The sequence below is a fragment of the Nonomuraea sp. NPDC023979 genome (assembly GCF_040639085.1).
Lineage (GTDB): Bacteria > Actinomycetota > Actinomycetes > Streptosporangiales > Streptosporangiaceae > Nonomuraea > Nonomuraea ceibae.
In genome coordinates, this window is sequence record NZ_JBEZZG010000038.1 from 1 (window position 1) to 57,671 (window position 57,671).

At 72.1% G+C, this 57,671-nt stretch carries 48 protein-coding genes (1 of these 48 running past the window's edge); 24 read left to right on the forward strand and 24 right to left on the reverse strand.

Going from position 1 to position 57,671, the window contains the following annotated elements; translation table 11 throughout:
• Positions 1-476 precede the first annotated feature (476 nt).
• Complete coding sequence (locus tag AB0G11_RS41210; RefSeq protein ID WP_357592218.1) at positions 477-1,805, forward strand: MFS transporter; 1,329 nt, start codon at positions 477-479, stop codon at positions 1,803-1,805.
• Between the two features lie 5 nt (positions 1,806-1,810).
• Here AB0G11_RS41210 and AB0G11_RS41215 read toward each other — a convergent pair whose 3' ends face one another.
• From AB0G11_RS41215 to AB0G11_RS41235, 5 genes are all read right to left on the reverse strand, one after another.
• Positions 1,811-5,050 carry an amino acid adenylation domain-containing protein gene (locus tag AB0G11_RS41215; RefSeq protein WP_357592220.1) on the reverse strand — a complete coding sequence of 1,080 codons (3,240 nt, stop codon included), beginning with the start codon at positions 5,048-5,050 and terminating at the stop codon, positions 1,811-1,813.
• A gap of 115 nt (positions 5,051-5,165) precedes the next feature.
• Positions 5,166-10,454: an amino acid adenylation domain-containing protein gene (locus AB0G11_RS41220; RefSeq protein WP_357592222.1), complete on the reverse strand. Its 5,289-nt coding sequence runs from the start codon at positions 10,452-10,454 to the stop codon at positions 5,166-5,168.
• 17 nt (positions 10,455-10,471) lie between these two features.
• The gene (locus tag AB0G11_RS41225) at positions 10,472-13,279 is read right to left on the reverse strand and encodes a beta-ketoacyl synthase N-terminal-like domain-containing protein (protein ID WP_357592224.1); all 2,808 of its coding nucleotides are present in this window, start codon (positions 13,277-13,279) and stop codon (positions 10,472-10,474) included.
• A 192-nt stretch (positions 13,280-13,471) separates the two neighbouring features.
• A complete protein-coding gene (locus AB0G11_RS41230) occupies positions 13,472-14,581 on the reverse strand; it encodes a hypothetical protein (RefSeq protein WP_357592226.1) in 1,110 nt (369 codons plus the stop codon).
• Complete coding sequence (locus AB0G11_RS41235) at positions 14,578-15,084, reverse strand: SigE family RNA polymerase sigma factor (RefSeq protein WP_357592228.1); 507 nt, start codon at positions 15,082-15,084, stop codon at positions 14,578-14,580. Before AB0G11_RS41235 ends, AB0G11_RS41230 begins: the two co-directional genes overlap by 4 nt.
• A gap of 173 nt (positions 15,085-15,257) precedes the next feature.
• On the opposite strand from AB0G11_RS41235, the gene AB0G11_RS41240 reads away from it, so the two are divergent.
• Together AB0G11_RS41240 and AB0G11_RS41245 are read left to right on the forward strand one after the other, a co-directional pair.
• The gene (locus tag AB0G11_RS41240; protein ID WP_357592229.1) at positions 15,258-18,794 is read left to right on the forward strand and encodes a serine/threonine-protein kinase; all 3,537 of its coding nucleotides are present in this window, start codon (positions 15,258-15,260) and stop codon (positions 18,792-18,794) included.
• A gap of 65 nt (positions 18,795-18,859) precedes the next feature.
• Positions 18,860-19,432, forward strand: coding sequence for a GNAT family protein (locus tag AB0G11_RS41245; protein ID WP_219519120.1), 573 nt, complete (start codon positions 18,860-18,862; stop codon positions 19,430-19,432).
• Positions 19,433-19,489: 57 nt separating this feature from the next.
• Here AB0G11_RS41245 and AB0G11_RS41250 read toward each other — a convergent pair whose 3' ends face one another.
• On the reverse strand, positions 19,490-19,975 hold the full coding sequence (locus tag AB0G11_RS41250; protein ID WP_246647028.1) for a hypothetical protein: 486 nt from the start codon (positions 19,973-19,975) through the stop codon (positions 19,490-19,492).
• 140 nt (positions 19,976-20,115) lie between these two features.
• Between AB0G11_RS41250 and AB0G11_RS41255 the strand changes: the two genes are divergently transcribed.
• From AB0G11_RS41255 to AB0G11_RS41265, 3 genes are all read left to right on the forward strand, one after another.
• Positions 20,116-21,021: a nucleotidyltransferase domain-containing protein gene (locus AB0G11_RS41255; protein WP_357592231.1), complete on the forward strand. Its 906-nt coding sequence runs from the start codon at positions 20,116-20,118 to the stop codon at positions 21,019-21,021.
• A 191-nt stretch (positions 21,022-21,212) separates the two neighbouring features.
• A complete protein-coding gene (locus AB0G11_RS41260) occupies positions 21,213-21,920 on the forward strand; it encodes an MBL fold metallo-hydrolase (protein ID WP_357592233.1) in 708 nt (235 codons plus the stop codon).
• 126 nt (positions 21,921-22,046) lie between these two features.
• Positions 22,047-22,856 (forward strand): hypothetical protein, encoded by an 810-nt coding sequence (locus AB0G11_RS41265; RefSeq protein ID WP_357592235.1) that lies wholly within the window; start codon positions 22,047-22,049, stop codon positions 22,854-22,856.
• A 28-nt stretch (positions 22,857-22,884) separates the two neighbouring features.
• On the opposite strand, the gene AB0G11_RS41270 is transcribed toward AB0G11_RS41265, so the two are convergent.
• The 3 genes from AB0G11_RS41270 to AB0G11_RS41280 all read right to left on the reverse strand — a co-directional run bounded on the left by AB0G11_RS41270 (position 22,885) and on the right by AB0G11_RS41280 (position 25,589).
• Complete coding sequence (locus tag AB0G11_RS41270; RefSeq protein ID WP_357592237.1) at positions 22,885-23,679, reverse strand: sulfite exporter TauE/SafE family protein; 795 nt, start codon at positions 23,677-23,679, stop codon at positions 22,885-22,887.
• Between the two features lie 53 nt (positions 23,680-23,732).
• Positions 23,733-24,515: a GntR family transcriptional regulator gene (locus AB0G11_RS41275; protein WP_357592239.1), complete on the reverse strand. Its 783-nt coding sequence runs from the start codon at positions 24,513-24,515 to the stop codon at positions 23,733-23,735.
• Between the two features lie 168 nt (positions 24,516-24,683).
• Positions 24,684-25,589, reverse strand: a complete 906-nt coding sequence (locus AB0G11_RS41280) for a hypothetical protein (protein ID WP_357592241.1) — start codon at positions 25,587-25,589, stop codon at positions 24,684-24,686.
• A 251-nt stretch (positions 25,590-25,840) separates the two neighbouring features.
• On the opposite strand from AB0G11_RS41280, the gene AB0G11_RS41285 reads away from it, so the two are divergent.
• The 5 genes from AB0G11_RS41285 (at position 25,841) to AB0G11_RS41305 (ending at position 30,846) form a co-directional block, all read left to right on the forward strand.
• Positions 25,841-26,635, forward strand: a complete 795-nt coding sequence (locus tag AB0G11_RS41285; RefSeq protein WP_357592243.1) for an ABC transporter permease subunit — start codon at positions 25,841-25,843, stop codon at positions 26,633-26,635.
• The gene (locus AB0G11_RS41290) at positions 26,632-27,420 is read left to right on the forward strand and encodes an ABC transporter permease (RefSeq protein WP_219518765.1); all 789 of its coding nucleotides are present in this window, start codon (positions 26,632-26,634) and stop codon (positions 27,418-27,420) included. The genes AB0G11_RS41285 and AB0G11_RS41290 overlap by 4 nt, the downstream gene beginning before the upstream one ends.
• Positions 27,421-27,575: 155 nt before the next feature.
• Positions 27,576-28,535, forward strand: coding sequence for an ABC transporter substrate-binding protein (locus tag AB0G11_RS41295; RefSeq protein ID WP_357592245.1), 960 nt, complete (start codon positions 27,576-27,578; stop codon positions 28,533-28,535).
• A 43-nt stretch (positions 28,536-28,578) separates the two neighbouring features.
• Complete coding sequence (locus tag AB0G11_RS41300; RefSeq protein WP_357592247.1) at positions 28,579-29,787, forward strand: flavin-dependent oxidoreductase; 1,209 nt, start codon at positions 28,579-28,581, stop codon at positions 29,785-29,787.
• Between the two features lie 75 nt (positions 29,788-29,862).
• A complete protein-coding gene (locus tag AB0G11_RS41305; protein ID WP_357592249.1) occupies positions 29,863-30,846 on the forward strand; it encodes a hypothetical protein in 984 nt (327 codons plus the stop codon).
• A gap of 33 nt (positions 30,847-30,879) precedes the next feature.
• On the opposite strand, the gene soxR is transcribed toward AB0G11_RS41305, so the two are convergent.
• From soxR to AB0G11_RS41320, 3 genes are all read right to left on the reverse strand, one after another.
• Positions 30,880-31,353, reverse strand: a complete 474-nt coding sequence (soxR, locus tag AB0G11_RS41310) for a redox-sensitive transcriptional activator SoxR (protein ID WP_308126238.1) — start codon at positions 31,351-31,353, stop codon at positions 30,880-30,882.
• A gap of 27 nt (positions 31,354-31,380) precedes the next feature.
• On the reverse strand, positions 31,381-32,868 hold the full coding sequence (locus AB0G11_RS41315; protein WP_357592251.1) for an MFS transporter: 1,488 nt from the start codon (positions 32,866-32,868) through the stop codon (positions 31,381-31,383).
• A 65-nt stretch (positions 32,869-32,933) separates the two neighbouring features.
• Positions 32,934-33,899: a LysR family transcriptional regulator gene (locus AB0G11_RS41320; RefSeq protein ID WP_357592253.1), complete on the reverse strand. Its 966-nt coding sequence runs from the start codon at positions 33,897-33,899 to the stop codon at positions 32,934-32,936.
• A 140-nt stretch (positions 33,900-34,039) separates the two neighbouring features.
• On the opposite strand from AB0G11_RS41320, the gene AB0G11_RS41325 reads away from it, so the two are divergent.
• Positions 34,040-34,726 (forward strand): MBL fold metallo-hydrolase, encoded by a 687-nt coding sequence (locus AB0G11_RS41325; RefSeq protein ID WP_308126237.1) that lies wholly within the window; start codon positions 34,040-34,042, stop codon positions 34,724-34,726.
• 10 nt (positions 34,727-34,736) lie between these two features.
• On the opposite strand, the gene AB0G11_RS41330 is transcribed toward AB0G11_RS41325, so the two are convergent.
• Entirely contained in the window at positions 34,737-35,456 is a 720-nt protein-coding gene (locus AB0G11_RS41330) for an SDR family NAD(P)-dependent oxidoreductase (RefSeq protein ID WP_357592255.1), read from the reverse strand.
• Positions 35,457-35,738: 282 nt separating this feature from the next.
• Here AB0G11_RS41330 and AB0G11_RS41335 point away from each other — a divergent pair, with 282 nt between their 5' ends.
• The gene (locus AB0G11_RS41335) at positions 35,739-36,317 is read left to right on the forward strand and encodes a dihydrofolate reductase family protein (protein WP_219517019.1); all 579 of its coding nucleotides are present in this window, start codon (positions 35,739-35,741) and stop codon (positions 36,315-36,317) included.
• Here the strand turns inward: AB0G11_RS41335 and AB0G11_RS41340 are convergent.
• The gene (locus tag AB0G11_RS41340; RefSeq protein WP_357592257.1) at positions 36,299-37,009 is read right to left on the reverse strand and encodes a helix-turn-helix domain-containing protein; all 711 of its coding nucleotides are present in this window, start codon (positions 37,007-37,009) and stop codon (positions 36,299-36,301) included. The two genes, AB0G11_RS41335 and AB0G11_RS41340, sit on opposite strands and share 19 nt — an antisense overlap.
• 234 nt (positions 37,010-37,243) lie before the next feature.
• Positions 37,244-37,420 (reverse strand): hypothetical protein, encoded by a 177-nt coding sequence (locus AB0G11_RS41345; RefSeq protein ID WP_357592259.1) that lies wholly within the window; start codon positions 37,418-37,420, stop codon positions 37,244-37,246.
• A gap of 299 nt (positions 37,421-37,719) precedes the next feature.
• On the opposite strand from AB0G11_RS41345, the gene AB0G11_RS41350 reads away from it, so the two are divergent.
• Together AB0G11_RS41350 and AB0G11_RS41355 are read left to right on the forward strand one after the other, a co-directional pair.
• Entirely contained in the window at positions 37,720-38,811 is a 1,092-nt protein-coding gene (locus tag AB0G11_RS41350; protein WP_357592261.1) for a PLP-dependent cysteine synthase family protein, read from the forward strand.
• A gap of 5 nt (positions 38,812-38,816) precedes the next feature.
• Complete coding sequence (locus AB0G11_RS41355; RefSeq protein ID WP_357592263.1) at positions 38,817-40,049, forward strand: MFS transporter; 1,233 nt, start codon at positions 38,817-38,819, stop codon at positions 40,047-40,049.
• A 22-nt stretch (positions 40,050-40,071) separates the two neighbouring features.
• Here the strand turns inward: AB0G11_RS41355 and AB0G11_RS41360 are convergent, their stop codons facing one another.
• Both AB0G11_RS41360 and AB0G11_RS41365 read right to left on the reverse strand, forming a co-directional pair.
• Positions 40,072-40,644 carry a copper resistance protein CopC gene (locus AB0G11_RS41360; protein WP_357592265.1) on the reverse strand — a complete coding sequence of 191 codons (573 nt, stop codon included), beginning with the start codon at positions 40,642-40,644 and terminating at the stop codon, positions 40,072-40,074.
• 168 nt (positions 40,645-40,812) lie between these two features.
• Positions 40,813-41,412 carry a hypothetical protein gene (locus tag AB0G11_RS41365; RefSeq protein ID WP_357592267.1) on the reverse strand — a complete coding sequence of 200 codons (600 nt, stop codon included), beginning with the start codon at positions 41,410-41,412 and terminating at the stop codon, positions 40,813-40,815.
• A gap of 275 nt (positions 41,413-41,687) precedes the next feature.
• On the opposite strand from AB0G11_RS41365, the gene AB0G11_RS41370 reads away from it, so the two are divergent.
• Positions 41,688-42,092: a VOC family protein gene (locus tag AB0G11_RS41370; protein ID WP_357592268.1), complete on the forward strand. Its 405-nt coding sequence runs from the start codon at positions 41,688-41,690 to the stop codon at positions 42,090-42,092.
• A gap of 26 nt (positions 42,093-42,118) precedes the next feature.
• Here AB0G11_RS41370 and AB0G11_RS41375 read toward each other — a convergent pair whose 3' ends face one another.
• Positions 42,119-42,571 carry a helix-turn-helix domain-containing protein gene (locus AB0G11_RS41375; protein ID WP_357592270.1) on the reverse strand — a complete coding sequence of 151 codons (453 nt, stop codon included), beginning with the start codon at positions 42,569-42,571 and terminating at the stop codon, positions 42,119-42,121.
• A 94-nt stretch (positions 42,572-42,665) separates the two neighbouring features.
• Between AB0G11_RS41375 and AB0G11_RS41380 the strand changes: the two genes are divergently transcribed.
• Positions 42,666-43,496, forward strand: coding sequence for an alpha/beta hydrolase (locus AB0G11_RS41380; RefSeq protein ID WP_219516963.1), 831 nt, complete (start codon positions 42,666-42,668; stop codon positions 43,494-43,496).
• 60 nt (positions 43,497-43,556) lie between these two features.
• Here the strand turns inward: AB0G11_RS41380 and AB0G11_RS41385 are convergent, their stop codons facing one another.
• Genes AB0G11_RS41385 through uidA form a run of 3 tightly spaced genes read right to left on the reverse strand, consistent with a single transcriptional unit; the run spans position 43,557 to position 47,019 of the window.
• Entirely contained in the window at positions 43,557-43,949 is a 393-nt protein-coding gene (locus AB0G11_RS41385; RefSeq protein WP_219516961.1) for a hypothetical protein, read from the reverse strand.
• On the reverse strand, positions 43,925-45,277 hold the full coding sequence (locus tag AB0G11_RS41390; RefSeq protein ID WP_357592272.1) for a glycoside-pentoside-hexuronide (GPH):cation symporter: 1,353 nt from the start codon (positions 45,275-45,277) through the stop codon (positions 43,925-43,927). Before AB0G11_RS41390 ends, AB0G11_RS41385 begins: the two co-directional genes overlap by 25 nt.
• Positions 45,274-47,019: a beta-glucuronidase gene (uidA, locus tag AB0G11_RS41395; RefSeq protein ID WP_357592274.1), complete on the reverse strand. Its 1,746-nt coding sequence runs from the start codon at positions 47,017-47,019 to the stop codon at positions 45,274-45,276. The genes AB0G11_RS41390 and uidA overlap by 4 nt, the downstream gene beginning before the upstream one ends.
• A 157-nt stretch (positions 47,020-47,176) precedes the next feature.
• Between uidA and AB0G11_RS41400 the strand changes: the two genes are divergently transcribed.
• Both AB0G11_RS41400 and AB0G11_RS41405 read left to right on the forward strand, forming a co-directional pair.
• Positions 47,177-48,340, forward strand: coding sequence for a histidine kinase (locus tag AB0G11_RS41400; protein WP_357592276.1), 1,164 nt, complete (start codon positions 47,177-47,179; stop codon positions 48,338-48,340).
• On the forward strand, positions 48,337-49,002 hold the full coding sequence (locus AB0G11_RS41405; RefSeq protein WP_219516947.1) for a response regulator transcription factor: 666 nt from the start codon (positions 48,337-48,339) through the stop codon (positions 49,000-49,002). Before AB0G11_RS41400 ends, AB0G11_RS41405 begins: the two co-directional genes overlap by 4 nt.
• Before the next feature lie 24 nt (positions 49,003-49,026).
• Here the strand turns inward: AB0G11_RS41405 and AB0G11_RS41410 are convergent, their stop codons facing one another.
• Positions 49,027-49,653: a TetR/AcrR family transcriptional regulator gene (locus AB0G11_RS41410; RefSeq protein WP_357592278.1), complete on the reverse strand. Its 627-nt coding sequence runs from the start codon at positions 49,651-49,653 to the stop codon at positions 49,027-49,029.
• 46 nt (positions 49,654-49,699) lie between these two features.
• Here AB0G11_RS41410 and AB0G11_RS41415 point away from each other — a divergent pair, with 46 nt between their 5' ends.
• The 3 genes from AB0G11_RS41415 (at position 49,700) to AB0G11_RS41425 (ending at position 52,701) form a co-directional block, all read left to right on the forward strand.
• The gene (locus tag AB0G11_RS41415; RefSeq protein WP_357592280.1) at positions 49,700-50,932 is read left to right on the forward strand and encodes a glycosyltransferase; all 1,233 of its coding nucleotides are present in this window, start codon (positions 49,700-49,702) and stop codon (positions 50,930-50,932) included.
• 132 nt (positions 50,933-51,064) lie between these two features.
• On the forward strand, positions 51,065-51,538 hold the full coding sequence (locus AB0G11_RS41420) for a SigE family RNA polymerase sigma factor (protein WP_357592282.1): 474 nt from the start codon (positions 51,065-51,067) through the stop codon (positions 51,536-51,538).
• A complete protein-coding gene (locus AB0G11_RS41425; RefSeq protein ID WP_357592284.1) occupies positions 51,535-52,701 on the forward strand; it encodes a hypothetical protein in 1,167 nt (388 codons plus the stop codon). The genes AB0G11_RS41420 and AB0G11_RS41425 overlap by 4 nt, the downstream gene beginning before the upstream one ends.
• Before the next feature lie 24 nt (positions 52,702-52,725).
• Here the strand turns inward: AB0G11_RS41425 and AB0G11_RS41430 are convergent, their stop codons facing one another.
• Positions 52,726-54,525, reverse strand: coding sequence for a thiamine pyrophosphate-dependent enzyme (locus AB0G11_RS41430; RefSeq protein ID WP_357592286.1), 1,800 nt, complete (start codon positions 54,523-54,525; stop codon positions 52,726-52,728).
• A gap of 348 nt (positions 54,526-54,873) precedes the next feature.
• On the opposite strand from AB0G11_RS41430, the gene AB0G11_RS41435 reads away from it, so the two are divergent.
• Together AB0G11_RS41435 and AB0G11_RS41440 are read left to right on the forward strand one after the other, a co-directional pair.
• Positions 54,874-56,364 carry an alpha/beta fold hydrolase gene (locus AB0G11_RS41435; RefSeq protein WP_357592288.1) on the forward strand — a complete coding sequence of 497 codons (1,491 nt, stop codon included), beginning with the start codon at positions 54,874-54,876 and terminating at the stop codon, positions 56,362-56,364.
• Between the two features lie 149 nt (positions 56,365-56,513).
• Complete coding sequence (locus AB0G11_RS41440; RefSeq protein WP_357592290.1) at positions 56,514-57,617, forward strand: hypothetical protein; 1,104 nt, start codon at positions 56,514-56,516, stop codon at positions 57,615-57,617.
• 23 nt (positions 57,618-57,640) lie between these two features.
• On the opposite strand, the gene AB0G11_RS41445 is transcribed toward AB0G11_RS41440, so the two are convergent.
• Positions 57,641-57,671: the end of a BTAD domain-containing putative transcriptional regulator gene (locus AB0G11_RS41445; RefSeq protein ID WP_357592292.1), read on the reverse strand. It continues 3,062 nt past the right edge of the window; only the last 31 of its 3,093 coding nucleotides appear in the window; the start codon falls outside the window, past its right edge; its stop codon occupies positions 57,641-57,643.

Below are 57,671 nucleotides of genomic sequence, written 5' to 3' on the forward strand. Positions count from 1 at the left end.
GACAACGCATCTACCAGGGGCTTCTCTGCTTGTAGGTCAAGATCGAGAGCTTGCAACATGCTTGTGACCTGGCGCTTCAGGATGGAAATGGCTCACTGTCGTCAACGTCGTCGAAACTCATACAGCTCAATCTCCGTCGTAATCGATCGCGACGTCAGCGCGGCGGAAGTGATGTCGGACAGGAAATAAGGGCGACCTTTACGGGCCGACGATCATCAGAGTAACCATGCGCCCGGGCGATCACAGGAAGGAAACGGGTGAACGTCAGGCCAATTTCCGATGACCCGCAGGAGCGCCGCCGATTCGGCCGGTCCGGGCGCCTTGACAAATAGTCGGCCCGCTCGTTCTACTGAATTCGGCCGCCGGCCGATCTTCATAGGATTCGCTGTGCGCGAATTTCGGTGAACATACGCGGGCGCTATTCGTATCGCATTTCTCACCCCGAAGGAAACCATGCCCGATACGACCGTGGACCGATGTCCGGGATGACGGCCGGCCGGCGATCGAGCCTGTCCCGGAGCCTGTGGGGCGCGGCGGACTTCCGCAACCTCTGGCTGTCCCAGACCGTGAGCCTGACCGGCACCGGCATCACCCTGCTGGCCCTCCCGCTGGTGGCACTGTTCGCCCTCGACGCATCACCCACGCAGATCGGCCTCCTCTGGGCGGTCGAGTACCTGCCGATCCTGCTGGTCGGCCTCCCCGCGGGCGTCTGGGTGGACCGGCTGCCGCTGCGCGCGGTGATGGTCGGCGCCGACCTGTTGCGGGCGGTGGCGCTCCTCGCCGTGCCGATCGCGCTGGCATTAGACGTGCTGAGCATGCCGCTGCTCTACGTCGTCACGTTCCTGATCGGGCTGGGGACGCTCTTCTACGACGTCGCGCAGCTGTCGATCCTGCCGTCGCTGGTCGCCGAGGACCGTCTCATCGACGCCAACGGCAAGCTGGAGCTGTCCCGCTCGGCGTCCCAGATCGGCGGCCCGCCCGTCGGCGGTCTCATGGTGCAGCTGCTCACCGCCCCGCTCGCGGTGCTCGCCGACGTGGTCACGTACCTGGTGTCGGCGTACTACGTCCTGCGCGTCCGCAGGCCCGCGCCGGTGGACCGGCCGGTCGAGAGCGCCGGCCTCGTCCGGGACATCCGCGAGGGCATGCGCTTCGTCTTCGGTCACCCGCTGATGCGCCCGCTGCTGCTGTGCGCCACGCTCGCCGAGATCGGCTCCGCGGTCATCCAGGCCCTGCAGGTCGTCTACGCCGCCGAGGTGCACGCCATGGGCCCCGTGGCGATCGGGGTCGCGCTGGCCGCCGGCACCGGCGGCGGCGTGCTCGGGGCGCTCGTGGCGGAGCCGTTCGCGCTGCGTTTCGGCACCGGAACGGCCTTCCTGGTCTCGATCGTCGTGTTCACCGCCGGCTCGGCGATCCTGCCGATGTCCATCGGGCCCGTGACGTTCGCGACGGGGATGTTCGTCACGTACCTCGGCGCGTTCGTCTTCAACGTGCTGCAGGTCAGCCTCTGCCAGGCCGTCACACCGCCGCACCTGCTGGGGCGGATGAACTCGGTGTTCCGGTTCGCCACCTGGGGCGTCATCCCGCTGGGCGCCGCCGGCGGCGGGCTGCTGGCCGAGTACGCCGGGCTGCCGGGAGTGTTCTGGATGGCCGCCGGGCTCAACGCGCTGTCCCTCCTGCCGCTGTTGCTGTCCAGCATCCCGAAGCTGCGCGAGGTCGTCCACCACGGCGCGGAGCAGCCGGCCGCGGAGACCACGGCCGGCCCGTCCCGCGTCCACCCGGACGAACCCGAGGCGGACCGGCGGTAGCGAGATCAATCCGGCTCGGCCGAGCGCACGGCTGCCCGGCGCCGGTCCAGGCGAGCGCGCCCGGCACTGCGTCGTGCGGCCAGGCCGGGCTCGCCGGCATCGGAGTGCCCGTCGTCCGCGCCGCGTTCGTCCAGATACTTGGCCAGGTGCTGGATCGTCGGGTACTCGAAGAACGTCACGATCGACAGGTGGTGACCCCGTCCGGCGAGCTCCCGTTGCACCTCGGCCAGCAGCAGCGAGTGCCCGCCGATGTCGAAGAAGTTGTCGTCGAGCCCGACTCGTTCCAGCCGCAGCACGGTGCGCCAGGCCTCGGCGAGCCGCCGTTCCGTGTCGGTGCCGGGCGCCCGGAAGTCGGGATCGGGCTCGGCCGGCCCGGGAGCCGGCAGAGCGCGCTCGTCCACCTTCCCGTTCCGGTTGAGCGGCAACGAGTCCAGCAGCACGAAATCGGCGGGCATCATGTACCGCGGCAGGCGGTTGGCGAGGTGCTCACGCAACTGCTGCCGCAGCGCCGGCCGGTCCTCCGCCTCGAGGTAGGCGGTGAGACGCTTCTCCCCCGTCCCGTCGGTCGTGGCCAGCACCACCGCGTCGGTGACCGCGGGGTGCGCGCGCAGCGCCTCGACGATCTCGGCCGGTTCGATCCGGTAGCCGCGCAGCTTGATCTGGCGGTCCCGGCGGCCGAGGAAGGCGATCCGCCCGCTCGAGAGGTGCCGGGCCAGGTCGCCGCTGCGATACATCCGCGCCCCGGGGACACCGGAGAACGGGTCGGGGACGAACCGGTCCGCGGTGAGCTCCGCCGAGCCGTGGTAGCCGCGTGCGACGCCGACGCCGCCGATCCAGAGCTCACCGGTCGCCCCGGGCGGTACGGGTTGCCGCCACGCGTCCAGGATGTAGACGCTGACGCCGGTGATCGGGCGCCCGATGTCGGGCGGCCCGGGCACGGTCCCGGCGGGGGCGACGTACCCGGCCGTCGTGGTCGCCGTGGTCTCCGACGGGCCGTACTCGTTGAGCACCCGGAACGGCAGGCCGGCGGCCGGCCGGACCCGGAGCCGGTCACCGCCGGTGATCAGCACCCGGAGGGCCGGATCGGGCGGCCAGGTCAACGCCAGCACGCGTTCGGCCAGCGCCGTCGGCAGCTCGGTCACGGTGATCCCTTCGTCGACCAGCCACGAGCGCAGGCGCTCCGGGTCGAGCCGGGTCTCCTGGTCCGGCACGTACAGGGTCGCGCCGGAGGCCAGGGTGGGCCAGATGTCCGTCACGGAGGTGTCGAACCCCGGGGAGGCGACCTGGGCGATCCGGTCGGCCCGCCCGAGCCCACAGCGACGCGCACGCCAGGTGACCACGTTGGACAGCGACCGATGGCCGACCATGACGATCTTCGGCTGGCCGGTCGAACCGGAGGTCGCGATGAGATAGGCGAGGTCGTCGTGCGTGGTCGTGTCCGGCGGACCGGCGTCGGCCACCTCGGCGGCGTCCGGCAGCCGGTCCACCGACAGCCGTGCGAGATCACCGGGGAGCCGGTCGGCGATCGCACTGTGGGTGACGATGAGAACGGCGCCGGCGGCGGCGTACTGGCCCGCGAGGCGGGCCGGCGGGTTCTCCGGGTCCAGGGGCAGGTAGGCGGCCCCGGCGCAGAGCACGGCCAGCTCGGCGATCACCAGGTCCGCGCCACGTGGCAGGCAGACGCCCACCACCGTCCGGGGCCGGACACCGCGTGCGCGCAGGATGCCGGCGAGCGAGTCCGCTTGACGGATCAGCTCGGCGTAGCCGACCTCGCGGGCGCCGTCGCGAATGGCCGGAGCGTCCGGTGTCCTGCGAGCCTGCGCCCGGACCGCGTGATGGACGAGCGGGCCGACGTCGGCAGGAGGATGGCGTTCTGGGTTCCAGTCGTTCAGCACCAGGTCGCGATCCCGCGGGCTGAGCACGGCCAGCCGGAACAGCGGCGCCGCCGGCCTGGCGATCGCGTCGGCCAGCAGCCGCACGTAACCGTCGGCCATCCGCTGGACGGTCGCGTCGTCGAACAGGTCGGCGACGTACTCCCAGAGCATGGTGATCCGGCCGTCGGCCGGTTCGGCGTCACGGGGGATCACCACGACGTTCAGGTCCGTCTTCGCCCCGCCGTTCCCGTGCTCGACGACCGTCCCGGTCGCTCCGGCGAGGTCGAGGTCCTGGATCGTGGAGTCGTCGACGCTGAAGAGGACGTCGGTCAGCGGGTTGCGGCCCGGCTCCCGGCCGGGGTTGAGCGCCCTCACCAGCTCCGGGAACGGCAGCTCGTTCGCCGTCGCGTCCAGCACGGCGCTGTGCACCTTCCCGGCCAGGTCGGCGAAGCCCAGCGTGGCGTCGACGTCGCACCGCAGCGGCACCGTGTTGGCGAACATGCCGAGCAGGTCCTCGGTCAGGGGCGCCTGCCGGCCGGTGGACGCGGACCCGACGCAGATGTCCCGCTGCCCGGTGTAGCGGTGCAGAAGCGCGTAGAACGCCGCGAGCATGGCGCTGGACGACGTCACCCGGTGGGATCGGCAGAACGAGCGCAGCCGGGCCGGCAGCTCTGGTGGCAGGTCGACCCGCAGGGTCTTCCCGCGGAAGCTCTGGATCGCGGGCCTCGGGTGGTCGATCGGCAACTCCAGGAGGGGCGGAAGGTCGCCGAGCCGGTCCTGCCAGTACGTGAGCCGCGCCCGCATGGGCGTGGTCTGCAGCGCCGAGCGTTGCCGGAGTGCGAAGTCCCGGTACTGGAGGGGCGGTTCGGCCAACGGCGACCCGGCGCCTTCGGCGAACGCGTTGTACAGCGTCTCGAACTCGCGCAGCAACAGCGAGAAGGATCGCCGGTCGCGCAGCAGGTGGTTCTCCACCACGACGAGTGCGTGCTCCTTCGCCGACAGCCGCACCACGGTCCAGCGAATCAGCGGCAGGCGTTCGAGGCCGAAGGGCCGGTGCAGCTCTCGGGCCACGATCTCGTCCAGCAGTTCGTGCTGTCCCTCGCGGGTGTCGCTGACGTCGAGCCGCCTGGCCCGGACCGGTTGCGGCGGGTGCACCACCTGGCGCGGCTTACCGCCGATCTCCGGGTACGTGGTGCGCAGGATCTCGTGCCGCCGGCTGATCTCCGTGATGACACGATCGAGCCGGTCGAGGTCGAAGGCGCCGGCGACCCGGATCGTCGAATGCGCGTGGTGGGCGATGCTGTCCGGAGCGAGCCGATGCAGGAACCAGACCTGTTCCTGCTGGAGCGACAGGGGGATGTCGGTCGCCATTGGCACGGCACTGGCATGGACGTCAGAATCTCGCTGGGTCAACGTGCATTCCTCCATAGGCTCCGTTCACTATTCCGGCCGCGAATTCAAGGCCCGGACATTCCCGGCGGAAGTCTCATCGACGCGTCGAGCCGGTGGCCGGGGACGTCATGGGAGCGCGGCCCAACGTCTGGAGCCCGATCAGGTCGTCGGGGGCGGCGTCGGGACTGTCGTCGACGAGCCGGGGCAGCCCGGAGCACAGGGCCACCACCGCCAGCGCCATGACAGCCACCGCGAACAGCGCGTACAGCGGCGCGATCCCCTGCCCCGGCCCGGACAGCGTCGACGCCGCGACCAGAGCGAAGCCGATCGGCACCGCCGACCACGAGATCATCGTGTGGAGCGCGAGCACCCGGCCGTGAAACCGCTGCGGCACCTTGACCTCCACGATCGCGGCCCGGATCCCGTTGAGCACCCTCAGCGACAGCGACAGGCCGAACACGCCGGCGCCGATCGTCACCAGGTCCGCCCGCAGGCCGGTCACCAGGCAGAACGCGCCCAGGCAGAGCGCGCACAGCAGCACGACGCGCATCCGTCGCCGCGGCGGGCCGCCCCACAGCGTCGTGACGAGGGCGCCGGACGCGCCCGCCAGTCCCGAGCCGAGCAGGATCCAGCCGAGGTCGACGAGCGTCCCGGCGGCGAGAACCAGCGGTGGGATCAGCAGCAACAGCGGCGACAGGAAGACGTTGAGCACCGCGCAGAAGATCAGCATCCGGCGGAGCCGGGGCTCGTCCCACACGTACCGGAACCCGGCCTTGAGCTCGGCCGTCACCGGCTCCCCTCGCCGCAACGCCAGAGGCCGCGGGAACCGGACCAGGAGCGTAACGGCGATCGCGACCGCGTGGCTCAGCACGGCGAGGACGGCGATGCCCTCCAGCCCCGCGACGGCCAGGAGCCCGGCGGCGGCGACCGGCACGATCAGCCGGCTCGCCCCCGTGGCCAGCTGGACGACACCGGTGGCGTGGCCGAGGTACCGCTGGGGGACGAGCTGCGGCACGGCGGAGTCGTGGGCGAGCCGCTGGAACGTGAGCGCGGCCGACAGGAGCGCGAGCAGCGGATAGGCGTGCCAGCTCTGCAGGTTCCCGGTCCACAGCAGCAGGCCGAGCAGCGAGTGGACCGCGCCCGCGCCGGCGGTGGCCACGAGCGTGATCGTGCGACGGCTGCGGCGATCCGCCACGGCGCCGGCCGCCGGCGCGACGAGCAGCCCGGGCACCACCCCGGCGACGGCGGACAGGGCGAACTGGACGAGTGAGCCGGTGAGGAGGTAGAGCCAGATCGGGATCGCGACCGCGACCAGCATCGAGGCGCTGATCGAGAAGAGCTGCCCCGACGCCACCGCGAGGAACCGGCGCATCCCTGGCCGGGGCCCGTGGGGCGGGTCCGGCGGCCCCGCGTGCGAGACGTCGAGCAGCCGCCACCCGTCCCCGCCGACCGGCTCGCCGGTGGACAGGGCCGGATGGGTGGTCGTCACGATCTCGGCGAGCTCGGCGGCGCGGTGTTTCTGGAAGAAGTGGCCCGCCTCGTCGAGCAGCACCACGGCGGTGGTGTCGCTGAGGAAGTGCCACTCGCGGAAGCGCTCCTCGTAGTGCTCGGACGCCGGGTCGTGCTCCCCGGCCACGCTGATGATGGGCGCCCGCAGCCGTTCCACCGGGGTGTCGAACAGCTCCGTGAAGTAGTCCTCCGCCGCTCGGGTGTCGCGGCGGGTGTTGCGCATGATGCGCCGCGCCTGCGCGGGGCCGATGTCGCTCAGGTCGAGCCCGAGCGAGGTCAGCCCGTCCGCGTAGGAGCGGTCGCCGCGCCACGCGTCCGGATGCGTGAGCCGGCCCAGCGCGGCGGGCAGGCCGAGGTTCGGCCGGGCGAAGGGGAAGATCGCGCCGATGTAGACCGCTTCTGGGACGCGGCCTGCCGCCTCCAGCCTCCTGGCGATCTCCACGACGAGTGCCGAGCCGACGCCGCAGTGCCCGTACAGCGCGATCGGCCCGGCGATCCTCTCCTGGATCTCCCGCACGCACCGCTCGGCGACGTCCTCCAGCGGCGCGTGCCGCTCGTCGATCCCGACGTCGTGGCCGGGGATGGCGACCGACCACAGCGCGTGCGGGGCCGGCAGCGCGTCCGCCAGCGGCTTGTAGACCATCGCGCCGCCACCGCCGTACGGAACGGCGACGTAGCTGAGCTCGGGCTCGGCCGCCGGCTCCGGGGTCAGCCGGTGGAGGATCCCGCGCGCCGCCGTCGTGCTCCCGTCGAGCAGGGCGGCGAGCCGCCGGATCGTCGGGTGGGTGAACAGGTCCATCACGGCGATCCCGGCGCCACCCGGCACCGAGCGCCGCAGCCGTTCCACCACCTTGATCGCGAGGAGGGAGTGGCCGCCCAGGTCGAAGAAGTCGTCGTCGATCCCGGCGTCGGCCCGCTCGAGCACGTCCGCCCACACCGCGTGGATCGCCCGCTCCAGGCCGGTGCGCGGCGGCGTCCGCCCGGCGTCCCGGCCGGCGGGCGCCTCAGGGGCGGGCAGCCGTCCGCGGTCCACCTTGCCGTTCGCGGTCAGCGGCAGCCGGGGCAGCGTGACGAACGAGCTGGGGACCATGTACGCCGGTAACGCCGCGGCGAGGTGCGACCGCAGCCGCGCGGGGTCGGGCACGGGGCCGGGTCCGGATCCGGGCACGACATACGCGACGAGCTGGGCGAGGCTGCCGCTCCCGTGCGTGGTCACCACGCACTCGGCGACCTCGGGATGGCGGGTCAGATGCGCCTCGATCTCGCCGAGCTCGATCCGGTAACCGCGGATCTTGACCTGGGCGTCGGCCCGGCCGAGGAACTCGATCACCCCGTCGGGCCCGTACCGGCCGAGGTCGCCGGTCCGGTAGAGGCGGGCGCCGGTGCGCGGATGCGTGACGAACGCCGCCGCGGTCCGCTCCGGGTCCTTCCAGTAGCCGGCCGCCACTCCGGCGCCCCCGATGTACAGCTCGCCGGGCACTCCGGCCGGGACGTCGCACATCCCGGGGTCGAGGATGTGGAACCGCTGGTTGGCCAGCGGGCGGCCGTACGGGATCGAGGTCCACGACGGGTCGACGTGCCCGATCGGATGAAAGATCGACCAGATCGACCCCTCGGTCGCCCCGCCGAGGCTGACGATCTCGGCGGACGGGGCGAGCGCGCGGATGCGGTCGGGCAGCGTCGGCGGGATCCAGTCGCCGGACATCAGGACGAGCCGCAGCGAGCCGAGGTCGGCGCCGTCCCGCTCGGCGTGCTCGACCAGCAGTTCCATCAGCGCGGGCACCGAGTTCCACACGGTGATCCGCTGCTCCGCGACGATCCGGGCCCACGCCGCCGGGTCCTTGTCCTCCGCGGCCCGTCCCATGACCAGCGTGGCACCGGCGGCCAGCGTGCCGTAGACGTCGTAGACCGACAGGTCGAAGCTGAGCGCGGACAGCGCGAACACCCGGTCGCCGGACCCCACCCGGAACCGTCCGGTGATGTCGCGGACGGTGTTCAGCGCGGCCTTGTGCTCGATCATCACGCCTTTCGGCGTGCCGGTCGAGCCCGAGGTGAAGATCACGTAAGCGAGGTCGCCCGGCTCGGCGGGGCAGGCCGGCGGCGGGCCGCCCGACACCTCGGTGACGGGCAGCGTCGCCAGCCCGTCCGGCCAGGTTAGCCGCGAGCACAGCGCCGGCTGGGTGAGTGCCACGGTGCAGCCGCCGCGCGCGATGAGCTCGTTTCGGCGGCGCTCGGGCAGGTCGGCGTCGACGGGCAGGTAGGCGGCGCCGGCCTTGTTGATCGCCAGCACGGCGACGACCTGCTCCCATCCGCGCTCCATCACGACGGCCACCAGGTCGCCCCTCGTCACCCCGGAGGCGATCAGCCGCGCCGCGAGGTGGCCGGCCCTCCGGTCGATCTCGGCGTGCGAGAGCTGACCGCCGGGGTGGAGCACGGCCGGGTGGTCGGGCGTCCTGCGCGCCTGCGCCTCGACCGGGGCGTGCAGGCACTGGTCGGCGCCGAGGTCGGCGCTGGTGTCGTTCCAGTGCGCGCGCTGCGCGCGCTCGTCGTCCGTGAGCAGCTCGTGGCGTGAGATCGGGGCGTGCGGGTCCGCGGCGAGGCCATCCAGGAGGACGCGGAAGTGGTCGCCCATGCGGGCGATCGAGTCCGCGTTGAACAGCGCGGTGTTGTAGATCATCATGAAGCCGCCGTCGCCGGCGGTGTGGAGCTCGAGGTCGAACCGGGTCACGCGGTGCGACAGGGCGACGTCCGCGGTGGCGGTGAGCGACGGGGTGCTCGGCAGGGCCGACTCGTAGCTCTGCAGGGAGAAGACCACCTGGAACAGCGGCGAACGTGACACCTCACGCGGCACGTTCAGCTCGGTGACCAGGCGCTCGAACGGCAGGTCCTGGTGGGTGTACGCGTGCCCGGCGGTGGCGCGGACCCGCTGCAGCAGCTCGGCGAACGTCGGGTCGCCCGACAGGTCGATCCGCATCGTCACCATGTTGACGAAGCAGCCGACGAGGTCGTCGAGCTCGGGCACCGGCCGGCCGGCCGTCGGCGACCCGATCGTGACGTCGTCCTGCCGCGCCCGGCGGCCCAGCAGGACCGCGAACGCCGCGAGCAGCACCATGTACGGGGTGGCCCGGTGCTTGCGTCCGAGTCTGAACAGCTCGTTGAGCCCGCTCGGCGCCACCGAGAACTCGTGCGCGGCGCCGGTGTAGGTCGGTACCGGCGGCCGCTGCCGGTCGGTCGGCAGCTCGAGCGGCGTGACGCCGGCGAGCTGCTCGCGCCAGTACGCCACGTCACGCTCGGTGCCGGGCCGGGCGCGTTGCCACGCGGCGAAGTCGCGGTAGCGCACCGGCAGGTCCGGCAGCGGATCGCCGGCGAGGCAGGCCAGCACCTCGCCGAGGAGGAGCTCGGTGGACCAGCCGTCCGCCGCGATGTGGTGCACCGCGAGCGCGAACACGTGCTCGTCGGGGGCGATCCCGATCAGCATCGCCCGCGCCACGGGGCCGGTGGCGAGGTCGAACGGCTCGGCCATGAAGGCGTCGACGAGCGCCCCCGCCTCGTCGCCGGACGCCGCCTCCGCGGTGGTGAGCGGGATCACGCCGTCATCGTCGACGACGATGACGGGCCGGCCGTCCCCGGTCGCGGGGAAGCGGGTCCGCAACGGCTCGTGCCGGGCCGCGACCCGGTTCAACGCCGCGGCGAGCGCGGCCGGGTCGACCGCGCCGCGCAGCCGCCAGGCCTCCGGGATCGTGTACGCCGTCGTGCCCGGCGCGTACGCGTCCATGAACCAGAGGCGTTCCTGGGCGAACGACATCACGGGTTCCCCGTCGGGTACGACGGGGAACGTCGTCGGCGTCGCAGGCAGGTCGGTCAGGTCGCTCACAGGACGTCCTCCGGAGGTCATCTGAGCCGTCCGCCGGACGCGTCCGGCGCGGCCGGGGGTTCGAGGTCCGCGACCGCGGGAGGCGGGCCGGCCCCTTCCCCCGCATCGGATCCGCTCACCAGCGCGGCGAGCTCGCGGACCGTGGCGTGGTCGAAGACATCCATGATCGTGAGTTGCGGGACGTCCGGGCCCAGTGCCGGACCCAGCAGGGCCAGCATGCGCGTCGCGTGCAGGGAGTGGCCGCCGAGATCGAAGAAGTCGTCGTCGACGCCCACGCGCTCCACGCGGAGCACCTCGCGCCATACGTCGGCGATCGTCTGCTCGACCGGTGTACGGGGATCGGCCGCCACCCGGTCCGCGTCCGGTCCGGGCACAGGCTCCGGTGCGTCCGGCGCCACGGGTGCCGCGACGGGCGTGGGGGCGTCCACCGCGAACCGCTCACGCTGGAACGGGTACGTGGGCAGCGGGACGCGCCGGGGCGGCCGGCCGGTATGCAGCGCGGACCAGCGCACGGACACCCCGGCCTGCCACAACGCCCCGGTGGCGCGGAGCGACTCGGCGGCGCTCCCGGCTCCTTCGGGCGCGTCCGGCAGGCTCCGCACGATCGTGCGGCGCGGTCCGCAGCCAGGGTGCTGCCGCGCCAGGCTCCCGAGCGCACTGCCGGGGCCGACCTCCAGCAGGATCCGGGTGGGGTCGGCGAGCAGGGTCCGCAAGGCGTCGGAGAACCGGATGGTGTCGCGCAGGTGACCGGCCCAGTAGGCCGGGTCGCACGCGTCGCGCGCGGCGACCGGCGCACCGGTCCGGTCGGAGATCCACGGCAGCCGCGGCGCGCTCAGCCGCACGGACGCCACGGCCTCGGCGTACTCGTCGGCGAGCATGGACAGCGGCGCCGTGGCGGTTTCGGGTGCGCGGTCCAGGAGCCGCCCGTGCGTGAGCACCAGTGACAGTGCGTCGGCCCTGGTCAGCACCCCGGCCGAGACGGCGGCGGCGTACGCGCCGAGGCCGTGCCCGAGGACGGCGTGCGGGCCGACCCCACGGGATTCCCACAGCTCGGCCATGGCGTGCTCCACGGCGAAGAGCGCGGGCAGGCCCACCGCCATCGTGGTAAGCCGCGCCTCCGCCTCGGCCTCGGCGCCGGGCTCCGGGTACAGCACCTGCCGCAGGTCCAGCCCGAGGTCCGCACCGGCCCGGGCGGCGCAGTCGTCGATGGCCGCGCGGAAGACCGGCTCCTGCGCATACAGCTCGCGTGCCATGCCCACGTGCGCACTGCCTTGCCCGGGGAAGAGGAACGCGACCTGCGGCGTACCCGCCACAGGGTTCTCTGTGACCGGCGGCCGCTCGGCCAGGCCGGCCAGGGCTCGGATGGCTTCGTCGCGGTCGCGGCACACCACGAAGGCCCGGTGGGCGAACGCGGCACGCCCGGTCTGCAGAGTCCATGCCGCGTCGGCGAGGGCGACCGTGTCACGATCGAGCCGGGCGCGCAGCCGCGCAGCCGACTCGGCGAGCGCTCGAGCGGTACGCGCCGACAACGGCAGCAGGTGGTGGCGGTCGTCGCCGGGCGGCAGGTCCACGGCGGACGCCTCCTCCACGAGGAGGTGGGCGTTCGTCCCGCCGATCCCGGTGGAGTTGACCCCGGCCCGGCGGGGACGGTCACCCCGGGGCCACGGCGTCACCTCGTTCGTCACCACGAACGGGCCGGCCGGGAGACCGAGGTGCGGGTTGGGGCGGCGGAAGTGCGCCGTGCCCGGAATGAGGCCGTGGCGCAGCGACAGCACCACCTTGATGAGGCCGATCACGCCCGCTGCGGTGTCGGTGTGGCCGATGTTCGACTTGACGGAGCCGAGCACGCACCGCTGGGGCGTACCCGGCCCGAACGCCTCCGACAGCGCGCGGACCTCGATCGTGTCGCCGATCGCGGTGCCGGTGCCGTGCGCCTCGACGTACCCGATCGTCTCCGGGGAGACGCCGGCGAGCAGGTGCGCGGAGCGGATCGCGGCCACCTGCCCTGCCACGCTCGGCGCGGTGAAGCCGATCTTGCCGGAGCCGTCGTTGCTGAGCGCCCACCCCCGGAGTACGGCGTCGACGTGATCCCCGTCGGCGAGCGCGTCGGGCAGCCGCTTGAGCACGACGATTCCCGCCCCGTCGGCGCCGACCATCCCGTCGGCGTCCGCGTCGAACGGCCGGCAGCAGCCCTCCGGTGAGAGCAGGTCGTCATCCTCCTCGGCGCCTGAGACGCCACGCAACGTGACCCCACCTGCCAGGGCCAGGTCGCACTCGCCGGTGAGCAGGGCCTGGCTTGCCAGGTGAACGGCGACGAGAGAGGTGGAGCAGCCGGTGTGCACGGTGACGGCCGGGCCCCGCAGGTTCAGCTTGTACGCCACCTGGCCGGTGAGGAAGTCCCGGCTGCCGGCGAGCCGGAGCCGGCCGTCCGTCAGGTCCGGGAACAGCTGCCGGTGCGAGCGCACGAGGGCGAGGTGGTCCGTCTCGCCGCTCCCGGCGTACACGCCGATGGCGCCCGGGTAGGTGTGGGGGTCGTAACCGGCGTGCTCCAGGGCCTCCCAGGCGCACTCCAGGAACACCCGATTCTGCGGGTCGAGCGCCGGCGCTTCCTGCGGCGAGACCCCGAAGAACGCGGCGTCGAACCATTCGGTGCCGTCGACCACCCCGTACGCGCGCCCGGAGCCGAGGCGAGTGGTCAGATCGCGGCCGGCGACGAGCGCGGCCCAGAATTCGTCGAGGTCCGCGACACCGGGTATCCGGGCGGCCATTCCGATGACGGCCACGGCGCTCTGCATGTCCTCGTCGGTTTCTGCGATGCCGGTCATGTCCTCTTCACCTCGGAGACATGACCGGACCGGCGATTGGTTTGATTTACAAGGGTAATCCGCGTGCCAATGAGGCGCTTTTGCTCCATTGATCGACGAGTATTATTTCGGGGATTGAATAGGCGGTTAATCACTCACAAACGCGACACATATACATGCCGTCGTTGAATCGGCTGACCACGCCACCACCCGCTACTTGAACTCGCCGTTGATGCCGGGCAGGGCGAGCGTGGTCCGGGAGGAGGATTTCCCGTAGTCGGCCACGAGCCGGGACCGGCCGGTGGTCACGTCGACGGCGTAGGCGTATCGCCCTCTGAGGTCGGCGGCGATGACCGTGACCTCCTTCGGGTTGAGCCACACGCCGGTCCCGTCGATGGCGCTGCCCTTCGGCAGGCCGCGCACGGGCACCGGCCGCAGGGTCCGCCCGGTCCTGGCGTCGAGCACGGTGAGTTCGCGCGAGCCGGACTGTGAGTGGCGTACGGCGACGACCGTGCGGTCGTCAGGCGCGAGCTCGCTGAACATGATGAACACTCCGTCGAACCGCACCGGCCGGCCGCCCCCGGTGACCGGCATCAACCACAGGTCGGTCTTGCGGTAGCGGACCAGCGAGGCGACGCCGTCCTTGACGCCGACCACCTCGTACACGCCCGGGAGCTGCGTGGTCCTGCCGGTGCGCAGGTCGATGAGCAGCCCGGGGTCCTTGCTTCCCTCGCGCGGGTCGAACGCCAGGTAGCGGCCGTCGTCGGAGATCGCCAGCGTCGAGCCGATGCCGATCCGGCTCTCCGGGATCGGCACGGGCGAGGTCAGCTCCCCGCCGTCGACCAGGTCGCGGACCACGTGCGTGCCGGCGTCGTGGCTGTAGTAGGCCACCTTCCGCCCGTCCCTGCTGATCGCGACGGGGACCCGGGTGGCGCCGCGGACCGCCGTGAGCGCGTCCGGCAGCGCGTACGTCCTGCCGTCGCGGGTGACCACCCGCCACTCCACGGCCGAGCAGTCCGGGCCGCGGTCCTCCTTGTCAAGCTCGCAGGGTGTCTGGTAGGCGTGGGCGGCGGGTCCCACTCGGCCCGTGGGCAGGTCGGGCACGGTCACCCGCTCCTGGGTGGCCGCCGTGTCGACGCCGCCCGGCCAGAGCTCGATCGTGCCCATCGTGGCGACGACCCCCAGCGCCGCGGCCAACGCCACGGTGCCCGCCGCCAGCCTCGCCCGTCGCCCGCGCCGGTAGCCGGCCATGGCGGCGTCCGCCAGGCTCACCGGCGGAGCCTCCTCCGCCAGGCCGTCCAGTGCCTCACGCAACCTCGTCATCGGGCCACCTCCTCAAGGCGCGCCTCCACCAGGCCGGGGGCGAGCGCCCGCAGGCGGGCCAGCGCATGATGGGTCTGACTCTTCACATTGCCGATCGAACAGCCCAGCGCGTCGGCGGTCTGCGCCTCGGTCAGGTCCGCCCAGAAGCGCAACACGATCACGGCCCGCTGCTTGCGGGTCAATTCGGCCAGCGCCCGGCGCAGCATGACCCGGTCGAGCACCGCCTCGTCATAGGACACGCCCGTCTCGGGCGGGCTGGCGCTCGCCACCTCGGGCCGTGCCCGGCGCGTCCAGGAGATGTACTGGTTGACCAGCGCTTTCCGGGTGTATGCCTCGGGGTTGCCCTCCCGGGACAGCTTGGGCCAGTGCCTGGCTACCTTGGCCAGCACACTCTGGAGCAGGTCTTCCGCGAGGTGCGCGTCCCCGATGAGCAGGTACGCCGTGCGCATCAGCGCTTGCTGGCGGGCCAGCACGAACTCGTGGAAGCCTTCATGACGGTTCAATGGGCTCTCCTCTCAACCGTTGCCAACGCCACCGGCGCGGCGAAAGGTTGCAGGCGGAGGATCGGCCGGCCCGTGTCGGGGAGATGGCTCAGCTCGTGGCGACGAGGGGACGAACCCTGGCGCACAACGCGGAAGGCGCAAACTTTCCCGGCTGACCGCACATCCAACGCTCCGTGGAAATACTGATCGACGGGGATCCTCAGTACCTGGGGACGTACTGGCTGGCCGGGCGGCTCGGGGCGGGCGGCCAGGGGGTCGTCTACGAGGGGTACGCGGAGGACGGCGCCCGCGTCGCGATCAAGGTGCTGCACAGCGACCAGGACGCCGGCCAGCTCGCCAAGGAGGCCGCGGCGGCCCAGCGGGTGGCGTCGTTCTGCACGGCGCGGGTGATCGAGGCCCGGCTGGACGGGGCCAGGCCGTACATCGTCAGCGAGTACGTCGCGGGACCGAGCCTGCGCGCCGCCGTCACCGAGGGACGCCGCTTCTCCGGCGGTGACCTGCACCGGCTGGCGACGGCGGTCGCGACCGCGCTGACCGCGATCCACGACGCCGGGGTGATCCACCGCGACCTCAAGCCCGACAACGTGCTGCTGGGCCCGGACGGCCCGCGCGTGATCGACTTCGGCATCGCCAGGACGGCCGAGATGTCGCTGACCGCGACCGGCCTGGTCCGGGGCACGCCGACGTACATGGCGCCGGAGGTGTTCACCGGCGACCGGGCGGGGATGCCCGCCGACGTGTTCGCGTGGGGCGCGATCATGCTGTACGCGGCGACCGGCAAGGACCCGTTCGAGGCCGCCACCCTGGGCGCCGTCATGCACCGGGTGCTGTCGTCCATCCCGGACCTGGGGGTGCTGCCCGAGTCGCTGCGCCCGCTGGTCGAGGCGGCGCTCAGTAAGGAGCCGCTGCACCGGCCGAGCGCCCGCGACCTGCTGCTCTCCCTGGTCAGCGGGGGGCCGGACCTGGGCCAGCTGCTCGCGCAGGGCGGCAGGGAGGCGGCCGGAGTGACCGGCGCCGCCGACCCCGGCCTCGGGGCGCTGGCCGAGGACGCGTACGGGATGCTCGCCCCGGAGGAGCGGGAGCTGGTGCCGGAGGTGTTCCTGCGGCTGGTCACGGTGGGTGAGAGCGGCGGACTGTCGGCGTGCCGGGCGGAGCTGGCCGAGCTGGTCGAGGGCAGGTCGCTGCCCGAGGTCTCGTCGGTGAACAGGATTCTGGAGGTGTTCGGGTACCTGCTGGGCCGGGACGGCGAGTCGGTCTGGCTGACCCGTCCCGCGCTGCCGCGCGCCTGGCCGCGCTACCGCCACTGGGTGGAGGCCAACCGGGACGGCCTGGCCGTGCACCGGGAGATCCTGACCGCGGCACGGCGCTGGGACCAGTCGGGCCGCAGGGACGGCGACCTGTTCCAGGGCTCGGCCCTGGAGAACGCCCTCCAGTGGGCGGCCACCGCCCGCAGGAACATCACCCTCTCCCCCACGGAACGCGACTTCCTGGAATCCGCCGCCGCACTGACCAGGCGCAGGGCCAGGCGCAGCCGCCTCGTCACGCTGAGCCTGGCGGGATTGCTGACGATCGCGCTGGTCGCGGGCGGCCTGGCGGTGCAGCAGGGCAGGCTGGCCGACGAGCGGGCGGCCCGCATCGCCGTCCAGCTCGGCAAGGCGGAGGCGGCGCGGCTGGCGCAGGTCGCGGACACGTACCGGCACAGCGATCCCCGCCTGGCCATGCACCTCAGCCTGGCCGCCTGGCGGCTGGACCGCACGCCGCGGACCAGGACGGCGCTGACGGCGTCGCTGGCGCAGCGCGAGGTGTCCATGTTCAGGGATCCGGCGACGGCGGGCGACACCCTTCGCGTGCTCAGCGCGGACGGCCGGACGATGGCCAGCGTGAGCGGCGACGCCGTACGGCTCTGGGACGTGACCACGGGCAGGCCCAAGGGCGGGATAGCCAAGCTGGGGCTCGGGGACGGCAGCCCGGCCGGCGCCGCGCTCTCCCCGACCGGCCGCTGGGTTCTGGTGGCCACCGGCACGCAGGCCGGGGTGTGGGAGCTGCGAACGGGCCGGCGGATCGCGACGTGGCGGTTCGACAAGGAACTCGGGCAAGGCGTGGACCTGCCGGTCAGCGTGGAGTACGGCAGCGTGGACAGGTACGCGGTGGTCCGCATCGACCGCGACGACTACCTGTGGGACGTGGAACGGAACCGCCGCGCCAGAACCGCCGACAAGCTCGGCCCGATGACGCCGACCGGGACGGCCGTCTACTCCTCCGCCTCCGTCTCGCCCACCCGGATCGACCGGCGGCGCGTCCCGGACCTCGCCACGCAGGCCACCCGCCGCGCGGCCGGCCGGTGCGACCTGTGCGGATGGCCGCTCGCCCTCACGCCGGACGGCCGCGGGCTGGCGCAGGCGGCGCCGGACGGCCTGGTGATCACGTCGGTCAGGGACGGCTCGGTCATGCACACGATCGGGGACCGCGGCACCCTCTGGAACCAGGGCGAGGTGACCTTCAGCGCCGACGGGCGGCTGCTCGCCACGGCCACCCGCGACGACATCCAGGTGTGGATGCGGGATGGCCACTTCCTGACCGAGGTGACGCTTCCTGAGGGCCTGTCGGACGAGGCCCTGGCCCCGGGCGCCATCCCCCAGGTCGCCTTCGACGGCCGCGTCCTGCGCTACCTCCTGGTGGACCGGGTCGTCACCGTGAGCCTCGCCGACGTGTCACTGGTCTCAGGGAGGACGTACTGGGCGAAGGCCGCGCTGACCCCGGGACGCCTGCTGAGGGTCGAGGCCGACGGCCGCGAAGAGATCCGCGTGATGACGCCCGGCGAGCCGGGCGAGATCCTTCAGCGCCGGACCGGCGAGGACGGGACGACCGCGCTCGCCCTCAGCCAGGACGGGCGGCTGGCGGCCGTCGGCGGCGCCCGGACGATCTCCGTGCTGGACGCGAACGCCCGGCGGGAGCTGGCCAGGCTGACCCCTGCCGCCTTCACCGCCACCGAACAGCTGGCGTTCAGCCCGGACGGCACGCGGCTGGCCACGGTGGTGGAGGGGCCGGAGCACGGCGCCGCCCGCACGTACTCGCTGGCGATGTGGGACTGGAAGGCCCGCCGCCTGCTGTGGTCACGCGACGTGCGGCGGGCCCAGGACGTGGAGTTCGCACCGGACGGCAGGACGCTGGCGGTCGCCACCGACGCCGAGCGCCTCTACGACGCCGCCTCCGGCCGGCCGATCGGCGGCCCGTTCGGCGGCGCGGGCCAGGGCATCACGCTCACCGACGCGGTCTTCACCCGGGACGGCCGGTCGCTGGCCGTCGTGGACTCGGGCGGGCGCCTGACCGTCTACGACGTGGCCACCCGCCGCCCGGCCGGGGAGGCGATCAGGGGGAACCTCAGCGGGCACGCGGTCAGATCGCCGCGCGAGGACGTCGTCGCGGCGGTCACGCGGGACGACCGGGTGCAGCTGTTCGACCTGGCGGGACGGGCGTCGCTGGGGGTGCTGGCCGACGCCAACCAGTACGGCGTGCAGGCCCTGGCCTTCGCCGCCGACGGTACGAAGGTGCTGGTGCTCGACGGTAACGGGACGGTGCGCGAGCAGCTCGTCGAGCCGGGCGCGGTCGCGGCGGCGGTGTGCGCCCGCGCCGGGAGCCCGTTGAGCAGGACGGAGTGGGCGCGTCACGTCACGGGTGCGCCCTATCACGAGACGTGCCCCCGGCCATGACGACGACGGGCCGGGCCCGGATATTCGGTGGCCGGCCCGCCCGCCGAGGACACAAGATGGTGCCCGTGACTCTGGCCACCCCCATGCTGAACACCGCTCGCCTGCGCCTGCGCCCCTTCGCCGACGCCGACGCCGACGCCCTCTTCGCGCTGCACAGCAACACCCACGTGATGCGCTACTGGGACTCCCCGCCGTGGACCGAACGGGCCCGCGCCGAGCGTTTCATCGCGATATGCCGGAAAATCGCGGACGAGGGCACCGGAGCCCGGGTGGCCATCGACCGTGTCTCCGACGGGGCCTTCGTCGGCTGGTGCGGCCTGACCGGATGGAACCCGGACTACCGCAGCGCGTCGCTGGGCTACTGCCTGGACGATGCGATGTGGGGCCACGGCTTCGCGACGGAGGCCGCGCACGCGTTGCTGCGGTGGGCGTTCGACACACTGGACCTGAATCGGGTCCAGGCCGAGGCCGACACGCGCAACGTGGCATCCGGCCGGGTTCTGGAGAAGATCGGATTCGTACGCGAAGGAACGCTGCGGGAAGACTGCATCGTCAACGGCGAGGTGTCCGACTCTTGGGTGTTCGGGTTGCTCAGGCGGGAGTGGCGCCCGTCAGCCGTCCCGGTTCCGGCCTCCTAGGGCCTGGCCGGGGAGGGCCGTCCCCGAGAGGACGGCCCTCCGGCCATCGGAGGGATGTCAGTTCACGCAGTCCTGGCTCTTGAGGGCGAGGCCGAGCTGCTCGACCTTGTTCTGCCGGTTGAGGCCGAAGTAGTAGTGCGCCTTGCGGTTGCCGGGCACGGTGGCGTAGTAGCCGCTCGGTTCCTCCTTGACGCCGGGGTAGGCCTTCTTGATCTGGCGGAGGGTCGAGCCGGCGCCGATGCCCTTGGGGGTGCGCACCCCGGCCGGCGCGAAGATGACGGCGACGCCGCGCTTCTTGGAGAGGTAGAGCCCCACCTCGTCGCGAGCGTTGCGGTGGGCCTTGTAGTCCCAGCCGGAGCAGTAGCCGCGCCACTTGAGCACGATCTTGCCGGTGGCCTTGGCCTGCTTGGCCGTCATCCCCAGCTTGACGCCGCCGTAGCCGTACGGGCCGAAAGTGCCCGACGGAGCGGTAACGGCTCCTGCCGGGCTCGCGATCACCAGCGTCGCGCCGGCGACCGCCAGCGCCGCAACCAGTGGAGTCATCTTCATCCTCATCGCCCCGTTTCTTCAGTGGTTCGTGGAAATCCCTCCTTTTGATGCCGCTCACGGGTGGTTGGTTCGCCACCAGTTGATCTCAGTGGCGACGACCGGCACGGCGGCGAGGGCCGGCACAGGTGGGCGCGATGCGCCGCCGAGACCTGCCGGGTACGCCGCTCGGCCGCGGTCACCGCGCTGCGGATCGCGCGCAACAGCATGGTACGTTCGAAGACTTTGTCCGTATCGAAAGGCACGTCATGGACTCTCTCTCCCTGCACAACCGTTTCCTGAGCGACGCGCTCCCCCGGATTCGGCAAGATCCGAGAGTGGCCGGTGTCGCCGTCGCGGGGTCGATCGCCAAGGGGCACCCCGACGTCTATTCCGATGTCGATCTCATCGTGGTCATCGACGACGAGGCGTTCGACCGGGTCATGGAGGAGCGTCTTGAGCTGATCGGCTCGTGGGCAGCCCTGGTGGCGGGGTTCACCGGGGAGCACGTCGGCGAACCGCGTCTGATCATCACGCTCGTCGGGCCGCCCCTTCTCCATGTCGACTTCAAGTTCGTGCGGGCGTCCGACTTCGCCGAGCGGATCGAGGACCCGGACGTTCTCTGGGATCGGGACGGCAGCCTGGCCGCCTCCCTGGCGGAGCATCCGCCGGCGGACTCGTCGCTCGACCTCCAGTGGATCGAGGACCGGTTCTGGGTCTGGGTGCACTACGGCGCGACGAAACTCGGCCGTGGCGAACTGTTCGAGGTCATCGGCTTCCTCAGCTACCTGCGCGAGGCCGTGCTGGGTCCGCTGGCCGCCCGGCGGGTGGGTGCGTCACCCCGGGGTGTCCGCCACCTCGAATCCATCGCACCGGACGAGGCGCGTGCCCTTCAGGCCACCCTCTGCGGCTACGACCGCATTGACGCCGGCCGGGCTCTGCTCGCCTGCGTCGATCTCTACCGGCAGTGGCTCGACAACGCGGCGGCGGGGCTCGTACCCCGTCGCCACGCCGAAAAGCTCGCCGTCCAGTACCTCCACGACGTCATCGCCCAGGTGAGCTGACCAGCCACGCAGGCGGTTCGGCGCGGTCAGGGCCGATGATCACACCCAGCGCCCCCTGCGCGCCGGTGCCTCACCCGAGGGAGATCAGTGCTCTTGACAAGGAGCACTCCAAAACGAGAGCATTGCTCTCACAACAGGGCACTGCTCTCCGAGGAGAGCACGCTCGAGTGACCGTCAACGTTGGGAAGCCCATGAAGCTCGCACCGCACCTGCACCGCCTCGGCAATGATGTCGTGGCGTGCTACCTCGTCGACACCGACGAGGGCATCACCCTGATCGACGCGGGGCTGCCCGGCCACTGGCGGGAGCTCCAGCGCGAACTACGCTCCCTCGGCAAGTCCGTCGACGACATCCGCGGACTGGTGCTGACCCACGGCGACTCCGACCACATCGGGTTCGCCGAGCGCCTGCGCAGCGAACACGGCGTCCCCGTGTTCGTGCATGCCGCCGACGCGGCCCGCACCCGTACGGGAGAAAAGCCCAAGACCGCGTGGGGCCCCATGCGTCTCGGCCCGACGCTCGGCTTCTTCGGTTACGCCATCCGCAAGAACGGCCTGCGCACCCGCTACGTCAGCGAGGTCACCACGATCGCCGACGGCGACGTCCTGGACCTGCCCGGCAACCCGGTGATCGTGGGCATGCCGGGGCACTCCCCGGGAAGCGTGGCGGTGCACGTCCCGATCGCCGACGCGCTCTTCGTCGGCGACGCCCTGACCACGCGGCACGTCCTCACCGGACGCGGCGGCCCGCAGCCCGCGCCGTTCACCGACGACCCGGCCGAAGCGCTCTCTTCCCTCGACCGGATCTCCGGCCTGCCGGCGTCCTGGGTTCTCCCCGGCCACGGCGCTCCCTGGCGCATCTCGCCGGCCGGAGTGCGCGAAGCGGTTCAGTCCGCCTAGCCAGGCGTCGCCCATGCCGCCTGACTGCTGCCTCCCGTCGCCAAGCCGCTCCTCACCCAGTACATTTTCCCTTATCGGGTTCGAATTCGGTGTCTCCTTTCCTCTGGGTGTGGACGGGACGGTGGCATGGATTTCCAGCTTGCCGTGGTCGCCGACCATGTCGTCTGCGTGACCAGCATTCTCATGCTCGTCCTCTCGGGGGCGGTCCTCGCCTTCTCCGCATTCAAACGCGACGCTGCGGAAAACGCCGGGAAGAGACGGCATGTGTTGTCCGCCGGCGCCCTCACCCTCCTGGGCAGCCTTCTGGCCGGCGCCACGTGCCTGCCGACGTGGTTCGGCGTTTCCTACGAGGATTCCAGCAAGGTCATGCAAGCGATCGGCGGCGTCGCGGCGCTGGTGGGCGCGACGATGGCCAACAAGTCGCTGCCCGGTTTCATGCGCTTCATCCGTCCCGCGCTCCGGCTCCTCCAGGCCCTGGGAGCGCTCGTCCTCTTTCTCGCCGTGATCATGGGCATAGCCACGATCCCCCGGGCGGCCACCGGGTACATGGACATCGAATACCTGAAGGGCGACAAACCGGCCAAAACTCGCGAATGCGGGCCTATTTTGGGCTTCGCCTATTGCACCGACCACTACACTCTGCGACTCCCCAGCCGCTCCCAAATGGACACGACATACCGGGTCAACTGCCTGGCCTACTGCGGCGGAAACACCGTCATCCGCCTCCAGCTTGCCGGATGCCCGGAAGCGAAATCCAGCTACGAGATCACCGGAACCGTCCCTCCTCTCCGAGGCGAACTCAGCTCCGCCCACTCACCCCTCCAGGTCAAGACGGACGACATGTCCCCCGGTCAGGACCTCCGGATCCACCTCCGCAGAACCGACCCGGCCACCTGCCCCGCCGACCTCATCCTGACCTCCGGCAAGCTGATGTAGTCCTCACGTACGTTGGCGGGTGGCCGGGTCAGCCGTGCAGGGCGAGGTAGGGGGCGAGGGCCAGCAGGGTCACGAGCAGCGCGTACTTGAGCGTGCGGGCGGGCAGCGCCCGGGCGATCTTCCAGCCCAGCAGGACACCGGCGAGCTCGGGGACGCCGACCAGGACGGCCAGCGGCCAGTCGACGGCGTCATGGGCGAGATAGCCCGCGCTGCCCACGACGGCGATGGCGATCGACTGGGCCTGGGCGCAGGCGAGGGATTCCAGCACGGGCACGCCCAGGGCGACCAGCAGGGGGACGGTGAGCATCGGCCCGCCGACGCCGACGACGCCCGCCGCGACGGCCACGGCCAGCCCCAGTACGGCCACCGCGCCGGGTGACGGGTGCGGCCGGGTCTCCGCCGGACGGCGGCGCTCGCGCAACCACATCAGGGCCGCCACGCCCGCCACGAAGACGGCCAGCACCCCGCCGAACACCTGCCTGGACACCAGCGTGTTGATGAGCACACCGAAGGGGGCGCCGGCCAGGGCGGCCGCCGCGAGGATCAGCGCCGTGCGCCGGGTGCGGGGGTCCCGGAGCTGCCCGGAGCGGGTGTAGGCGGCGGTGGCCAGCACCCCGGTGGCGACGTGGGTGACCATGGCGGTGCCGGCCACCTGGGCCGGCGCCAGATCGGTCAGGGCGAACAGGGCGATGGTCGGCAGCACCCCGCCGGGCCCCACGGCGGTGATCCCCACCCCGCCGACCAGCCCGGCCAGGCCGAGCGCGACCAGCACCGGCAGGCTCAGCCCGGCCATCACCGACCGCCCCGGACGTGGGGCCGGCACGGCAGCGTGGAACACGGCACGGACAAGACGATCTCCAGGAAGAAGCGGGGTGGTCAGGCCGTGGCCGGTGGCAGGCCGCGGTGCAGCGTCGCGCGCAGGGTCATGCGGTCCGCGCGGATGCGGATGGACTCGGCGTCGACGGCGCGGCCGTCGGCCAGCCGGGTCAGCCGTTCCAGGGCGAACACCGCCGCCCCGGCCGTGATGCCCAGCAGCGCCGCGGTGTCCGGGTCGGCGCACACGGCGTGGACCGCGACGTCGGCGCGGCCCAGCCTGCTGCCGGTGGTCTCCTCGATCAGGCCGAACACGTCCCGGCGCACCAGATCACCGGCGAGCACCGCGGCGCCGACGTCGGCGGTGAGATAGCTGGTGTCCAGCGACAGCGGCAGGCCGTCCAGCCACCGCACGCGCTCCAGGCGCACCCCGCCCGCCTCGGCGGGCACCTCCAGGCGGGCGGCGACGGCGTCCGGCAGGATCGCCACCTTCTCGGCCACCCGCACCTCGTTGGTCACCGTGCCGTGGCCGGCCAGCGTCTCGGCCAGGCCCGCCAGCCGATCCAGCCCGTGCCCGTACTTGGGCATCACCACGGTGGTGCCCACCCCGCGCCGTCGCGTGATCAGGCCCTCCTGCCGGAGCAGGCCGAGCGCTTCACGAACCGCGTTGCGGGAGGCTCCCAGCTGCCTGCCGAGGGTTCGCTCGTCCGGCAGCGCGCCGCCGAAGCGGTCCTCCGTGATCTGCTGCCGCAGCACGTCGGCCACCCGCCGGGCGCGCTCGGCCCGGGGCCGCGACGACCCCCACTCCGCGGCCGGGGCACCGGCCGCCTTCCCGCTGCGGTCCATGCCGACCACGCTAACCGCCGCCCGTTACGCCAGTGTTACGCCACCCGCGCCGACCAGCGCGAACGCCTCACCAGCCGGTTCGGCGGCGGCCCGGCACGCTCCGCCACCCGCCCCGCCTGCTCGTAGCTCCGATGCCCGGTCGCCGGGTCCACGGCCGGCGATGGCCGGCTACTCCGGATGCCGGATCAGGCGGACGTAGGTCCGATCGTCGAAGCTGTCCGCACCAGGCCGGACCGCTTTGGTCGCCGGGTGCTCGTCGATCCGCAGCGGGTCGGTGGCCACGGACGCCGCCAGCCGGCGCTCGGCCGCGGCGAGGCTGGGTTCGGCGCTCAGGTAGCCGTCCGAGGCCAGCACCACCTGGTCGACGCCGTCCAGGGGGAAGATGTCGATGAACCGCTCGGGCACCTGCCGCCCGTCCAGCACCCCGTACCCGTAGGGGCCTGCCCGGTTGGCCAGGATGCTCTGCCGCCGCAGGAGCGGCAGGATCAGAGCCCGGCCGGGATCTTCGGCCGCCAGCGTGCTGACGTCACCGTCGCCGGCCAGCAGGCAGTGCAGGAAGGCCGCCCTGGCTTGCGCGAGCACCCGGTCCAGGAGTTTGTCCCCGTCATGCTGCTCCCAGCGTGATGCCGGCCCGAGCTCCGCTCCACCGTCCGGCCTGGGCGCGTCCTCCTCCGCGCTGCGGGCCAGCGCGACATGGACGTCACCCACCCGCCACACCACCTCCTGCTGCGGCAGCATGACCGCGGCCACCGCGCAGGGCGCGACCAGGTCGTCGTTCGCGATCCCCCACCGGGCGCGTAAGCGGGCCAGATCGGCGGTGATCTCCCGCACCGCCCGTTCCGGTCCGGCATCCTCCGGCAGACGGGCCAAGGTTCCGGCCACCTGCTCGGCGGCACGAGCTCCCCCGCTCAGCCCGCCGTAGTCCCGTCCGCTCTTGTCCGTCGCCCCGTCGACGACCGCCACGCAGCGCAGCGCACCGTGCCTGTCGTGCAGGACCACCAGCCGGTCCTCCCCTGCCCCGCCTTGCCGATCCTTGGGGACACAGTGCCGCTCGGCCACGCTCCAGGTCCGCATCTGCGCCGTCCCTCCCCCACCGGACTTTCGCCACAACCCTGGCATGACGGTCACGGTCCTGCGATGCGCGCATTTGAGCACATCCGAAATGCCCTCGCTAATACTCCAAGAGTCACAACGATTTACGGACGGCGCAAAACTGCACAAATCGCGCGAGGAGCGCGGTGGTCGGCTCGGGTTACGCTGACACCCGGACACTTCCTGGGGAGAGCTGAAATGTCATCCTTCACGAATAGTGCGACGGCGTTATCGTGGGTCTGATCCCCCCGCGCCCTTTTCAGAGCGTCGTGGTCTGCGGTGTCGCGGGAGTCGCCGGCGTGGTCTGCCTCGCCGAGGTCGCAGGCCGGCTCGGCCTGGTGTCCCCCCTGCAGTTCCCGCTCGCCTCGACGATTCTCGTCACCGCCGCCGCGCTGGCCGGCGACGCCGGCTTCCTCGCCGACGTCCTGGCCACCTTCACCGGCTGGGCGCTGGGGCTGCTGGCCGCCGTGGCCCTCGCCGTCCCCGCCGGAGTGCTGCTCGGCAGCCTCCCGCCGCTCGAACGGGCGCTGCGTCCCGTGATCGAGTTCCTGCGGCCGATCCCGTCGGTGGCGCTCATCCCGCTGGCCGCCTTCGTCTTCGCCGACCGCCTGGAGATGAAGGTGGCGATGATCGTGTACGCGTCGGCCTGGCCGATCCTCCTCAACACCCTCTACGGCCTGCGTGAGACCGACCCGGTCGCCAAGGACACGATGCGGGCCTTCGGGTTCGGCCCGCTGTCGGTGCTGTGGCGGGTCAGCCTGCCCAGCGCGGCGCCGTTCATCGCGACCGGGATCCGGGTGGCGGCGGCGATCGCCCTCATCCTGGCGGTGAGCACCGAGCTGCTGGCCGGCGGCACACGCGGCGTCGGCCATTTCATCATCCTGGCCGAGAGCAGCCCGGACGGCCTGCGGCTGACCATCGCCGCCACCATCTGGGCCGGAGCGCTGGGCCTGCTCACCAACGGGCTGCTCGTCCTCGCCTCCCGGCGTCTGCTGCCCTGGCACACCGCAGCGAGGGCAGAGCGATGATCAGAGCGCTGCTCACCGCCCTGGCTCGGCTGTGGCTCGTCCCGGTCATCCTGGGCGTCTGGGAACTGACCACCCGGCTCATGCGGCACCCGTACTTCCCGCCGCCCACGGCGATCGCGCAGCGCATGCGGGAGCTGTGGTTCGACGGCCCTCCCAGCAGGCTCTGGCTCAGCGCCATGGCTCTGGACAACGCTCCGCACAGCCTCTCCAGGCTGCTGGCCGGATGGGCGCTGGCCGGGATCATCGGCGTCCTCGCCGGGATCGCGCTCGGCCGGTCGCCGCTGCTGTCCAGGTTTCTCGACCCGATCATCCAGTTCGGCCGCGCGCTGCCGCCACCGGCTCTGCTGCCCATGTTCCTGGCCCTGTTCTCCACGGGCACCCGCATGCAGATCGCGACCATCACCTGCGGCATCATCTGGCCGGTCCTGATCAACGCCGCCGACGGCGCCCGCAACGTCGACCCGCTCCACCTGGACTCCGCCCAGGTCTTCAAGCTGTCCCGGACGCAGCGGCTGCTGCGGGTCCTGCTGCCCTCGGCGGCACCCAAGATTCTCGCCGGGTTACGCGTCAGCCTGTCGCTCGCGCTCATCCTCATGGTGATCGCCGAGTTCTTCAGCACCGAGGGCATCGGCTTCCAGCTGCGTGCCGCGCAGCGCGCCTTCGACCTGCCGGGCATGTGGGCCGCCATCGTCCTGCTCGGCGTCCTGGGCTATCTGCTCAACCAGGCCTTCCTCCTGCTGGAACGCCGGGCCTTGAGCCGGCACCCCGCGCACACCACCACCTGACCGGCACCCCGCCACGTCCGCCGACACAATAATCGTCGCCGAAATCGTGTCGCGAAAAGACGACCCGAATGGCAAAGTCGCCCAATGGAACTGCTGGCCGTCTGACGTTTTCCCCTTTCTTTGGAGCGTTCATGTCCGGACCCAAAAGCTGTCGCATGCGCATTCGCGCGCTCTTACTCACCGTCATCGCCGTGGTTGCCGCAGGCTGCGGCGGTGACCCGACCACCGGAAAGGCCGGGCTGGAGAAGAGCACCATCACCCTCGGCATGCTCCCCCTGCCGGAAGTCGCCCCCATCCAGATCGGCATCGACAAGGGCTACTTCGAAGCGCAGGGCCTCACCGTCAAGGTCGAGATCATCCAGGGCGGCGCGGCCGCGATGCCGGACCTGCTCAGCGGCAAGCTGGACGTCCTGCACAGCAACTACGTCTCGGCGATGCTCGCCGCCGGCCTCGGCGTGGCCAAGCCCAAGGTCATCGGCGAGGCCTACGTCGCCCAGGACGGCAACTTCGTCCTCATGACCAAGCGCGACTCCCCCATCACGACGCTGGCCCACCTCAAGGGGAAGAAGGTCGGCGTCAACACCCTCAACAACGTCGCCACCCTCGCCGTCAGCGCACTGCTGAAGACTGCCGGGCTGGCACCGGACGACGTCAAGTTCGTCGAGCAGCCCTTCCCGCAGATGGCCGGCGCGCTCGACAGCGGGCTCGTGGACGCCGCCGTCCTGCCCGAGCCCTTCTGGCAGACGGCGGCCAAGGACAGCGGTGCCCGCCAGTTGTCGGAGCTGTTCACCGCGGCGACGGCCAAGTGGCCGATGGCCGGCTACGTGGTCACCGACCAGTTCGCCCAGCAGCACCCCAAGACCGTCGCGGCCTTCCAGCGCGGCCTGCAGCAGGCCACGACCACGGCCATCTCGAACTCCGCCGACGCGAAGGCCGCCATCCTCAAGTACACCAAGATCGACAAGGCGACGGCCGACCTCATGCGCCTCGGCGGCTACTCCACCTCGGTCGACAAGGGCCGGCTCCAGCGGGTGGCCGACCTCATGCTCGAGTTCGGCTACCTGAAGGAGAAGCTCGACGTCTCCTCCTTGCTCCTGACGGCAGGCACGTCATGAGCACCACCCCACCACCCACGCCTCACCCGCGGGAGGCCGAGCCATGCGCGTGAAGATCGCCGGCGCCGGGATAGCCGGGCTGAGCACGGCCCTGAGCCTGCACGCCGCCGGGATCACCGACGTGGTCGTCCACGAAGCCGTCGAGGACATCCAGCCGCTGGGCGTGGGCATCAACATCCTGCCGCACGCCGTTCGCGAGCTCATCGAACTCGGCCTGGGCGATCGCCTGGCGGAGATCGGCGTCGAGACGGCCGACCTGACCTTCATCAACCGGTACGGCCAGCGCATCTGGAGCGAGCCACGCGGACGGCAGGCCGGCTACGCCTGGCCGCAGTACTCCATCCACCGCGGCCGCCTGCAGCTCATGCTCCTGCGAGCGGTCCGCGAACGCCTGGGCGCCGGCGCCGTCGTCACCGGCTCCCCCGTGACGGGACTCCACCATGACGCCGACCTGCTCGTGGGCGCCGACGGCATCCGTTCCAGCGTGCGGCAGGCCCTGTTCCCCGGCGAGGGCGAACCTCTGTGGGGCGGGCACGTGCTGTGGCGCGGCACCACCTACCGGGCCCCGTTCATGACCGGCCGATCCATGATCATGGCCGGTCACGGGGCGACGAAGATCGTCATCTACCCGGTCGCGCCCGACGAGGACGGGAACCAGCTGATCAACTGGGCCGTCCAGCACCAGGCCCCCGAATCGACCCCGCGCGGCGACTGGAACCAGCCCGTCAGCGTGGACAAGGTCCTCCCCCACGTCCAGGACTGGCACTGCGACGAGCTCGACATCAGCGAGCTCGTCGCCGCGGCGACGAAGGTGTACGAGTACCCGCTGGTGGACCGCGACCCGCTGCCCCACTGGTCGACCGGCGACGTCACCCTGATCGGCGATGCCGCTCACCCGATGTATCCCACCGGGTCCAACGGCGGCACCCAGGCCGTCATCGACGCCCGGGTGCTCGCCTACGCCCTGGCCACCGGCCGGGGCCTGAAGTTCTACGAGGACGAGCGCCGCCCTGTCACGAACCGCATCGTGCTGGCCAACCGCCAGGACGGCCCCGAGATCATCCTGCGCCTGGCCCACGAGCGCGCCCCCCACGGGTTCGCCGACATCGAAGCGGTTCTGCCCCTCACCGAACGCGAGGAGATCGCCCTGCACTACAAACGGCTGGCCGGCTTCGAACCCGCCACCCTGAACGCGCGCCGCAGCTGGTCCGCGGAGCCTCCGCCCCTGCCACGGCACCGGCGTACGACCTGAGGCGTACCGGCGGCCGAACCCCGTATGGCCTGAGGGGGACGCGCGGGCGCCGGTGCGACTCCTAACGTCGGCGCCATGAAGGTTCCTACGCTGCTGAACGGCCGCGTGTGGCCGCCGGTCCTGTTCTTGGTGGTGTCCGCGCCGCTGCTGGCCGAGGTGCTCAGTGGGGCCACCTCGCTGATCGGCTTCCTGGCGCCGGGCACGTTCGCCGCCTACGTCCTCGTCCTGTACGGGATACCGGTGCTGGTGATCCGGGAGGTCGCCGTCCGCGCCCGGATCGGCCTGCTCGGGCTGTTCTGCCTCGGCCTGGTGTACGGGCTCTACAACGAGGGCCTGCTCACGGAGTCGCTGTACCACCCGCTGGGCGTCCAGGACGACACCTGGGCGGCGTACGGCCTGGTGGCCGGGCTGCGGATCCCGTGGCTCGTGTTCATCGTGCCGTGGCACGGGCTCTTCTCCGTGCTGACCCCGATCCTGCTGACCGAGCACGTGTTCACCCGGCAGGCGGGACGCCCGTGGCTGCCGCTGCCGGTCACGTGGGTGCTGGGCGTCCTCGTCGCCGCCCTGGGGGCCGGGCGGTTCCTGATCATCGGCGAGGACGTGCGCACCCAGCCGGCCTCGACGTTCGCCGTTCACGCCGTGGTGGTGCTGGGGGCGGCGGTGGCGCTGTGCTCGGTGGCGGCGGTCGCGCGCCGATCGGCGCGGCCGGACCCGGTCGCGGGGGCCGGCCGGCCGTGGTGGGCGGCCGGACTCGGCGCGGTCGTGTTCGTGGCGCTGTTCCTCGTCCTGCAACTGCTGGCTCTCTCGCGGGTGCCGTGGCCGTGCCTGCCGGCGTACTGTGCCGTGGTCGGCGGTGGCGTGCTGTGGTCGGCGGTCCGGCGTGGGCCGATCGGGCCGCGCGACGCGGTGGCGTTCGTGCTCGGCGCCGGGCTGGCACAGGCGGCGCTGGCCGTGCTGTTCGGCGCACTCACCGGAAACCCGCTGTGGGCGGCCGCGGGGGCGTTGTTCGGGGCCGCGTTCGTGGTGCTGCTCGCACGGGTCCGCCGGGCCGGCCCCTGACCGGGTGGTGGCCGGAGGGTCAGCGGCGCATCCTCACCAAGCCGGGCCATCAGGGGCGCCGGACTGCTGGAGCCGTACCGGCCCGGGCCCGCTGCCCTGGAGGGCGTCGTCGGGGTTGAGGAGCAGGCAGGCCCTCATGGACAAGCAGCCGCAGCCGATGCACCCGGTGAGCTCGTGCTCAAGGCGTTCGAGAGCCCGGCGGCGTTCCTCCAGTTGCTTCTTCCACACCCGGGAGACCCGCTGCCAGTCCCTGTGGGTGGGGGCGCGGTCGGCAGGCAGGGTGGCGAAGACGTCGGCGACGTCCGACAGCGGGATGCCCAGCCGCTTGGCCACGATGATCAGCGATATCCGGCGCAGCATGTGGCGGGAGAAGATCCGCTGGTTGCCGGTGCCGCGTTCGCTGAAGATCAGCCCCTTGCGCTCGTAGAAGCGCAGCGCGGAGGCGGGCACGCCGGTCCGGCGCATGACCTCGCCGATGGTGAGGGGATCGTCCGGACTGGCGCGCACGGCGTCTCTCCTTCGAGGGAGGGGTGATCAGGCGTGATGGTGCGAGCGTGGGGCGCTGAGGAGCAGCACCCCCACGACGATCGACAGGACGAGACTGAGCAGGGCGACGCCGAGCTGGGTCACCTGCCAGGCCCAGGTGAACGCGTCCAGTTGCGCGGCCGCCCCGGCTCCGCCGGTCAGGCGTCCGGCGCTGACCGCGGCGGCGTCGCCGGCGTCGCCGAGCCTGACCATCAGGAGGCCGGCGAGCGAGGCGCCGAACGCGGCGATCACGAGCGCCTCGGCCGCTCCGCGCAGGGTGTTGAGGAATCCCGTGGCCATGCCGACGATGTCCGCTGGGACCAGGGCCATGGCCTGGCCGTCGGTGATGCCGAAGGAGGCCCCCATGCCGATGCCGATCATCAGCAGCGGCGCCGCGACGGCCGTGACCGTGTCGTCGGCGTTCAGCCCGGTGAGCAGCAGGTTCCCGGCCACGACCAGCACCAGCGCCACCATGATGAGGAGGCGGGCGGCGACCCCTCTGTTCACCAGGGTCACCGCGACCATGGGCGTGAACAGGACGGGAGCCGTCAGCAGCAGCATGACCACTCCTGCGGCTGCCGGGGAGAACCCGCCCGTCGCCTGGAGGTAAGTGGGCAGGAAGACCAGGACGCCGAGGAACCCGATCGAGGTGGTCAGCGTCGCGAGGCTCCAGCCCAGGAAGCCGCGGTTGGCCACCAGCGATGGGGCCAGCACCGGTGCGGCGCTACGCCGCTGACCGGCGCTGAAGATCGCCAACGTGGCCAGGCCGGTGATCCCGGTGACCAGGATGACCGGGTGGGTCCAGCCGAGTGCGGGCGCCTCCAGAAGCGTGAACATGAGCAGGGCCAGCGCGGCGACGAACAGCGCGTTGCCCGCCCGGTCGATCGGGCCGGCGCTGTCGGCCCGTGACTCGCGGGTACGGGTCGAGCCGAGGGCGATCAGCAGGCCGATCGCCGTGAAGATCGCGAAGCTGCCCCGCCATCCGGTGGCGGTGATCAGGAAGCCCGTCAGGGTGGGGCCGATGGCGATGCCGATCCCGGCCATGGTCCCCATCAGCGCGAAGGCGCGGTTACGGGCGGCACCGTCGTAGCTGGAGGCGAGGATGGCGCCGCCGGCCGCCATGATCCCGGCCCCGCCCGCGCCGGAGACGATCCGGGCGAGGTCGGTGACGACGATCGCCGGGCTCAGCGCCGTCACGAGGAACCCGGCCGCGAAGACCAGCGCCGCGACGAGGAACACCCGGCGGCGGCCCACGCGGTCGGCGGCCGAGCCCGCGACGAGGGTCATCGCGGCGAAGGCGAGGTTGTATCCGGCGACGACCCAGTTCAACGCCGATCCGGAGGCATCGAGATCACGTCCCATGCTCGGCAGCGCGACCGCGGTTCCCGAGATGGACATCGCCACCAGGACGACGCCGGCGAGGACTACGGGAAGTGTCAGCGGTGACGGCCGGTCCCTGACGGCCGAAGCGGGGGACGCGTCTGTGGTGGGGTCCATGCTGCTCGCTCTCCCTGGTCTTGGGTCGGAGGGCGAACAGCCCATCAGTTCAACCGAAGTTGAGGTCAACTCCCCTGGTCAGCCGTCGGCCGCCCCGGCGCGACGTGGTCGATGTCGGGGACCCAGTGGCGCGGGTCGGCCGGGTCGGGCAGGCGGGCGGGCCGGAGCTGGGCGAGCAGGGAGCGCAGGAGCGGGCGGGGGTTGCGCCGGTGCCAGACCACCGACCACGGCAGCAGAGGCGTCGGCTCGACGATCGGGATCCGGCGCAGCCCGCTCGCGGCGGCGTCGATGCTCATCTCGCCCAGCCCGACGGCGCTCTTCTCCTCCAGGAACTGCTCCACCAGGTGCTGCACGCCGATCGCGGGCACGTTGAAGCGCAGCGGCACGCCGAGCCTGGCGGCGAGGCGTTCCAGGTAGCCGCGCCACTCCTCGGCGCCCGCCGGGTCCGGCATGGCGATGCCGCCCGCCCGCAGGTCCGCCGGGCGCAGCTCGCTCCGTCCCGCGAGCGCGTGGTCCTCCGGTACGAACGCGGCCAGCGGCTCCACGCGCACGAGCCGGTACGCCAGCTCCGGCGGCCACGGCCCGGGCAGGTCTTGCACCCGCCCGAAGGCCGCGTCGATCTCCTGCCTGCGCAGCGCGGGCAGCGCGACCGCCAGCCCCTGCCGCATGCTGAGCTCCACCCGCAGCCGGGGGTCGCGCTCGCTGGCCTCCCGCACCAGGCGCAGCGGCGTGAAGCGCTCGTCGTAGATGTCCACCCGGACCGGGTCGGCGGCCTCGCGGACCGCCTCGACGGCCCGGTCGAAGGCCGCCACCGCCTCGGCCGCCGCAGGCAGGAAGCTCCGCCCCGCGTCCGTCAGGCGGATGGACCGGGTGGTCCGCTCGAACAGGGCGGCGCCCAGCCCCTCCTCCAGTCTGCGGATGCGCTTCGACAGCGCCTGCTGCGTGACGAACAGGCGCGCTGCCGCCCTGCCGAAGTGCAGCTCTTCCGCGGTCACCACGAAGGCGCGCAGGCCGGAGATGTTCGCGTCCACGCCAGGAGCATGGATTGACAACTGGTGGTTGTCAATCCGGCGCGGATGGCTGTTGGACGCGGACGGCGCCGATCGGGTTACCTGGTCGTCGCGACGCAGGAAGGCTGCTCGCGGCGTTGGGAGGCGGAACAGTGGAGATCGTGGAGATCCGTCCGGAGCTGCACCTGCTGCGGCTTGCGTTCGGGCAGGCGTACCTGTGGAACGACGCGGGCGCGCTCACGCTGGTCGACACGGGCATCGCCACCAGCGGTGACGCGATCGCCGAGGCGATCGGCCGGCTCGGCCTGCGTACGGACGCCGTACGCCGGGTCGTGCTCACCCACTACCACGAGGACCACTGCGGCGGCGCGGCGGCGGTCGCGGCGTGGGGCGAGGTGGAGGTGCTGGCCCACCGGGCGGAGGCGCCGGTGATCAGGGGCGAGGTGCCCGCGCCGCCGCCGAACTTCACCGACGAGGAGCGGGCGCTGCACCGCAGCCTCGGCGCCCACCTGCTGCCGCCGGCCCCGCCGTGCCGGGTGGATCGGGAGCTGGAGGACGGCGACCTGATCGCGTTCGGCGGCGGCGCCCGCGTGATCGCCACCCCCGGGCACACCGCCGGCAGCATCGCCGTGCACCTGCCCCGGGCGGGGGTGCTGTTCACCGGCGACACCGTGGCGCACGTCGACGGGCAGGTCATGCCCGGGGTGTTCAACATGGACCGCCACGAGATGCTCCGCTCGTTCCGGCGGCTCGCGGACCTCGACGCGGAGGTGGCCTGCGTGGGGCACGGCGCCCCCGTCACGGACGCGCGGGCCGCGCTCGGGAAGGCGGCCCTGTCAGCGCACTAGCGGTGGCGGGTCACACCGCCAGGTAGCCGCCGTCCACGGGGACGACCGCGCCGGTGACGTACGAGGCCGCCGCCGAGCACAGGAACGCCACCACCGAGGCGACCTCACCCGGCCGCCCGAGGCGCCCGGCCGGGATGCGGGCCAGGACCTGCGCCGTGGCCCGGGGGTCGTCGAGGACGCCCCGGGCCAGCGGGGTGATCACGAAGCCGGGGGCGACGGCGTTGACCCTGATGCCGTCGGAGGCGTACTCGGCCGCCAGCGACCTGGTGAGCTGGGAGACCCCGCCCTTGCTCGCGCTGTAGGCGGGCCGGTCCCGGCTTCCGAAGAAGGCGAACATGGACGAGACGTTCACGATGGCGCCGCCGCTCCCGGCCAGGGACGGGCGGGCGGCCTCGCAGGCGACCATGGTGGCGGTGAGGTTGATCTCGATGACCCGCTGCCAGCGGGCCAGGTCGTACTCCTCGCGGTCGTGGCTGACGCCCGCGCAGTTCACCAGGACGTCCAGCGGCCCGCCCGTGGACAGCAGCCCGCTCAGCCCGGCGCGGTCCAGCACGTCGTGCTCCACGACGCGGACGCGCGGGTGGGCGGGCAGGTCGGCGGGGTCGGCGGGCGGCAGTCCGAGCGCGATCACCTCGGCGCCCTGCTCGGCGAGGAGCACGGCCGTGGCCGCGCCGATCCCCGAGGTGCCCCCGGTCACGAACGCCCGCCGCCCCGCGAACTCCCCGCTCATGTACGCCGCTCCTCAGGTCGTGCCCTCAACGTCGATCCGCTCCAGTCCGCGCGGCAGCGCCTCGAATCCGTCCGTACGGTTGCCCGAATCCAATCCCGGAGGGGCCGGCGGCGTCTTTCCCCGGGGAGACCGGGCCCCTTGCACATTCCGGACATCCGCCCGGGCCCGGCGGTGGTCAGGTAGGCGGTCGGGCTGCGCTGTCGGTTTCGTTCAAGACGGCGACCGCAGCCGTGGTTTACCGTGTGGACCCGGCAGTTCGCCCGCGTATGAGGAGACAGCACAGTGCGTAAGTTGGTCTACACCGGTTTCATGTCGCTCGACGGCGTCGTGGACTCGCCCGGCGGCGGGCCGGGAGAGGAGCACCGCAGCGGCGGGTGGGTGTTCAAGGACCTCGACTTCGTCCCCGAAGCGTGGTCGCTGAAGGGTGAGGAGCTCGCCGACACGACGGCGTTGATGTTCGGTCGCCGCAGTTACGAGGCGTTCTCAGCGGTCTGGCCCGGCTCGCAGGACCACGCCGCCTACAAGGAGCTGCCCAAGTACGTGGTGTCGGCCACGCTGTCCGACGACGCGATCGTCGACGGGTGGGGGCCGACCACGATTCTGCGCTCGGCCGAGGACGTCGCCGCGCTCAAGAAGGGTGAGGGCGGCGCGATCTTCATCCACGGGAGCGCGGAGCTGGCCAGGCGGCTGTCGGACGCGGATCTGATCGACCAGTACAACCTGCTCGTGTTTCCCGTGCTGCTCGGCGCCGGGAAGAGCCTGTTCGGCCGGGCCGATCGGGACAAGAACCTGCTGACGCTGCGCGAATCGGAGAGCTACTCCAACGGGATCCTGAAGCTGGTCTACGACGTCAGGCGCTGATCCAGGTCGAGGGCGATCGCGCCGCCGGCGCCCTCGCGCAGTTGCCTGGCGGTGCGTCCGACGTAGGAGCGCAGGGCCCGGGCCAGGTGCGGCTCGTCGCAGTAGCCGAGCTTGGCGACGACGTCGGCGGCCGGGGCGCAGGCGGTCAGCAGGTGCGCCGCCGTACGGGCGCGCTCGATCTGCCGGACGGCGCCCTGCGTCAGTCCGGTCGCGGTGCGGAACCGGCGTTCGACCGTGCGCCCTGAGACGGCGGGACGGTGACCCCGCAGCACCTCGGCGCAGAGCGGGTCACGGACCACGATCCCGGCCCGGACGAGACGTCCGGCCAGAGCCTCGGCGTCGTCGGGGCCGGGCCTCTCCCAGCGCGTGCCGTCCAGCCGGAACGTCCGGCGCGAGGTGTCGGGAAGTACGATGCCGCCGTCGACCAGCGCCGGCGTGGGCACGGCCCGCAGCGAGGTGCCCACGGCGAACTCGATGCCGGTGAAGGTGGCGCCCTCCGGCACCGGCGCCGTGCCGGTCCGGGTCTCCGGACCGGTGATGCCCGCGTACGACCGGCCGGCGTGCTCCCAGAACACCAGGCCCCAGCGCGCGCCCGCTACGGACGTCATCGCGGTGACCTGCTCGCTCGTGCACGTCCACACGGTGTCGACCCATGCCGAGTCCGATTCGCGCGTCTTGAACCGCAGCCCCACGGGGGAAGGATACGTCGCCTCGCGTTCTCCGTGGTCCAGGGCCCTTCTCACCTCATGTCAGCGGGAATTCGCAGGCGGCAGTGGATATTTCCTTTCTGCACGACGACCTTCTCCGATGTCGAAGGGATATGGCGACGACGGCGGGAGTTTTACCTGAAGCTTTGCGATCGCCGGGCGCGCCGGGCGGTTTTCCGGGCATCATCACCGGTGATGCTCGCGACACGAACGGCTCGTTCACGCCGCCCGGCCACCTCCGCCGCCGGGCGACTGGCGGGGCACGCGCTGCTCGTGATCGTCATGGTCCTCGGTGCGGTGTTCGCCCACGGCGGCGCGTGCGCGGCCGTGGAGCTGTCCGAGCAGGCCGGCCACAGCGCCCACGCGGGCGTCGTCACCGCTGATCACGACGCGCACTGCCGGCATCGTCAGCTGCCGGTGGGACACCAGCACGGCACGGAGCAGAACTGCTCGGCGGTCAGTCCGGCGAGCCCACCGGCCGGCGCGCCCGCGCACTCGGCCGCCGCCGTCTCTCACCCTCCCGCTGCTGCCTCGGTCGCCGGCCCCCCAGAAGCAACAATCCGCCTTACCGCGCCCTATCGGGAAGACCTCTGCGTGATGCGCATATAGGACACGCGACGTCTTGAGTCGTCAACTGTCCGTCATTGTTCGCGGTATGTCGTGAACAATTGCCATTCACTTCGGGGATCGTACCCATGTCATCACCGGCGATTTTCGCGCGCCCGAAAGAGGCGCCGCCCATCGGATTCTCCACACTTTCTCTCTCGGTCGGAACCACCCCGCTGGCCTTCATCTCCGAGCCGTTCGTGCCGGGCGGCGGAGGGTTCTGGGCCAAGCTCGAAGGCTTCAATCCCGGCGGCATCAAGGACCGCCCCGCCCTGCACATGGTCCGCCAGGCGAGAGCACGGGGAGACCTGCGGCCGGGCGCCACCGTCATCGAGTCGACCAGCGGAACCCTCGGGCTCGGCCTCGCGCTGGCCGGCATCGTGTTCGGCCATCCGGTCGTCCTGGTGGGCGATCCCGGGATGGAGCCGCTCATGTGCCGGCTGCTCACCGCCTACGGCGTACGTCTGGAGATCGTCACCGAGCCGCACCCCGCCGGAGGATGGCAGCAGGCCCGCCGCGAACGGGTGCGGCGCCTGCTGGACGAGAATCCAGGCGCCTACTGTCCCGACCAGTACAACAACCCGGACAACGTGGACGCCTACGCCGGGCTGGCCCACGAGCTGCTGAACCAGCTGCCGCAGATCGACACGCTGGTGTGCTCGGTCGGCACCGGCGGGCACAGCGCGGGCATCTTCGGCGTCCTGCGCCGCCACTTCCCGGACCTGCGGCTCGTCGGCGTCGACACGGTGGGCTCGACCATCTTCGGCCAGCCCGCCCGGCCGCGGCTGATGCGCGGGCTCGGCTCCAGCATCCATCCGCGCAACGTCGCCTACGACGCCTTCAGCGAGATCCACTGGGTGGCCCCGGCCGAAGCGGTCTGGGCCTGCCGGACGCTGGCCGCCCAGCACTACGTCTCGGGCGGCTGGAGCACCGGCGCCGTCACGCTCGTGGCCCGCTGGCTGGCCCGCACCCAGCCCGGCCGGACCATCGTCGCCGTCCTTCCCGACGGGCCCTGGCGCTACTGGAACACCGTCTTCGACGACGCCTACGGCCAGGCTCACGGCCTGCTCGGGACCGTCCCGGCCGACGAACCGGACGTGGTGCACGCGCCGTCCGAGCGGGAGGTGCACCGCTGGACGCGCTGCACCCGCGTGACCGATCCGCTGGCGGGCACCCGATGAGGGGCATGCTGGCGGAGTTCCGCTCCTTCGACCGGCCCGTCCAGCTCCTGCAGATCAACCAGGCGGGCATCAACCTCGGCTTCTACATGCTCATGCCCTACCTCGCCCAGCATCTGTCGGCCGGCGCCGGTCTGGCCGCCTGGACGATCGGGCTCGTCCTGGGCCTGCGGAACATGAGCCAGCAGGGCCTGTTCCTGATCGGCGGCACCCTGGCGGACCGGCTCGGGCACAAACCGCTGATCATGCTGGGGTGCGGGCTGCGTACCGTCGGCTTCGCCCTGTTCGGGCTGAGCACCTCGCTGCCCTGGCTTCTCGTCGCGGCGGCTGTGACGGGGTTCGCCGGGGCGCTGTTCAACCCGGCGGCGCGCGCCTGCCTGGCGTGCGAGGCAGGTGAGCGCAAGGTGGCCGCGTTCGCCGTGTTCAACGTGTTCTACCAGGGCGGCATCCTGCTCGGCCCGCTGGTGGGCTTCGCGCTGCTGAACGCCGGATTCACCGCCGTGTGCCTGTCCGCCGCGGGGATCTTCGCGGTGCTGACCGTGCTGCAGGGCGTGTGGCTGCCGGCCCGGCGTGCGCCCGTGGCCGGACGGCCGCCGGTGCTGAGCGACTGGCGCCGGGCGTTCGGCGATCGGGCGTTCGTGTCGTTCGCCGCCGCGATGATCGCCTCGTACGCGCTGTCGTACCAGATGTATCTGGCCCTGCCGCTCGAAGTGGCCCGGCTCGGCGGCGGTGAGACGGGCGTGATGGTCCTGTACGCGCTGTCGGCACTGCTGGGCATCGCCGCTCAGGTGCGCCTGACCGCCTGGTGCTCGGCCCGCTGGCGCCGGGGGCAGGCGATCAGCCGCGGCCTGGCGCTCATGGGGGTCGCGTTCCTGTACCCGGCCATGACAGCCGGCCTGGCCCTGCCCACCGGGTGGGCGCTGCTGCCGCTGGTGGCGTGCACGCTGCTGCTCACCATCGGGACGCTGATCGCCTTCCCGTTCGAGATGGCCACCATCGCCGACATGGCGGGAGAACGGCTCGTCGGCACCTATTACGGGCTGTACAACCTGCTGTCCGGTGTGGGCATCCTGGCCGGGAACCTGGTCGCGGGCGCCCTGGTCGACGCGGGCCGCACCGTCGGGCTGGCCGGGCTGCCGTGGGTGCTGCTGGCCGCCGCGGGGTTCGCCTCCGCGGCGGCCGTCCGTCACCTGGATCGGCGCAGCCGGCTGCCGGTGGCCGGTCCGGTCGTCACCGGCTGACCGGAACCGGCCCGGGTGCCGGTCAGGTGCCGCCCGGGCCGGAGCTCCGGTTGCGGCGGCCGACGAGGAAGACCGCCGCCCCCGCGAGCAGGAGCACCACGGCGGCGATCAGCAGCCAGGTGGGCACGCCCGCGCTGTCCTCGGCGGCAGCGGGTTGCGCCTCGGCGGGGGATGGAGGGTCAACGGATGGCGCCGGCTGCGAGGGCGCGGCCGACACGTCGGAGGCGCTGGGGGTGGGGCTCTCCGTGGTCGGTGGCGCGGCGAGGGTGAAGCGCAGCTCGCCCTCGATGGGGTGGCCGTCGGAGGAGACCACCCGCCAGGCGATCCGGTACCGGCCGTCCGCGAGCTCCCCCTCGGGACGAGCGGACACCGTCGTGCCCTCCGCCCGCGGCTTGCTGATCGGTACGGGCTTGCCGCCGGGTCCTTCCAGGACGACGATCGGCATGGTCATGCGCGAGGTGAATTCGAGCTCGATCATCTCCAGGCGCTCGATCTTGGCTTTGTCGGCGGGTGAGCTGGACTTGAGCCGGTCGTGCGCCAGCGCGGCAGGCGCGGTCAGCGACAGCACCAGGGCGGCACCGGCTGCCGCGGTCACAGCCCGCCGGATGAACGTGTACAGGTGAGCCAAAAGGGACTCCGAAGGATGCGGGGCCCAGCAGCATGCCGGGCGAGGGAACGGACGCCCGCCCCGGGCACGGCGTGATCGCCGCGCGCCCGCCGGGCAGGCGTCGAGGAAATGTCAGAGATGGCCGTACGGCGTGCGTCAGCCGCAGAGCCGGAGCGCCGGAGGCCCGCGCCGGGAGACGGCACGGACCAGGGCCGCCGGGATGCGCCGGGCCGTGTCCGGCCAGGCCGGCGTGAGGCGGGGACGCATGGTGACCGGCGGACCGGCCGGCATGGCGAGCGCCGCCATGAGCAGGCGCCAATACCTGGTCATCCCGACGGCGGCCAGGTGCAGGACAGCCGCCAGCGCGCTCTCGCCGCGCGCCAGCCAGCAGCTCGAGGCGAGGGCGACCGCGACGTGGATCAGCAGCATGCCGAACCCGGTGCCGTGGTCGTGGCCGCTCTGCGGAATCGCCTGCATGGCCGAGGCGGTCTGCTCACCGGCGGCGAACAGCTGGTGCAGTCCCCACTGGGAGGCTCCGCACAGGGCCAGCAGCGTCGGCCGGCCACGCTGGCGCGAACCCAGTGCGTAGGCGCTCGCCCAGGTCGCCGCCACGGCGACGACGAGCGCGCCCGGCCTGATCGAGGTGCCGCCGACCAGCATGTGCAGGGCGGCCGAGGCCAGCACGCAGATGGCGGTGAAGGCCGCGGCGCGCAGCGCGCGGACCGCGGGACGCCCGATCCGCACCCCGGCATGCACGCCGCCATCCTGCCAGACCAGATCGTCGCCGGCGCCTTACGGATTCTCCTGGAACTTCTACCCACGAGGAGCACGGGGCCGTGTGGGCGGCCTATCGCCCGGAACTCCTGCAGGATCAGCTCGACGTTCTGCATGATCAGGTCGAGAACCGTACCTCCGCCGCGCTCTCGCCCTGGACGGGCCTCGCATGGGAGAACGTGCGGGAATACGCGACACAGGATGTCGTGATTCGCTGCGAGGCTTTCCCGCAACCCACGCATTCGGAGGATCATCACATGGGATCTCAGCTCAACCCTTGCCTCGCCTTCAACGGGAACGCCCGGCAGGCGATGGAGTTCTACCGGGACGTCCTGGGCGGTGAGCTGGAGATGGGCACGTACGCCGACTTCGGCTCCTCGGACGCGCCCGCCGACCAGATCATGCACGCCACACTCCGCACCCCGGACGGCTACACGCTGATGGGCTGGGACGTCCGGGACGGGATGCTCCACACTCCCGGCAACAGCGTCGCGGTCTTCCTCGGTGGCGACGACGCCGTGCTTCGCGACCGCTTCGAGCGGCTGTCCGCCGGTGGCACCGTGACGTTGCCGCTGGAGAAGCAGTTGTGGGGCGACGAGGCCGGCTCGCTCGTGGACCGGTTCGGCATCACCTGGATGGTCAACATCACCCAGCGGCCCTGATCGCCCGGGGAAGCGGCCCGCACTGGTCAGTCGCGCAAACGGCTGAGTGCCTGGGGGGACAGGTGCCGGGCGAGCTCCTCCAGGAGGGCGACGACCTCGGCGACCCGGTGCGGGTCGTCGCTGCCCAGCGCTCTGGCCAAGGCCGCGTCGATGGCGGTCGAGCGGACCTGCTCCACGCGGCTGGAGAGCTCCGGGGCGGGCCGGACGCGGAGTCGCCGGCGGTCGCGGGCGTCGGGCTCCGTGACGACGGCGCCCGCCTCCCGGAGCCGGGCGACCGCCGCCGACACGGCGCTCTGCGGCAGGCCGGTGCGGGTGACGATCTCGCTGATCGCGCTGCCGGGGTGCGCGCGGATGTCGCTGACCACGATCAGCACGCTCCGGGTGCTCCCGGGCTGGTCGCCCAGCCCTTCGGTGGGCAGGGCCTCTTCGCCGATCTTCATCAGGGTGCGTCCCAGCAGGAACAGGTCCACTCCGTTCACGTGACCGAGATTACATCAAAAACGATGCATCAGTTTTGATGTATCAATAATGATGGAATATGGTGATCGCGAGCCACGGCGAAAGGACCCTCCCATGACCACGACAACCGGCTACCTGCCCGTCCCGGGCGCCGGCCTCTACTACGAGATGCGCGGCAACGGCCCCACGCTGCTGATCGCCCAGAGCGGCGAGGGCGACGCCGGACGCAGCGCCGATCTGGTCGACCAGCTCGCCGACGCCTACACCGTGATCACCTACGACCGGCGCGGCCTGTCCCGCAGCACCCTGGACGACCCCGGCAACGGTGTGACGATGGCCGAGCACGCCGACGACGTCCACCGGCTGCTGGCCGCGCTCACCGACGAGCCGGCGGCCATGCTCGGCTGCAGCCTGGGCGCGGTCATCGGCCTTCACCTGGCCGTCCAGCACCCCGGCCAACTCAGCACCCTCATCGCGCACGAGCCGGTCGCGCCTCGCCTGCTGCCCGCCCCGGGCCGCGCCCGCCATGAGGCCGAGCTGGCCGAGATCCAGCAGCTCTACCGCGAGGAAGGGCTGCCGCCGGCGCTCAAGGCGGTCGCCGAGGTCCTGGGCATCGACCCGGCCCATCCCGATGCGGAGCCCGGCCTGACGCCGCAGCCCATGACCTCGGGGCGGATCGCCAACTTCGGCTTCTTCATCGAGCACGACTTCACCGCCGTCATCGACGACACCCTGCCGGTCGGCGAGCTGGCGCACACCCCTGCCCGCATCGTCCCCGCCGTCGGCCGCACCACCCCGCGCACGGTCTTCGACTATCGCTGCGCGCAGGAGCTGGCCACGCTGCTCGGCGCCGAGGTCATCGAGTTCCCCGGCGGCCACAACGGCAACACCACCCACCCGCGCGCCTACGCCGCCCAGCTCCGGCGCGTTCTGCAGAACGCCTGACTCCTCCGCTTTCACCGAGCAGGGGTTTCATCGTGGCGAGCGGGTGGGCCGGCGGTTCGCTCAGTGGTAGGCGCCGTAGGACAGGGCGAGCGCCAGGGCGCCGCAGGCGGTCACGACCAGGTGGACGCTCCTGGCGTACCAGTGCGGCGCCCCGACGCCGATCAGCAGGTGGCCCGTCCAGTAGGCACCGTAGTAGGACAGCATGGTCGCGGCGAGGATCCACCACAGCAGCGGTCCGCGCTGACTTGCGGGGGCGAGGACGACGAGCAGCATCACAGCGATGTGCCCCAGGTCGCCCACGGCCTCGCGCTGCAGGTGGAACTGCGCGTGCCTGACGCCGTCCTTGGCCTCGGGCACGAGGTAGGCGTCGTCCCACAGGTGGGAGACGGTCTGCCCGAGACTGATGAGGCTGACCAGGATTCCGGCGATCAGGAGCCCTTGAGCGAGAGCCACGGCCGCTCCTCCTGTCCCGATCGGGCGATGGCGGCGACGGCCCGCCGGTAGTCGCGTTCGCTGAACCGGTAGAAGACCATGCAGGCCGCGGCGAGCGCGAAGCCCGCCGCGGGGATCAGGCCGACGAGCGCGAGGATGCCCCCTTCCGCTCCGGCGGGCTGCACGGCGGCGTTGGCGGCGTACCCGGTCCCGGCGAGGACGAGCCCGGCCAGTCCTGCGGCGGCGGCGTTGCCGCCCTTGCGGGCGAAGGAGAAGAACGCGTAGATCGCGCCTTCCGCCCGGTGGCCCGAGCGCCACTGGCCGTACTCGACCGTGTCGGCCTGCAAGGACAGCATCACGGTCTGCAGCACGGCAGTGCCGGACGAGGCCACGCCGAGCACGATCAGCACCAGCCACATCCGCGACGGGTCGACGGCCGGCATCGCCAGATAACCTGCGGCGGCGGCCAGCCCGGCGCCGACGTAGGTGGCGCGCTTGCCGTAACGGCGGCTGAACCTGGGCGTGAGCCAGCTGAACAGGCCCTGCCCGACGGCCATCGCGATGGCCATCACGGTGAACGTGTCGACCCCGCCCGCGAGATACCGGGCGTAGTACAGCATGCCGAAGTTGAAGGTCTCGAAGCCGACGAGCATCACCAGCATGCTGCCGCACAGGACCAGCAGGGGCTGGTTGGCCCGGACGGCGGCGAGGCTCTGCCGCAGTGTGATGCGGGGTTCGGCGCGGCTGACCGTCTCCTCGGTCAGGGCGAACGCGCCGGCGAACAGCAGCACCGCGATCACCGAGGCGGCGGCCACGACGAGCAGGTACGCGCGGCCTTGGTCCGCCACGCCCTCCAACCGGGGGGCGATGACCGCATAAAGCAGGAGATAGACGAAGAACGACGACATCGAGCGGACCATCGCCAGCCGGTCGCGTTCCCGGGAGTCCTGGGTCATCGCCGCCGCCATCGACCCCAGCGACACCTGGCTGAAGGCGAAGGCCAGGCCGAACAGCGCGAACGTGCCGGCCGCGTACCCGATCCGCACTCCCGCGCCCGTCTCGGGCACGGTGAACAGCAGCACGCTGGTGACCGCCAGCGCGATCCCGCCGCCCAGCAGGAAGGGCCGGAACTTGCCCCACCGCGTGTCGGTGCGGTCCATGAGCCGCCCGGCGAACAGGTCGAAGAGCGCGTCCGCGATCCTGACGAGCATGAGGACCAGCCCGGCGACGGCGGCGTTCATCGCGACCACGTCGGTGTAGTAGGACAGCAGGAGCAGCGTGACGGTGGCGAAGGCCGCCTGATTGGCGGCCTCCCCCAGCCCGTAGCCGACGACGTGGCGGCGTCTCACGACCGCCACCGCCTGCGGAGGGCGTACGCGGCGGCCTTCGGCTTCCGGTCGCGGTCGAAGACCCCCTTCCGGTTGCCCTCCGGGCGGATGATCTCCTGGCGGGTGCGGAAGTCGGCGAAGCTCCACACGTGCTGGCCCACCACGGCCTCGTGCGCGTCGGCCACCCGCGCGACCATCTCCAGGACCGCGCTCTGGTACTCCTCCGTCCACATCGTGGCCGCCACCTCGTGCGCGCCGGGCAGCGCCTCCGCGCCGCACTCGGTGATGAGGATCGGGCTGTCGTGCCGCGCCGCCCACTGGTCGAGCTCCCGCACCAGCCGCTGCTCCGCGGAGGCGAGATCGCCGCCGTCGAGATACCAGCCGTAGTAGCGGTTGAGGCAGATCACGTCGAACAGGTCGGTGACCCGGTCCTGGTCGGCGGGGGCGAGGAACACGTTGGTGAAGCACACCGGCCGGGTCGGGTCCAGCTCGCGGGCCTGCTCGACGATCGGCTCCAGGAACTCCCGCGCCCCGTCGGCCGCCGAGTCCGGCTCGTTGGACAGGCACCACATGACCACGCTCGGATGGTTCTTGTCGCGTTCGATCAGCCGGCGGACCGACGTCGCGCACGCCTCCCGCGCGTCGGCGCCGAACCCGTCGGGGCCGAACGTCCGCGGCTCCGGGCCCGTACGCGGGCCGAAGTCCATCGCGAGGTTGATCATCCCGGCTTCCTGCTCGGCGATGACCACGATGCCGTTCCGGTCGGCGTGCTCCAGCACCTCCTCGGCGTACGGGTAGTGCGCGGTCCTGATCGAGTTGGCGCCGATCCAGTCCAGCAGCGCGAAGTCGTGCACCATGACCACGTCGTCGTGGCCGTGCCCGCGCAGGGGGCTCTCCTGGTGGCGGCCGAAGCCCCGGAAGGTGAACGGCCTGCCGTTGATCAGGAACTCGCGTCCCCGTACGGCCACGGTCCTGACGCCGACCGGCAGCTCGTAGACGTCCTCGCCGTAACCGATCTCCAGCCGGTAGAGGTAGCCCTCGCCGGGCTCCCAGCGGCGCACCCGGGGGACGACGAGCTCGCCCGCGTGGCCGGAGCCGGCGGCGACCTGCGTGCCCTGGGCGTCCAGCAGCCGCACCGTCACCGCGCCGGGCGCCGACGTGAACACGTCGTAGCTCACCAGGCCATCCGGGCCGTCCAGATCCGTCCGCACCGTGACGTCCTGGATGTGCTCGTGCGGCGTCGCGTACAGCCACACCCGGCGGTTCAGGCCCGTGTAGTTGAAGTAGTCGCCGGTCAGGGCCTGCGCGGTCGCCCCCGCCGGGGTGCGGTACTGCCGGCCGGGCGGCATGGCCGACAGGCTGAGCTCGTTGTTGAGCGCGACGGTGAGACGGTTCGGCCTCCCGTACTGGAGCAGGTCCGTCACCTCCACCTCGAACGGGACGAACCCGCCCCGGTGCGTGACCACCTCCTTCTCCCCCACCCAGACGGTGGCCAGGTGCGCCGCCGCGTCGAACCGCAGCACCACCCGCCTCCCCTCCCACGAGGCCGGCGGCCGTACCACGGTCTGGTACCAGACGTCCCCCACGTGATCGCGGATCGCCGGGTCGGGGAAGAGGTCGTTGTAGCTGGACGGCACCGGGATGTCGAGCGCGCCGGGCAGGTCGGCCGCCCACCACCGCTCGTGCCGCCCGGCTCGGTCCTTGTCCACCAGGAAGCGCCACACGCCGTCGAGCGGCTTGGTCTCCCTGGACACTGTTTCCACTGGTCGAAGCATGGGGCAACGCTCTCCCTGCCGGGCGGTCCGGCGCAGCCGACCACGGTCGGCACCTGCCGTTCCTCCCGTGGGAGCAGCGGGATGCCTACCTGGGGAGGACGACGCCCCGGCGCGGGTCGCGCCATGATGGGCGGGTGAAGCGCTCGTGAAGTGGTTGAGCCCGCTGGCCGCCCCCGCGCTGCTCGGCGCGGCGCTGATGGCGATCAGCGTGGAGAGCGGCCCGCCGTCGGCGCTGGCCGTGGCGCTGGCGGTGGCCGTGGTGGCGCCGCTGACGGTGCGGCGCCGGTGGCCGCTGACGGTCCTCGTCGCCTCGTTCGCCGCCTTGATCGCGTACGTGACGCAGGGCTATCCGCACGAGCCGCTGATACCCGCGCTGATGGTGGCCCTGTTCACCGCCGTGTCCGCGGGTTCGCGGATCCGCGGCGTGGTGATCGGCGCCGCCTGTGCTGGGCTGCTGGGCGCGGTCGCGTTCTGGGCGGGGCCGCTCGGTCCGGCCGGGGCCGTCGGGGCGTTCGGCTGGATCGGCTTCGCGCTGGTGGCGGCGGAGGTCGTCCGGGCGCGCAGGGAGACGGCGGCGGCGGCCGTGGAGCGGGCCCGGCGTCTCCAGCGCGAGCAGGAGGAGGAAGGCAGGCGCCGGGTCATGGAGGAACGCCTGCACATCGCCCGCGAGCTGCACGACATCCTGGCCCACAGCATCTCGGTCATCGGCGTGCAGGCGTCCGTGGCGCGCCATCTGGGCACCGCGGAAAGCCTGGCCCAGGCCGTGGAGGTGATCGACGAGGCGGCCCAGGAGGCCATGGGCGGCCTGTCGGCCACACTCGGCGTGCTGCGCGGCACTGGTCACGGCACAGGTCACGGCACAGGTCACGGCACAGGTCACGGCGCTGGTCACGGCACTGGCGCGGACGGCGCCGCGCCTGTCCCCGGCCTGAACGAGGTGCCGGAGCTGATGGACCGGGCCCGCGCCGCCGGGCTCGCCCTGCGGATCCGCACCACCGGTGAGCCGCCGCCCGCCGTGCCGCAGGCCGTGGGACTGTCCGCGTACCGGATCCTCCAGGAATCGCTCACCAACGCCGCCCGGCACGCGCCCGGCAGCGACGTACAGGTGGAGATCTCCTACTCCCCCCGCGACCTGCGCCTGCTGATCGCCAACGACAACCGGCCCGCGCGGGGAGAGGCCGGCTACGGCATCCTGGGCATGACCGAACGCGCGCGAGCGGTCTCCGGCTCGCTCACCGCGGGCGCCACCGAGGACGACAGGTTCCGGGTGGTGGCCGTGCTCCCCTGGAAGGACGACCGTACCCCGTGATCCGCGTGGTTCTCGCCGACGACCAGGACCTGGTGCGTGGCGCCTTCGCCCAGCTCGTGGCCGCCGCGGACGGCATGGAGGTGGTCGGCGAGGCCGCGACCGGCGCCGAGGCCGTCGACGCGACGCGGGCGAGCCGCCCGGACGTGGTCGTCATGGACATCCGCATGCCCGACGGCGACGGCATCGAGGCGACCGGGCGCATCTGCGCCGACGGCGACCTGACCGCCACGCGGGTGCTGATGCTGACCACGTTCGAGACCGAGGAGAACGTGGTGCGGGCGCTGCGGGCCGGCGCGAGCGGCTTCCTGGCCAAGAGCGCCCGGCCCGTCCAGTTGCTCGACGCCATCCGCACCGTGGCCGCCGGGGAGTCGCTGCTGTCGCCCGGCGCCACGCGATCGCTGATCGCCCGCGTCGTCAGCATGCCCGACGTGGGGCTCGCGGTGGCCGGCCGCGTCGGCGAGCTCACCGCCCGCGAGCGGGAGGTGCTGGTGCTGATCGCGGCGGGGCTGTCGAACGACGAGCTCGCCGAGCGACTGGTGCTGAGCCCGCTGACCGTCAAGTCCCACGTCGGGCGCATCCTCGCCAAGCTGGGCGCGCGTGACCGGGCTCAGCTGGTGATGGCCGCCTACGAGTCGGGCCTGACCCGGCCGGGCGGCGCCTGAGCGAGGCCACCGATACGACGGGGCCTACGTGGAGTCCGGAGTCCAACCGGCCACGAGCCGTGCCAGCTGGTGGTCGAGCAGCGCCGCGACGTCCTCGGGCGTGTAGTGGCCAACCAGGGTGGCGTTCACGATGCCCTGCGCGAAGGCGTACAGCATGCTCGCCTCCTTCCCGGCGTCCAGGTGGGCGGCGAGCTGCCCGGCGGCCTGGGCGGCCCTGATCTGCCCGGCGAGATAGGACAGCAGGGACGCATACCCCGCCCGCATCGCGGCCGCCTGGTTCTCGGACACCACCGAGCTCGCCTGGAACGCCAGCCCGATGCGGTTCAGGTAGCTGCGCTCCTCGTCCAGGGGCAGCAGCTCCAGAACGGTCGCCCGCAGCACGTCGAGCGGCGTGGACTGCCGCGCGGCGACGGCGGCGACCCGCTCGCCGATCCAGCTCGCGAGGCGCTCCAGCGCCAGGAGCAGCATCTGGTCCTTCGTCGTGACGTAGTACTGGACGGTCCCCATGGACACGCCGGCCTCGGCGGCGACCTCCCTCAAGCTGACGCTCTCCATGCCCTTGTCGTGGATGACGCGGTGCACGGCCTCGGCGATGTGCCGCCGCCGGGCATCGTGGTCGACGATCTTCGGCATGTTCCACCACTTTCTCATGCGACTGCATGGTAAAAACGTCGCACCCCTTTTATCATGCGACTGTATGACAAACGAGGAGACGGGGGATCCGATGCGGGTTCTGATCATCGGAGTCGGAACGCGCGGGGACGTGGGGCCGTACGCGGGGCTGGGGGTGCGGTTACGCGAGGCCGGGCACCACGTGACGATCGCCGCGCACGAGCCGTACACGGAGCTGGTGACGGACGCGGGCCTGGGGTACCTCCCGCTTCCCGGGGACCCGCTCCGCGCGCTGACCGGCCGCTTCTCCATCAGCGCCGTCAAGGAGTACGGCGAGCAGCTCGTGGAGGGCCTGGCCGGGCTTGCCGGGCAGGAGGCCGACCTGCTCCTGCTCGGCCTGGCGGGCACGCCGGGGTATCACCTCGCCGAGGCGATGGGAGTGCCCAGCATGGGGGTGTACCTGCAGCCGGTCGACCCGACCGGGGACTTCCCGCCGGTCACGAGCCCGTTCCGGCGGTCACTGGGCCGGTGGGCGAACCGCAGGGCGGCCCGGCTCGCGTTCGAGTCGCCCGCCGCCGGGCCGGTGCTCGCCGGGTTGAGCACGAGGACGCGAGCCCGGCTGGGGCTGCCCCCGATGACCCCGCGGGCCGTCTACCGGCAGCGGGAGAGCAGGCGCTGGCCGGTCTTCCACGGGGTCAGCCCGCTGGTGCTGCCGCGTCCGGCCGACTGGCGGCCGGGGCTGGAGGTCACCGGCTACTGGTGGCCGCCCCGGCCGCGCGGCTGGCGGCCGGATCGGGTGCTGCTCGACTTCCTGGCGTCGGGGCCCGCGCCGGTCTTCGTCGGCTTCGGCAGCCTGGCCGGCACGCGGGCCGAGCAGTACACGGAGCTGGCCGTGCGCGCGCTGCGGCGGGCCGGGCTGCGCGGCGTGCTGCAGACCGGCCTGCGGGGGCTCCTCTCCGACGAGGTGCTGGCGGTCGGTGACGTGCCGCACGACTGGCTGTTCCCCCGGGTGGCCGCCGTCGCACACCACTGCGGCAGCGGCACCACCGGCAGCGGGGTGCGGGCGGGGGTGCCCGCCGTGGCCGTGCCGGTCATGAACGACCAGCCGTTCTGGGCGTCCAGGCTGGTGGCACTCGGCGTGGCCCCGGCCGCGATCCCGTTTCGCCGCCTGACGCCCGCGCGGCTGGCCGCCGCGCTCACGACAGCGGTCACCGGCCCGGCCTACCGGCACCGGGCCCAGGCCCTCGCGGCCCGGGTCTCGGCGGAGGACGGCGCGGCGCCCGTGGTCGAGGCGGTGAACCGCCTCTCGGCGGTGTGACCTTCGTCTCACCAGGCAACCTGCACAGCGACTATGCATGGAAGAGGTATGCGATTCGCGATTCAACGAGCGGTGGCAGATGCGGCACCGCCGCAGGGAGTGCCGCCCGCTGCGGCCACGGATGAGGCTGTCGTGGCCGAACTGTTCCTGGCTCACCGGCTGCACCTGGTCCGGCTGGCGTTCCTGCTGGTGGGTGACCAGGAAACCGCCGAGGACGTCGTCCAGGACGCCTTCACAGCGCTGCACCGCCGATGGAGCCGGCTGACCCACCATGATCGAGTGCTGCCCTACCTCCGGGCGAGCGTGGTGAACGGCTGCCGCATGGTGCACCGGCGCCGGACCGTCATGAGCAGGTTCACCGGCGAGCGGCAGACGCCCATCCGGTCCGCGGAGGCCGCCACGCTGCTCGGCGAGACGCGCCGGGAGGTGTCCGAGGCCGTCCGCGCCCTGCCCCGCCGCCAGCGCGAAGCCGTGGTGTTGCGCTACTACCTCGACCTGTCCGAGGAGGAGATCGCCGAGGCCATGGGAGTCAGCCGTGGCACCGTGAAGTCGACCGTCTTTCGAGCCCTGAAGGCACTCACCGTCAAACTGGAGGGAAACCGATGACGTCCTGGCTCGAAGACCGGCTCCGGGATGCCCTCACCGCCGACGCCGAGCAGATCCGCCCGGAGAGCTTGCGCCCTGCCGAACAGGTGACGCGATCGAAGGTCATCGTTCGCACGCGCCGGTTCGGCCTGGCGATCCCGCTGGCGGCCGCGCTCGTCGTCGTGGTCATCGGCGCCGTCGCCGCCGTGGTGGCCTCGACAGGCGGGACGACCCCGGCCGGGCCCGCAACGCGGACCCTTGGCGGCCCGCGTTTCCTGCTGCTCGCCGGCAACGACGGCGTGACGGTCCACGACGCCCGCACCGGGAAGGCGACGGGCCGGCTCGGGCTGCCCCCGGCCCCGGAGGGCGGCTTCCGGGAGCCCGGCGGATACCTGCTCGCGGGCGCCGGCGACGGTGCGACCTTCTACATCGCCCAGAGCGTACGGTCCCGCGAGACACAGGCGAGCAGCACGAGGTTCCACCGAGCGCGGGTCGACGGAAACGGCGAACCGGCCGAGGTGGTCACCGACGTGATCCCCGAGGTGACCGGTACGACAGCGAGCTCCCTCGCCGTCACCGGTGACGGCACGCGACTTGCCTACAGCCTCGACGGCAAGGTGTGCGGCCAGGGGAAGACGTTGCGCTTCTGCCCCGGCGCCCAGCTCACGGTCGTCGACCTGCCCCAGGGGAAGACGCGAACCTGGACGACCGGCGCAGGGCAGATCCAGAGCCTCTCCTGGGCAGCCGATCGCCGCACGCTCGGCCTGGTGGTCAAGTCCGAGGCCCGGGTCCTGGACACGACCGCCTCCGGCGCCACCCTCGCGGCCAGTCAGGTCATAGCCCCGGGGAACGACGCCACCGCCTCGGCGATCAGCCCGGACGGACGCAGCATGCTGATCGGCCACGTCCGGCTGTCCGACGGACCACGACCGCATCGTTACACCCTTGACGAGCACTCCGTCCCGGACGGGCGCAAGATTCGCACCCTGCTGGACAGGGGCCACGACGGCGACGTGGGCGCGCGCTGGAACCTGATCCGTTACGACGGCACGGGGAAGCATCTGCTGCTCGCGGGGAACGCGGAGCCGCTGAGCAGAGTCGACGACGGGCGGATCATCCCCTTGATCCGCCCCGCGTCCCCCGGCGCCCTGGGATTCCTCCCGGAGATCCACGCGGCCTGGTAACCCTCGAACCGGCCGGTGAGCTGGTCAGGGGCGGGTGTACGCGCCGAGGTCGTCGCCGTGCCGGGCGACGCCCGGGGAGAGGGCGGGACGGCCCGGCGCCAGCAGGTTGGCGGCCATGGGAGCGGCGGCCTTCTCGCCCCGCGCGTACGCCTGGACCAGTTTGGCGACCTGGGACGGCTTGACCGTCTCCCCGAACGGCGGCTCGTACGGGTCCACCAGGCACTCCACGAGCGCCGGCCCGTCGTGGGCGAGAGCCTGCGCGAGCACGTCACGTACCCGGCCGCCTTCCGCGACGTGGAACCCCTTCAGCCCGCAGCCCTCGGCGATCTTGACGAAGTCGACGGGTGACAGGTCGCAGGCGTACTGCGGATTGCCCAGGTACGCGTTCTGCTCCCAGACTTCCAGGCCGAGCGTGTCGTTGCGCAGGACGATCACCTTGACCGGAAGCCGGTGCTGCGTGAGCGTGGCCAGTTCCCCCAGGCACATCGTCAGGCCGCCGTCGCCGACGACCGCGATCACGGGCCGGTCCGGGTAGGCGATCTGGGCGCCGACCGCGTACGGCAGAGCCGAGCCCATCGAGCACAACGTGCCGGAGAACGAGAACTGCATGCCACGGCGCAGCATCACCCGAGACCCCCAGGAGCTGACCGTCCCCGCATCCCCGGTGAGGATCGTCCCGTCCGGGATGAGCTCGCTGAGCGCGCAGGTCACCGCCTGCGGCTTCATCGGCACCGCGGGGTCGGCGGCGCGCCGCTGCTGGAGCCGCCACCACTCGTCGTAGAGCTCGCGGGCCCGTTCGGCGAACGAGCGGTCCTGGCGCACCCGCAGCATGGGCAGGAGCCGGGCCAGCGTGGGCCCGGCGTCGCCGCACAGCCCGACCTCGACCGGGTAACGCATGCCGATCCGGTCCCCGGCCACGTCGATCTGCACCGCCCGCGCCTGGCCGGGCTCGGGCCAGAAGTCGTAGAACGGCGTGCTGCTGCCCACGATGAGGAAGCCGTCGCAGTTCTCCATCGCCCATTGGGAGGCGCGGGTGCCGATGAAACCGATGCCGCCGGTGCACCACGGGCTGTCGTCGGGAACGGCGTCCTTGCCGAGCCCCGCCTTGGCGATCGGCGCGCCCAGCGTCTCGGCGACCTGCTCCACCAGCTCCCCGGCGCCGAACCGGGCGCCGGCCCCGGCCAGGACGGCGACGCGGGCGCAGGAGTTGAGCAGCTCCGCCGCGCGCATGATGTCGTCCTCGGCCGGCACCTGAACATGACGCTGACCGGCGGTGGAGGTGTGGCCGGGGACGTTCTTCTCCGACACCGTGTCCTGCTCCTCGGTCCAGGACTGGATGTCGATGGGGATCGTCAGGTGCGCGGGCGCGCGGCGCTGGAGCGCGGCCCGCACCGCGCGGTCGGTCACCGCGACCGCGTGCGCCGGCCCCATCACCCGCTCACTGAACACGCAGGCCGGCTCCAGCACCTTGTCGTTGTCGACGTCCTGGAGGAAATGCGTGCCGACCAGGTCGTGGTAGGTCATGCCGGTGATCGCCAGCACCGGCGCGCCGTCGATCTTCGCGTCGTACAGGCCGTTCATCAGATGCAGCGCGCCCGGCCCCGAGGTGGCCACGCAGGCGGCCGGGCGGCCGGTGAACTTGGCGTACCCGACCGCCGCCATCGCGGCGTACTCCTCATGCCGTACGTGGACGAACCGCATCTGCGGGTGGGTGCGCAGAGCCTCGAAGAACCCGTTGACGGCATCGCCGCAGATCCCGAAACAAGTGTCGACGCCCCATTCCAGGAGCCGTTCCACGATGAGGTCCGAGGTCGTCCTGGGCATCACACTGCTCCTTGCGGCGGGAACGGCATCAAGCCGTCCATACCCGTGCCGGCGCGACGGTGGTGCGCCTTGTGCGAACGCTGCCTGGGCGCATGCCGAACAATAAGCCTGCTCGCACCGGCCGCGCCGCCCAGCCCACCTTTCGCGCCATATTGGTCCTAATGCGAGGGATCTGCCCACGATGCGGCGGTTGCCTGTTAGATTCGAGAGTCATGATCGAAGAGAGGCGTGTCAACGGCCCCGCCACGGGTCACTGAGGCGCGGCGGTACGGCGAGGTCAGGGCCGATCATGCGCCGTGCGAGCAGCTCCGCGTGCCGGTCGACGCGCCGATCGAGGATAGGAGCAATGTGCTGAGAAGAACTCCCCTGCTCGCCACCGCCCTCATGATGATGACGACGCTGTTAACCGTCCCGATGGCGGGGACGGCCGGCGCGGCGGTGACCGGGCAGGACGTCACGGATGCCGTCGGCAAGCGCGGCATCACCTGGGGGCCGTGCGAGGAGGAACCCTCGGTCGAGTGCGGCACCCTGACCGTGCCCGTCGACTGGTCGAAGCCCTCTGGGCCCACGGTCAAGCTGGCCCTGGCCCGCCGCAAGGCCACCGACCCGTCCGCGCGGATCGGTTCCCTGCTGAGCAACCCGGGCGGTCCCGGCAACTCCGGCGTGAACGGCATCCTGCGGCCGTCCGGCTTCAGCGAGGACATCCAGCGGCGCTTCGACATCGTCAGCTTCGACCCTCGCGGCGTCGCCCGCAGCGGCTCGGTGACGTGCTCGGCCTCGGTGTACAACAAGATGCCGTACCCGGTCATGACCAGCCAGGCCGACTACCTCAAGTGGTTCCTGTTCGACGCGCGGCTGCGCTCCGACTGCCGCAAGCTCACCGGCCCCGTGTACGACCACCTCGACTCGGTCAACGTGGCCCGGGACATGGACGCCATCCGCGCCGCGCTCGGCGACGACAAGCTGACCTCGTACGGCGTCTCCTACGGGACGCTGGCCCAGCAGATGTACGCCGAGCTGTTCCCTCACCGCGTCCGCGCCATGGTGCTGGACAGCAACATGGACCACAGCCTGGACGCCAAGGCGTTCCAGGTCAGCGAGGCGGCCGCCGTTCAGGACAGCTTCGACGAGTTCGCCGCCTGGTGCGAGCGTGACAGCGAGTGCGTCCTGCACGGTCGCGACGTCCGGGCGCTGTGGAAGAAACTGCTCGAAAAGGCCGACCGGGGCGAGCTGCTGTGGCCGGGCGACGGCCGTCCGGTGAAGGGCCACAACCTGCTGTGGCTCGGCGTGATCCTCAACGAGGGGCCCGCCTGGCGGCTGGAGGCCGAGGTGCTGCGCGCGCTGGACGGCGGTCCGGTGCCGGACGACATGCCCGGCCCTCCCGGCAACTGGCCCGTGAACGGCAAGCACGCCGAGCTGCCCACCGCGATCCTGTGCTCGGACTGGAACCTGACGCTGCGGGGCTACCGCGAGTACGCCGACGTGATGCGCGCCTCCAACGCGGTGGCGCCGGACATGCGGTACAACCCGATGCCGATGGGCGACATGCCGATCTGCCAGGGTCACCCGGTCAACAACCCGCAGCACCCGCTGCGGTACCGGGGCAGCGCCCCGCTGCTGGTGACCACCACCGTGCACGACCCTTCCACGCCGTACGAGTGGTCGGCCAACGTGGCCCGGCAGCTCGGCCCCAAGGCCACCCTGCTCACGTACGAGGGCTGGGGCCACGGGGTCTACGGCAGGTCCGAGTGCACGACGGTGGCCATGGACACCTATCTGATCTCGCGGACCGTCCCCGCGAAGGGCACCCGCTGCCCGGCGGAGAAGCCGCAAGGCTAGGCGGCACGGCGGTGTGAAGGTGCCGGGCCGCCGTCGGCCCGGCACGGCACCCGGTGTCCGACATCGCGCATCGCGTGCGGACCGCCGCCCGCTCCTGCGCGGCGTTTAGGGTGGTTCCGATGCGACCGGAGTCGCGAAGGACCACCAGCGTGACGGGAGTTACAGTGCAGCGCGTCAGCCGACGGACCAGCGCCATCGCCGGAGCGGGCGTTCTCGCCCTGCTCCTGGCCGGTTGCGGGGGCCCCGCCATCAGCGAGGGCACCAGCGGGACCACCAGCGGCGGCAAGCCGGAGACGGACAAGGCCGCCTCCGCCGGGACGCCGCTGGCGCTCGACACCACACCGCGGCGGGCCGGCCTCACCGACCGGGACGACAAGGCGCACAAGCTGACGCTCCACCCGGCCACGCTCAGGCGCGGCTCGGTCGACGACCTCAAGGGCGTGCGGCTCGACGACGACGTGCAGGGGATGGTGCCGCACTATCTCACCGTGTCGATCACCAACTCCGGGTCCGGCACCGTCAAGAGCGCCCTGGCGGTCAGGAACTTCCGCCTGGCGCTCGCCGACGGCACCGCCGGCCGGCCTGTCTCGTTCTTCGCCGGCAACCCCCTGGCCTCCCCCGGCGCCGGCCCGCTGGAGACGTGCAACCGCACGAAGGCCCCCAGCACCTTGACCGCCGGCCAGGCGGCGACCGAGTGCCGGGTCGTCATGCTCCCCCAGGACGCCAAGCCCGCCGCCGTCTCCTACGCCGACGAGTCCGGCACCCGGATCTGGAAGGTCGAGGGCGGCGACCTGGGCGGCGGCGTGCTGCCCGCCGGCAAGCCGGTCGAGGTGACGTGGAAGGACACGCGGGGCAGGGACGTGCCGCTGACCGTGACGCCGAAGAGCGTGCGCAGAGCCGGCGCCGACGCGCTCGCCGGTTACAAGCTGAACGCCGGGCAGAAGGCCGCCACGGCGTACTTCGTCACGCTGGAGTACCGCAACAACGGCACGTCCAAGCTGTACCCGGGCATGGACAAGGCGGTCGTCCTGCGCACCGAGAGCGGCGGCACCGTGCCCAGGCTCACGCTCATCGCGATCGGCAGCAACGGCCCCAAGGGGTGCGAATCCTCCGTGCCCTACGGCATGGTGAAGCCCGGCAAGAGCGTCCGGCAGTGCGGCGTCTACCTCGTGAACCGGGGTGACAAGCCGGTGACCGTCACGTTCTCCCCCACCGCCGAGGGAGCCGAGCCCGTGACCTGGAAGGTCTCCTGACGCCTGGAGCCGGGCGTTCGTCATCAGGACGTGGCAGGCCCCAGCGCGGCGCGT

Bases quoted from the DNA above. Each gene is read 5' to 3' on its own strand.
- AB0G11_RS41210 (WP_357592218.1), top strand. From the start codon at position 477: ATGTCCGGGATGACGGCCGGCCGGCGATCGAGCCTGTCCCGGAGCCTG.
- AB0G11_RS41215 (WP_357592220.1), bottom strand. From the start codon at position 5,050: ATGGCGACCGACATCCCCCTGTCGCTCCAGCAGGAACAGGTCTGGTTC.
- AB0G11_RS41225 (WP_357592224.1), bottom strand. From the start codon at position 13,279: ATGACCGGCATCGCAGAAACCGACGAGGACATGCAGAGCGCCGTGGCC.
- AB0G11_RS41230 (WP_357592226.1), bottom strand. From the start codon at position 14,581: ATGACGAGGTTGCGTGAGGCACTGGACGGCCTGGCGGAGGAGGCTCCG.
- AB0G11_RS41250 (WP_246647028.1), bottom strand. From the start codon at position 19,975: ATGACTCCACTGGTTGCGGCGCTGGCGGTCGCCGGCGCGACGCTGGTG.
- AB0G11_RS41255 (WP_357592231.1), top strand. From the start codon at position 20,116: ATGCGCCGCCGAGACCTGCCGGGTACGCCGCTCGGCCGCGGTCACCGC.
- AB0G11_RS41260 (WP_357592233.1), top strand. From the start codon at position 21,213: ATGAAGCTCGCACCGCACCTGCACCGCCTCGGCAATGATGTCGTGGCG.
- AB0G11_RS41265 (WP_357592235.1), top strand. From the start codon at position 22,047: ATGGATTTCCAGCTTGCCGTGGTCGCCGACCATGTCGTCTGCGTGACC.
- AB0G11_RS41275 (WP_357592239.1), bottom strand. From the start codon at position 24,515: ATGGACCGCAGCGGGAAGGCGGCCGGTGCCCCGGCCGCGGAGTGGGGG.
- AB0G11_RS41280 (WP_357592241.1), bottom strand. From the start codon at position 25,589: ATGCGGACCTGGAGCGTGGCCGAGCGGCACTGTGTCCCCAAGGATCGG.
- AB0G11_RS41290 (WP_219518765.1), top strand. From the start codon at position 26,632: ATGATCAGAGCGCTGCTCACCGCCCTGGCTCGGCTGTGGCTCGTCCCG.
- AB0G11_RS41295 (WP_357592245.1), top strand. From the start codon at position 27,576: ATGCGCATTCGCGCGCTCTTACTCACCGTCATCGCCGTGGTTGCCGCA.
- AB0G11_RS41300 (WP_357592247.1), top strand. From the start codon at position 28,579: ATGCGCGTGAAGATCGCCGGCGCCGGGATAGCCGGGCTGAGCACGGCC.
- AB0G11_RS41305 (WP_357592249.1), top strand. From the start codon at position 29,863: ATGAAGGTTCCTACGCTGCTGAACGGCCGCGTGTGGCCGCCGGTCCTG.
- AB0G11_RS41315 (WP_357592251.1), bottom strand. From the start codon at position 32,868: ATGGACCCCACCACAGACGCGTCCCCCGCTTCGGCCGTCAGGGACCGG.
- AB0G11_RS41330 (WP_357592255.1), bottom strand. From the start codon at position 35,456: ATGAGCGGGGAGTTCGCGGGGCGGCGGGCGTTCGTGACCGGGGGCACC.
- AB0G11_RS41350 (WP_357592261.1), top strand. From the start codon at position 37,720: ATGTCATCACCGGCGATTTTCGCGCGCCCGAAAGAGGCGCCGCCCATC.
- AB0G11_RS41355 (WP_357592263.1), top strand. From the start codon at position 38,817: ATGCTGGCGGAGTTCCGCTCCTTCGACCGGCCCGTCCAGCTCCTGCAG.
- AB0G11_RS41370 (WP_357592268.1), top strand. From the start codon at position 41,688: ATGGGATCTCAGCTCAACCCTTGCCTCGCCTTCAACGGGAACGCCCGG.
- AB0G11_RS41380 (WP_219516963.1), top strand. From the start codon at position 42,666: ATGACCACGACAACCGGCTACCTGCCCGTCCCGGGCGCCGGCCTCTAC.
- AB0G11_RS41410 (WP_357592278.1), bottom strand. From the start codon at position 49,653: ATGAGAAAGTGGTGGAACATGCCGAAGATCGTCGACCACGATGCCCGG.
- AB0G11_RS41415 (WP_357592280.1), top strand. From the start codon at position 49,700: ATGACAAACGAGGAGACGGGGGATCCGATGCGGGTTCTGATCATCGGA.
- AB0G11_RS41425 (WP_357592284.1), top strand. From the start codon at position 51,535: ATGACGTCCTGGCTCGAAGACCGGCTCCGGGATGCCCTCACCGCCGAC.
- AB0G11_RS41430 (WP_357592286.1), bottom strand. From the start codon at position 54,525: ATGCCCAGGACGACCTCGGACCTCATCGTGGAACGGCTCCTGGAATGG.